Source organism: Brevundimonas nasdae, from assembly GCF_016654005.1.
GTDB lineage: Bacteria > Pseudomonadota > Alphaproteobacteria > Caulobacterales > Caulobacteraceae > Brevundimonas > Brevundimonas nasdae.
Map to the genome: position 1 here is coordinate 57,025 of NZ_JAEPWN010000012.1, position 45,265 is coordinate 102,289.

At 66.5% G+C, this 45,265-nt stretch carries 43 protein-coding genes (1 of these 43 cut by a window edge); 23 read left to right on the forward strand and 20 right to left on the reverse strand.

Translation table 11 applies throughout. The annotated features are described in order from the left end of the window. A protein-coding gene (secA, locus tag JKF87_RS15850; RefSeq protein WP_201100866.1) for a preprotein translocase subunit SecA crosses the window boundary here: on the reverse strand, nt 1-2,507 show its 5' portion. The gene continues 343 nt to the left of window position 1, outside the view; the window shows 2,507 of its 2,850 coding nt (coding positions 1-2,507); the start codon lies at nt 2,505-2,507; the stop codon falls past the left edge of the window. A 245-nt stretch (nt 2,508-2,752) separates the two neighbouring features. On the opposite strand from secA, the gene JKF87_RS15855 reads away from it, so the two are divergent. Genes JKF87_RS15855 through JKF87_RS15870 form a run of 4 tightly spaced genes read left to right on the forward strand, consistent with a single transcriptional unit; the run spans nt 2,753 to nt 5,725 of the window. Beyond that, a complete protein-coding gene (locus JKF87_RS15855; protein WP_236261443.1) occupies nt 2,753-3,706 on the forward strand; it encodes a peptidylprolyl isomerase in 954 nt (317 codons plus the stop codon). 1 nt (nt 3,707) lies between these two features. Next, nucleotides 3,708-5,105, forward strand: a complete 1,398-nt coding sequence (argJ, locus tag JKF87_RS15860; RefSeq protein WP_201100867.1) for a bifunctional glutamate N-acetyltransferase/amino-acid acetyltransferase ArgJ — start codon at nt 3,708-3,710, stop codon at nt 5,103-5,105. Continuing rightward, nucleotides 5,102-5,518, forward strand: coding sequence for a (deoxy)nucleoside triphosphate pyrophosphohydrolase (locus JKF87_RS15865; RefSeq protein ID WP_201100868.1), 417 nt, complete (start codon nt 5,102-5,104; stop codon nt 5,516-5,518). Before argJ ends, JKF87_RS15865 begins: the two co-directional genes overlap by 4 nt. 24 nt (nt 5,519-5,542) lie before the next feature. After that, complete coding sequence (locus JKF87_RS15870; RefSeq protein WP_201100869.1) at nt 5,543-5,725, forward strand: Flp family type IVb pilin; 183 nt, start codon at nt 5,543-5,545, stop codon at nt 5,723-5,725. Nucleotides 5,726-5,727: 2 nt separating this feature from the next. Here the strand turns inward: JKF87_RS15870 and JKF87_RS15875 are convergent, their stop codons facing one another. Beyond that, nucleotides 5,728-6,627: a class I SAM-dependent methyltransferase gene (locus tag JKF87_RS15875; protein WP_201100870.1), complete on the reverse strand. Its 900-nt coding sequence runs from the start codon at nt 6,625-6,627 to the stop codon at nt 5,728-5,730. Here JKF87_RS15875 and JKF87_RS15880 point away from each other — a divergent pair. The 7 genes from JKF87_RS15880 to JKF87_RS15910 all read left to right on the forward strand — a co-directional run bounded on the left by JKF87_RS15880 (nt 6,626) and on the right by JKF87_RS15910 (nt 10,863). After that, nucleotides 6,626-7,432 (forward strand): ComF family protein, encoded by an 807-nt coding sequence (locus JKF87_RS15880; RefSeq protein WP_201100871.1) that lies wholly within the window; start codon nt 6,626-6,628, stop codon nt 7,430-7,432. The genes JKF87_RS15875 and JKF87_RS15880 overlap by 2 nt on opposite strands. 62 nt (nt 7,433-7,494) lie before the next feature. Continuing rightward, a complete protein-coding gene (grxC, locus tag JKF87_RS15885; RefSeq protein WP_201100872.1) occupies nt 7,495-7,752 on the forward strand; it encodes a glutaredoxin 3 in 258 nt (85 codons plus the stop codon). Nucleotides 7,753-7,754: 2 nt separating this feature from the next. Continuing rightward, the gene (locus tag JKF87_RS15890; protein ID WP_201100873.1) at nt 7,755-8,609 is read left to right on the forward strand and encodes a carbon-nitrogen hydrolase family protein; all 855 of its coding nucleotides are present in this window, start codon (nt 7,755-7,757) and stop codon (nt 8,607-8,609) included. Further along, the gene (locus tag JKF87_RS15895; RefSeq protein ID WP_201100874.1) at nt 8,606-9,040 is read left to right on the forward strand and encodes a DUF1178 family protein; all 435 of its coding nucleotides are present in this window, start codon (nt 8,606-8,608) and stop codon (nt 9,038-9,040) included. Before JKF87_RS15890 ends, JKF87_RS15895 begins: the two co-directional genes overlap by 4 nt. Nucleotides 9,041-9,042: 2 nt before the next feature. Then, entirely contained in the window at nt 9,043-9,879 is an 837-nt protein-coding gene (locus tag JKF87_RS15900; protein WP_201100875.1) for an AraC family transcriptional regulator, read from the forward strand. A gap of 31 nt (nt 9,880-9,910) precedes the next feature. Next, nucleotides 9,911-10,375, forward strand: a complete 465-nt coding sequence (locus JKF87_RS15905; RefSeq protein WP_201100876.1) for a DUF6265 family protein — start codon at nt 9,911-9,913, stop codon at nt 10,373-10,375. Further along, entirely contained in the window at nt 10,330-10,863 is a 534-nt protein-coding gene (locus JKF87_RS15910) for a GNAT family N-acetyltransferase (RefSeq protein ID WP_307418223.1), read from the forward strand. Before JKF87_RS15905 ends, JKF87_RS15910 begins: the two co-directional genes overlap by 46 nt. Here the strand turns inward: JKF87_RS15910 and JKF87_RS15915 are convergent. Both JKF87_RS15915 and ubiG read right to left on the reverse strand, forming a co-directional pair. After that, a complete protein-coding gene (locus JKF87_RS15915) occupies nt 10,847-11,386 on the reverse strand; it encodes an AAA family ATPase (RefSeq protein ID WP_201100877.1) in 540 nt (179 codons plus the stop codon). The genes JKF87_RS15910 and JKF87_RS15915 overlap by 17 nt on opposite strands. Beyond that, nucleotides 11,383-12,201 (reverse strand): bifunctional 2-polyprenyl-6-hydroxyphenol methylase/3-demethylubiquinol 3-O-methyltransferase UbiG, encoded by an 819-nt coding sequence (gene ubiG, locus JKF87_RS15920; protein ID WP_201100878.1) that lies wholly within the window; start codon nt 12,199-12,201, stop codon nt 11,383-11,385. The genes JKF87_RS15915 and ubiG overlap by 4 nt, the downstream gene beginning before the upstream one ends. A 131-nt stretch (nt 12,202-12,332) precedes the next feature. Here ubiG and JKF87_RS15925 point away from each other — a divergent pair, with 131 nt between their 5' ends. The 6 genes from JKF87_RS15925 to JKF87_RS15950 all read left to right on the forward strand — a co-directional run bounded on the left by JKF87_RS15925 (nt 12,333) and on the right by JKF87_RS15950 (nt 19,724). Beyond that, nucleotides 12,333-13,577 (forward strand): aspartate kinase, encoded by a 1,245-nt coding sequence (locus JKF87_RS15925; RefSeq protein WP_201100879.1) that lies wholly within the window; start codon nt 12,333-12,335, stop codon nt 13,575-13,577. 258 nt (nt 13,578-13,835) lie between these two features. Further along, nucleotides 13,836-16,094: a phosphoenolpyruvate--protein phosphotransferase gene (gene ptsP / locus JKF87_RS15930; RefSeq protein WP_370874354.1), complete on the forward strand. Its 2,259-nt coding sequence runs from the start codon at nt 13,836-13,838 to the stop codon at nt 16,092-16,094. Nucleotides 16,095-16,273: 179 nt separating this feature from the next. Beyond that, nucleotides 16,274-17,338 (forward strand): helix-turn-helix domain-containing protein, encoded by a 1,065-nt coding sequence (locus JKF87_RS15935; RefSeq protein WP_201100881.1) that lies wholly within the window; start codon nt 16,274-16,276, stop codon nt 17,336-17,338. A 58-nt stretch (nt 17,339-17,396) separates the two neighbouring features. Further along, a complete protein-coding gene (gene ispG, locus JKF87_RS15940) occupies nt 17,397-18,554 on the forward strand; it encodes a flavodoxin-dependent (E)-4-hydroxy-3-methylbut-2-enyl-diphosphate synthase (RefSeq protein WP_201100908.1) in 1,158 nt (385 codons plus the stop codon). Between the two features lie 202 nt (nt 18,555-18,756). Beyond that, nucleotides 18,757-19,194: a PEGA domain-containing protein gene (locus tag JKF87_RS15945; protein WP_236261448.1), complete on the forward strand. Its 438-nt coding sequence runs from the start codon at nt 18,757-18,759 to the stop codon at nt 19,192-19,194. Nucleotides 19,195-19,322: 128 nt separating this feature from the next. Beyond that, complete coding sequence (locus JKF87_RS15950; protein WP_201100883.1) at nt 19,323-19,724, forward strand: hypothetical protein; 402 nt, start codon at nt 19,323-19,325, stop codon at nt 19,722-19,724. A 62-nt stretch (nt 19,725-19,786) separates the two neighbouring features. On the opposite strand, the gene JKF87_RS15955 is transcribed toward JKF87_RS15950, so the two are convergent. Both JKF87_RS15955 and JKF87_RS15960 read right to left on the reverse strand, forming a co-directional pair. Then, nucleotides 19,787-20,203, reverse strand: coding sequence for an RrF2 family transcriptional regulator (locus tag JKF87_RS15955; protein WP_201100884.1), 417 nt, complete (start codon nt 20,201-20,203; stop codon nt 19,787-19,789). A gap of 46 nt (nt 20,204-20,249) precedes the next feature. After that, nucleotides 20,250-20,891 carry a response regulator gene (locus JKF87_RS15960; protein WP_201100885.1) on the reverse strand — a complete coding sequence of 214 codons (642 nt, stop codon included), beginning with the start codon at nt 20,889-20,891 and terminating at the stop codon, nt 20,250-20,252. 185 nt (nt 20,892-21,076) lie between these two features. Between JKF87_RS15960 and prfA the strand changes: the two genes are divergently transcribed. Next, entirely contained in the window at nt 21,077-22,144 is a 1,068-nt protein-coding gene (gene prfA / locus JKF87_RS15965) for a peptide chain release factor 1 (protein WP_201100886.1), read from the forward strand. Here the strand turns inward: prfA and JKF87_RS15970 are convergent, their stop codons facing one another. Next, entirely contained in the window at nt 22,145-22,540 is a 396-nt protein-coding gene (locus tag JKF87_RS15970; protein WP_201100887.1) for a hypothetical protein, read from the reverse strand. Nucleotides 22,541-22,778: 238 nt separating this feature from the next. Here JKF87_RS15970 and JKF87_RS15975 point away from each other — a divergent pair, with 238 nt between their 5' ends. After that, a complete protein-coding gene (locus tag JKF87_RS15975) occupies nt 22,779-23,201 on the forward strand; it encodes a hypothetical protein (RefSeq protein ID WP_201100888.1) in 423 nt (140 codons plus the stop codon). Between the two features lie 55 nt (nt 23,202-23,256). On the opposite strand, the gene odhB is transcribed toward JKF87_RS15975, so the two are convergent. From odhB to JKF87_RS16010, 7 genes are all read right to left on the reverse strand, one after another. After that, entirely contained in the window at nt 23,257-24,792 is a 1,536-nt protein-coding gene (gene odhB / locus JKF87_RS15980) for a 2-oxoglutarate dehydrogenase complex dihydrolipoyllysine-residue succinyltransferase (RefSeq protein ID WP_201100889.1), read from the reverse strand. 43 nt (nt 24,793-24,835) lie between these two features. Next, entirely contained in the window at nt 24,836-27,847 is a 3,012-nt protein-coding gene (locus tag JKF87_RS15985) for a 2-oxoglutarate dehydrogenase E1 component (protein WP_201100890.1), read from the reverse strand. A 252-nt stretch (nt 27,848-28,099) separates the two neighbouring features. Further along, nucleotides 28,100-29,002, reverse strand: a complete 903-nt coding sequence (gene sucD, locus JKF87_RS15990) for a succinate--CoA ligase subunit alpha (protein ID WP_201100891.1) — start codon at nt 29,000-29,002, stop codon at nt 28,100-28,102. A gap of 12 nt (nt 29,003-29,014) precedes the next feature. Beyond that, nucleotides 29,015-29,893 carry a glycosyltransferase family 2 protein gene (locus JKF87_RS15995; RefSeq protein WP_201100892.1) on the reverse strand — a complete coding sequence of 293 codons (879 nt, stop codon included), beginning with the start codon at nt 29,891-29,893 and terminating at the stop codon, nt 29,015-29,017. Nucleotides 29,894-29,940: 47 nt separating this feature from the next. Continuing rightward, nucleotides 29,941-31,131: an ADP-forming succinate--CoA ligase subunit beta gene (sucC, locus tag JKF87_RS16000; RefSeq protein ID WP_201100893.1), complete on the reverse strand. Its 1,191-nt coding sequence runs from the start codon at nt 31,129-31,131 to the stop codon at nt 29,941-29,943. A gap of 161 nt (nt 31,132-31,292) precedes the next feature. Beyond that, nucleotides 31,293-32,810, reverse strand: coding sequence for a spinster family MFS transporter (locus tag JKF87_RS16005; protein ID WP_201100894.1), 1,518 nt, complete (start codon nt 32,808-32,810; stop codon nt 31,293-31,295). Nucleotides 32,811-32,937: 127 nt separating this feature from the next. Continuing rightward, nucleotides 32,938-35,193: a TonB-dependent receptor gene (locus tag JKF87_RS16010; protein WP_201100895.1), complete on the reverse strand. Its 2,256-nt coding sequence runs from the start codon at nt 35,191-35,193 to the stop codon at nt 32,938-32,940. 173 nt (nt 35,194-35,366) lie between these two features. Between JKF87_RS16010 and JKF87_RS16015 the strand changes: the two genes are divergently transcribed. Beyond that, nucleotides 35,367-36,119 (forward strand): TetR/AcrR family transcriptional regulator, encoded by a 753-nt coding sequence (locus JKF87_RS16015; protein ID WP_201100896.1) that lies wholly within the window; start codon nt 35,367-35,369, stop codon nt 36,117-36,119. 9 nt (nt 36,120-36,128) lie between these two features. Here JKF87_RS16015 and JKF87_RS16020 read toward each other — a convergent pair whose 3' ends face one another. Next, the gene (locus tag JKF87_RS16020) at nt 36,129-36,644 is read right to left on the reverse strand and encodes a DUF2306 domain-containing protein (RefSeq protein WP_201100897.1); all 516 of its coding nucleotides are present in this window, start codon (nt 36,642-36,644) and stop codon (nt 36,129-36,131) included. 130 nt (nt 36,645-36,774) lie between these two features. Here JKF87_RS16020 and JKF87_RS16025 point away from each other — a divergent pair, with 130 nt between their 5' ends. After that, nucleotides 36,775-37,536, forward strand: a complete 762-nt coding sequence (locus JKF87_RS16025; RefSeq protein ID WP_201100898.1) for a LytTR family DNA-binding domain-containing protein — start codon at nt 36,775-36,777, stop codon at nt 37,534-37,536. Between the two features lie 7 nt (nt 37,537-37,543). Here JKF87_RS16025 and JKF87_RS16030 read toward each other — a convergent pair whose 3' ends face one another. Then, nucleotides 37,544-38,026 carry a COG3650 family protein gene (locus JKF87_RS16030; RefSeq protein WP_201100899.1) on the reverse strand — a complete coding sequence of 161 codons (483 nt, stop codon included), beginning with the start codon at nt 38,024-38,026 and terminating at the stop codon, nt 37,544-37,546. Nucleotides 38,027-38,106: 80 nt separating this feature from the next. Here JKF87_RS16030 and JKF87_RS16035 point away from each other — a divergent pair, with 80 nt between their 5' ends. Beyond that, complete coding sequence (locus JKF87_RS16035) at nt 38,107-39,249, forward strand: DNA cytosine methyltransferase (protein WP_201100900.1); 1,143 nt, start codon at nt 38,107-38,109, stop codon at nt 39,247-39,249. 6 nt (nt 39,250-39,255) lie between these two features. Here JKF87_RS16035 and JKF87_RS16040 read toward each other — a convergent pair whose 3' ends face one another. The 4 genes from JKF87_RS16040 to JKF87_RS16055 all read right to left on the reverse strand — a co-directional run bounded on the left by JKF87_RS16040 (nt 39,256) and on the right by JKF87_RS16055 (nt 43,403). Then, nucleotides 39,256-39,522 carry a hypothetical protein gene (locus JKF87_RS16040; protein ID WP_201100901.1) on the reverse strand — a complete coding sequence of 89 codons (267 nt, stop codon included), beginning with the start codon at nt 39,520-39,522 and terminating at the stop codon, nt 39,256-39,258. 24 nt (nt 39,523-39,546) lie between these two features. After that, on the reverse strand, nt 39,547-39,906 hold the full coding sequence (locus JKF87_RS16045; RefSeq protein ID WP_201100902.1) for a DUF1318 domain-containing protein: 360 nt from the start codon (nt 39,904-39,906) through the stop codon (nt 39,547-39,549). Nucleotides 39,907-39,938: 32 nt separating this feature from the next. Further along, a complete protein-coding gene (locus JKF87_RS16050) occupies nt 39,939-40,127 on the reverse strand; it encodes a YnbE family lipoprotein (protein WP_201100903.1) in 189 nt (62 codons plus the stop codon). 81 nt (nt 40,128-40,208) lie between these two features. Further along, a complete protein-coding gene (locus tag JKF87_RS16055) occupies nt 40,209-43,403 on the reverse strand; it encodes an intermembrane phospholipid transport protein YdbH family protein (protein ID WP_236261444.1) in 3,195 nt (1,064 codons plus the stop codon). Between the two features lie 387 nt (nt 43,404-43,790). On the opposite strand from JKF87_RS16055, the gene JKF87_RS16060 reads away from it, so the two are divergent. Continuing rightward, nucleotides 43,791-45,146 carry a M23 family metallopeptidase gene (locus JKF87_RS16060; RefSeq protein ID WP_201100904.1) on the forward strand — a complete coding sequence of 452 codons (1,356 nt, stop codon included), beginning with the start codon at nt 43,791-43,793 and terminating at the stop codon, nt 45,144-45,146. Nucleotides 45,147-45,265: the final 119 nt, after the last annotated feature.

Genomic DNA, 45,265 nt, shown 5'->3' on the forward strand with positions numbered 1-45,265 from the left:
CGCTGGCCATAGCCGCGCAGACCGATGACGCCGCGCAGATGGTCCAGATGGACCAGGTGCTCGCGCCACTGCATGTCGATCATCTGCAGCATGAACTGCTTTTCCAGACCGCGCGTCTGGTCGGCGCCGATCTGTTCCAGACGTTCGGCGGCGCGGGCGTCGGCGGCGGCCAGAAGACGCTCCTCGATCTCTTCGTTGGACACGCCTTCCTCGGCGGCCCAGTCATGCAGCGGCAGTTCCAGACCCAGGGTCGAGCGGACGCGTTCGTCCAGGCCGTCGATGTCCCACTGCTCGGCGTAGGCCTTGGGCGGCATGTAACGCTCGACCAGGTCGGAGACCACGTCGCGGCGGAAATCGCCGACCAGTTCCGACAGGTCCTCGGAATCCATGAACTCCTGGCGCTGCTCGAACACGGCCTTGCGCTGGTCGTTCACGACGTCGTCGTATTTCAGCAGGTTCTTGCGGATGTCGTAGTTGCGGGTCTCGACGCGCTTCTGGGCGGTTTCGATGGCGCGGTTCAGCCAGGGGTGGGTGATGGCCTCGCCCGGCGCCACGCCGAAGGTCTTCATGATCGAGTCCAGACGATCACCGGCGAAGATGCGCAGCAGGTCGTCCTCGCAGGACAGATAGAATTTCGAGGTGCCGGGGTCGCCCTGACGGCCGGTGCGGCCGCGCAGCTGGTTGTCGATGCGGCGGCTTTCGTGGCGCTCGGTGCCCAGGACGAACAGGCCGCCCGCCGCCATCGCCTGTTCCTTCAGGACCGCGATCTCGGCCTTGAACTCGGCCTCCTTGGCGACTTCCATCTCGTGAGTGACTTCGACCGCCAGATTGCGTTGCTCCAGCAGCCACTTCTGCATCTTCATCTCGAGGTTGCCCCCGAGCTGGATGTCGGTGCCGCGGCCCGCCATGTTGGTGGCGATGGTCACCGAGCCGGGCAGGCCCGCGTCAGCGACGATATAGGCTTCCTGTTCGTGCTGGCGCGCGTTCAGGACGCTGTGCGGGATGCCCCGCAGCTTGGTCTCGTAGGTGATGTCATAGGCGGCGTCGCCGATCTTCTCGGCTTCCTTGGCCTTGCCCGCATATTCCTTCTTCAGGGTGCGCGAGACCTCGACCTTGTGCTCGTAGCGGTTCAGCAGGTCCGACAGCTGCTCCGAACGCTCGATCGACACGGTGCCGACCAGGATGGGCTGGCCCGCCAGGTGGCATTCGGCGATCTGTTTGGCGATCGCCTGGTTCTTCTCGTCGTGGGTGCGATAGACTTCGTCGTCGTAGTCCTTGCGCTGGATCGGCCGGTTGGTCGGCACCTCCAGCACGTCCATCTTGTAGATGTCGCCGAATTCCTGGGCCTCGGTCGCCGCCGTGCCGGTCATGCCCGACAGTTTGTCGTACAGGCGGAAGTAGTTCTGGATCGTCACCGAGGCCAGGGTCTGGTTCTCGGGCTGGATCTTGACGTCCTCCTTGGCCTCGATGGCCTGGTGCAGACCTTCGGACAGGCGGCGGCCCGTCATCATGCGGCCCGTGAACTCGTCGATCAGGACGATCTCGCCGTCCTTGATGATGTAGTCCTTGTCGCGCTGGTACAGGGTGTTGGCGCGCAGGGCCTGGTTGGAGTGGTGGACCAGGCTGATGTTGGCGGCGTCGTACAGGCCGGTGGTGTCGGCGGCGAAATGCCCGCCGCGCTCCAGCGCCTCTTCGATCCGCTCGGAGCCCAGTTCGGTCAGCAGAACCTGTTTCTGCTTCTCGTCCAGTTCGAAGGTGTCCTTGTCCTTGATCAGCTCCTTGATCAGGCCGTCGAGGATTTTATAGAGGTCCGAACGGTCTTCGGTCGGGCCCGAGATGATCAGGGGCGTGCGCGCCTCGTCGATCAGGATCGAGTCGACTTCATCGACGATGGCGAAGTTGTGCGGGCGCTGCACCATCTCGCGGCGGTCATAGACCAGGTTGTCGCGCAGATAGTCGAAACCGAATTCGTTGTTGGTGCCGTAGGTGACGTCGGCGTTGTAGGCCTGCTGGCGCTGGCCCTGGCTCAGGCCGTTGACGATCACGCCGACCTCCAGACCCAGGAAACGATAGACCTTGCCCATCGTCTCGGCGTCGCGGCGGGCCAGATAGTCGTTCACGGTGATAACGTGCACGCCCTTGCCCGGCAGGGCGTTCAGATAGACGGGGGCCACGGCGACCAGGGTCTTGCCCTCGCCGGTGCGCATTTCAGCAATGCCGCCTTCGTTCAGGATCATGCCGCCGGCCAGCTGCACGTCATACTGACGCTGGCCCAGCACCCGCTTGGAGGCTTCGCGCACGACGGCGAAGGCTTCGGGCAGGATCTTGTCCAGGGTTTCGCCATTGGCCAGACGGTCGCGGAAGGCGTCCGTCATCATGCGCAGTTCGTCGTCGGACAGGGCCGCGAACTTCGGCTCCAACGCATTGATGCGCTGGGCGTGGTCCTGGAAGGCCTTGACCTTGCGGTCGTTGGAAGAGCCGAAAAGTTTCTTGGCGAAGCCGAGCATGTTGGATCCGGTAAGCGGTCGAGCGTCTGCGAGCTGGGCGGCTCTGAAATCCCGTTAGGGGCGGCGATAGGGGCGCTTCAAGAGAGGCCCGAACCGATGGCGGCCCCGGAGCGCCGCAAGCTGGCGCGCGCGAAGGGCCGCGCAGACGATCAAAACCCCTCGACTTGGGCGCAGCCGGGACTTAAGCACCGCCCTAACCCCTGTCAACGCGAGGGGCTTTCGGCCGCCTTCGACGGAGCGCCCCATTGACCCCATTCCGGCGGCCCTTCAGCACCCTGACCGTGGCGCTTGTGGCGGCGACACTGGCGGTTTCAGCCTGCAATCGCACGGGTGGCGCGGATCGCGCGCCTGAACCGGGCGACCGGGCGGTGGCCAAGGTCCAGTCGGAAACCATCTGGGCCTCGGACGTGAAACGCGAGGCGGTGGCGCAGGGCCTGATCGGCGAAGGCGAGCCGCTGGACGTGACATCGGACCTGTTCCGGCGCGTTCTGGACGAGGTCATCGACCAGAAACTGCTGGCCAAGGAGGCCGAACGCCGCCGTCTGGACGATTCGCCGCTGGCCCAGCGCCGCCTGGAGGCGACCCGCGAACGCATCCTGGGCGACATGCTGGTCGAAAGCGTGGTCAACGGCGCCATTTCCGACCAGGCGGTGCAGAACCTCTATAATGAGCAGCTTCGGCTGGCGAAGACCTCGGAAGAGATCCGCGTCCGCCTGATCCTGTCCCGCACAAAGACCGAGGCCGACGCCGTAATCGGGATTCTGGGTCAGGGCGCCAGTTTCGAGGCCGTGGCGATGGAGCGTTCGGTGGACGAGGCGACGCGCTTTTCCGGCGGCGATCTGGGCTATTCGACGCTGGACGTCATGCCGCAGGCCTACGCCAGCGCCCTTCGCGACAAACCGGCCGGCTCCACAGTCGGCCCGTTCCAGACCGAAGGCGGCTGGGCCGTGCTGCGGGTCGAGGACCGCCGCAAGGAGAACCCGCCCACGCTGGAGCAGGCGCGTCCGCAAATTGTCCGCTATCTGACCTATGAGGGGGTGCGACAGTTGCTGGAGCAGCTTCGCAACAAGGCCAAGGTGAATGTCCTGCTGCCCGGTGACGGCGCGCGCCAGGGTCAGGAACCCGCCTCCGCCCAGGGAGCCAGCCAGGCGCCCGACCAGACCTCCAACCCGACCAACACCCCCGCACCGGCCGCCTGACATGACCAAGCCCCCCTCCAAGACCGGCCACAAGATCGAACAGGCCCTGGAACAAGCGCTGGAGAAGGCGCTGGATCCGTTCGCCACGGCGCTGAAACGCGCGACGCGCCCCGGATCGGACGCGCCCGCCGCGGCGCCCGCTCCCGCCGCCGGAAAGCCCGGTCTGGCGATTTCGCCCCTGGCCGTGCCCTTCCCCGCCATTCCGCCCATCGGCGGGGTCGAGATCGCCACCGCCCGCGCGGGCTTCTACAAACATGAGCGCGACGATCTGGTGGTGTTCCGCTTTGCGCGCGGCACCAGCTGCGCCGGGGTCTTCACCCGCCACAAGATCGGCTCGGCGCCGGTCGACTGGTGCAAGAAACAGCTGGGATCGGCCGAAGGCGGCAAGGATGTGCGCGCCCTGGTGGTCAACGCCGGCTGCGCCAACGCCTTCACCGGCAAGGCCGGGGCCGATGCGGCGCGCCGCACCGCCTCGGAGGTCGCCAAACGCTTCGGCTGCCGCCAGCGCGACGTCATGCTGGCCTCGACCGGAGTGATCGGCGTGGTGCTGGACGAAAAGAAGATCATCGCCAAACTGCCCGAGGTCGAACAGGGGCTGGATTCCGACGCCTGGGCCAAGGCCGGTCGCGGCATCATGACCACCGACACCTTCCCCAAGGGCTCCTACGCCGAGGCCGAGATCGAGGGCTACAAAGTCCGCATCGCCGGGATCGCCAAGGGGTCGGGCATGATCGCGCCGGACATGGCGACCATGCTGGCCTTCATCGTCACCGACGCCGACATCCATCCCAATGTGCTGCAGGCGCTGCTGGGCCTGCACGTCCGCACCACCTTCAACTCGGTGACCGTGGACGGCGACACCTCGACCAATGACACGGCCCTGCTGTTCGCCACCGGGACATCGGGCGCGCCGCGCATCGGGCGCGTGGGCGACCGCCGCCTGAAGAGCTTCTCGGCGGCGTTGGACAAGGTGATGCTGGATCTGGCGCACCAACTGGTGCGCGACGGCGAGGGTGCGACCAAGTTCGTCAAGGTGACGGTGGACGGCGCCGCCTCCCCCGCCTCGGCCCGCAAACTGGCCAAGTCGATCGCCGACAGTCCCCTGGTCAAGACCGCCATCGCCGGGCAAGACGCCAACTGGGGCCGGGTCGTCATGGCGGTCGGCAAGACCGAGGAGCCGGTCGACCGCGACCATCTGGCCATCTGGTTCGGCCCGCACGAGGCCGCCATCGACGGCGCCCCGTCCCCGACCTATGACGAGGCCAAGATGACCGCCTATATGAAGAATCCCGAGATCGACATCACCGTCGATGTGGGTTCAGGCCGGGCGTCGGCGACGGTTTGGACCTGCGACCTGACCAAGGGCTATATCGAGATCAACGGCGACTACCGCTCATGACCGACGCCGCCGTCCTGCCTACCGTTCTGGTTGTCGCCGTCGCCCTGGTCGATGTCGATGGCCGGGTGCTGATCGCCAAACGGCCCGAGGGCAAGAAGCTGGCCGGTCTGTGGGAGTTTCCGGGCGGCAAGGTCGAGCCCGGCGAACGCCCCGAGGCCGCCCTGATCAGGGAACTGCACGAGGAGTTGGGCATCGACGTCAACGAGGCCTGTCTGGCCCCGTTCGTTTTCGCCAGCCACGCTTACGATTCATTTCACCTATTGATGCCACTGTACCTGTGTCGGCGCTGGAACGGCGTGGTCACGGCCCGTGAACACGACGCTCTGGCCTGGGTGAAACCGAACAGGCTTTCGGACTATCCCATGCCCCCGGCGGACGAACCTCTGGTCGCCTGGTTGCGCGACCTGCTCTGAAACCGCCGACCAGGGAGGCCGGCCATGAGACGTTTCATCGCCCGCTTCCACCGCGACGACAGCGGCGCAACCGCCATTGAATACGGCCTGATCTGCGCCCTGATCTTCCTGGTCATCATCGGTTCGGTGGTCGCCTTCGGCAATGCCGCCACGACCGTGTTCAACACCGCCATCACCGCCATCACCGAGGCCATCAGCAAGGGCTGATCTCAGGGTTCGAGGCCGTTGTGCTCGCGAACGCCCAGGGCGTCGGCCAGACGGGTCTTGGCTGATCCCCGCTCCAGCGGTTTCTGCTGGCTTTCATGCGGTTTCCACCCCGCCAGATGCACGATCTCGAAGGTCGCCGGAATGCGCCCGTCCGCGTCGGCGTAGCGCTCCGCATAGAGGGCGGCGGCCTTGGCGACGACGCTGCGGGTCAGAGGCCGGATCGGGCCGTGCAGCACATTCGTCTCGCCCATCGCACGCAGATCGCGGATCAGGGCGAACAGGTCGGGATAACGGACGGTGAACCGATCCACATCCGACACCGGCAGGGCGAAACCGATCCGCTGCAGCAGGGCCGCGCCGTCATAGCCGTCTGCGAAGGGCGAAACCCGCGCCTGGGCGCCCCCGCGCTCGGACAGTTCGGCCTCGGTCAGGACGCCGCGCAACTCCTTCAGGGTGCCCGCCCCGAACAGGGTGCCGATGAACAGGCCGTCCGGCTTCAGCGCCCGTTTGATCTGGGCCAGGGCGCCGGGCAGGTCGTTGGCCCAGTGCAAGCTGAGCAGGGACACGATCAGATCGGCGGATTCATCGCCCAGCGGCAGGGCGTCTGCGCCCGGGGCCGCGCGTTGGGCCTGCGTCGTCGGCGTCAGGATCGGACCGACGCGGGGCGCGGCGTCGCTGATCGACACCGCCTCGGCGAAGGGGCCGGAATGGGCGGACAGATCGACGGCGACAGGAAAGTCGCGCAGGATGGCGGCCAGGCTTTCGGCCGCATTGTCAGCGGCGCGGGCGTGAAGGAAGTCTGCGCTGCGGAACCGGGGGGTTGCGCGCGACAGGCGGGCTTGTCGACGACGCACGTCGAAGATCTGCGGCGGGCCGGAAGAGGAAGGCGTGGGGGAAGTCATGGACGCACAGGATGGGGTCTGGCGCGCGGCCTGGGAAGGGGCCAGGTCCCAGTTGCTGCGCTTTGGCCGCACCACCGGGCGCGGTCTGGCCGACCTGATCCTGCCGCCGATGGCCCACGACAGCCGCGAAGCCACGGCGGCGGCGGGCCTGACGCCCGACGCCTGGAGCCGGATCGTCTTTCTGGAGGCCCCGGTCTGCGACGGCTGCGGGGCGGCGTTCGAGTTCGACGGCGGCGACTTCGCCGAGGACCGCTGCGCCGCCTGCGTCACCCTGCCCTACGCCTTCGACCGGGCGCGGGCGGCTTGCGTCTATGACGACGCCTCTCGCGGGCTGATCCTGCGATACAAGCACGGCGACCAGCAGCAGTTCGCCCCCCTGTTCGCGCGCTGGATCGGCCGCGCCGCCGCCGAACTGACGGCAGACGCCGACGCCGTAATTCCCGTCCCCCTGCACCCGATGCGGCTGCTGTCGCGCCGGTTCAATCAGGCCGCCGAGATCGCCCGGCCTTTGGCGCGGACCTGCAGGCTGGACTATCTGCCCGACAGTCTGATCCGCACCAGCCACACCCAGACCCAGGGCGGAAAGAGCCGCCGGGGCCGTCGCCTGAACGTCAAGAAGGCCTTCGCGGTCACCGAGGCGGGGCGGCGTCGGATCAAGGGGCGGCGCATCCTTCTGATCGACGATGTGCTGACCACAGGCGCGACCGCAGAGGCCTGCGCCCGCGCCCTGCTCGACGCCGACGCGCGGGCCGTTGATCTGGCCGTCATCGCAAGGGTGCGAAACGCCCGCGATCTGACTATGTAGGTGTTCAACACCCGTCGGCGGACCCGCCCGTCGGCGACGACCTGTAATCCTGGAGTGCTGCATTGGCCGACGTCGTCATCTACACCAAGCCCGGCTGCCCCTACTGCTTCAGCGCCATGTCGCTGCTGAAGAAGAAGGGCGTCGATTACACCGAGATCGTGGCGTCCAACGACCCCGCGAAAAAGGCCGAGATGGTCGAACGCGCGGGCGGGGCCATGACCTTCCCGCAGATCTTCATCAACGACCAGCACGTCGGCGGTTCCGACGACATCCATGCGCTGGACCGCGACGGCAGGCTCGACCCGCTGCTGGCCGCCTGACCATGGGCAACGGGCTCGACATCGCCCTGATCCAGACCCGCACGCCGGCGACGGCGGCGGGAGGGCTGGCGCATGTCGAGCCCCTGATCCGTGAGGCGGCGGCGGGCGGGGCGAAGTTCATCCTGACGCCGGAAGGGACCAATGTCCTGGAGCAGCGCCGCGACCTGCGGGCCAGCGTGCTGAGCGAAGAGGACGCCGATGTCGCCGTGCTGGGCCTGCGTCGCCTGGCGGCGGAGCTGGGCGTCTGGCTGCTGATCGGGTCGGCCATCGTCCGCTCCGGGCGAACCGGGCAGGACGGGGCCGGCGACGACCGGGCGGCCAACCGGTCGCTGCTGGTCGATCCGACGGGGGCGATCACGGCGCGGTATGACAAACTGCACGTCTTTGACGTCGATCTGCCCAATGGCGAGACCTATCGCGAAAGCGCCACGGTGCGTCCCGGCGACGGGGCGGTCGTGGCGGACACGCCGTGGGGTCGTCTGGGCCTGACCATCTGCTACGACATCCGTTTTCCCCACCTGCATCGCCAGCTGGCCAAGGCCGGGGCGTCGATGATCGCCGTGCCCGCCGCCTTCACCGTACCGACCGGCGAGGCCCACTGGGAGACTTTGCTGCGCGCCCGCGCCATCGAGACGGGCGCCTTCGTCCTGGCCCCGGCCCAGGGTGGGCTGCACGAGGACGGTCGACGGACCTGGGGCCGCTCCACCATCGTCGGTCCCTGGGGCGAAATCATCGCCAAGGCCGATCATGACGAGCCTTGCATCGTGACGGCGAAGCTGAACATGGAGGCGGTGGGCAAAGCGCGTTCAGCCGTGCCCGCCCTGACCCACGACCGCGATTTCCTGCCCGTTTCATGATCCGATACGCCCTGAAATGCGACCAGACTCACGGCTTCGAAGCCTGGTTCGGTTCGTCTTCCGACTATGACGATCAGGCCGCCCGCGGATTGGTGGAGTGTCCGTTCTGCGGCTCTCGCGCGGTTGAGAAGGCCGTCATGGCCCCGTCTATCAGCGGCACGAAGAAGTCCGGCCCTGCGCCCGATGTGGCGTCCAAGGTGCAGTCGATGATGATGGAGGCCGCCCGCGAGGTGCGCGCCCATGTCGAGGCCAACTTCGACTATGTCGGCGACAGCTTCGCCCGCGAGGCCCGCGACATCCACGAAGGCAAGTCCGAGAAGCGCGAAATCTATGGCGAGGCCACGCCCGCCGAGGTCAAGAAGCTGAAGGAGGACGGGGTGCCCGTCTCGGCCCTGCCTGACGCCCCGCCGGACCCGTCCAAGGTCAACTGATCATGACCTCGGGGGAGGCGGCGAGATCAGAAGATCGCTATCAGGAGTTCGCGCCGCCCGCGGCCCTGCGTCCCTTCGTCCGTGTGATCTGGACCTATGCCGCGCCAAATCCCTCGCCGACCATCCAGCGGATCGCACCGGATGGCTGTCCCGAGCTGATCTTCGATCTGGGCGCGCCCTATGCCGAACAGGATGCGGACGGGACGTTTCGGCTGCAGCCGTCCGCCCTGTTCGCCGGTCAGATGACCCGGCCCCTGGTCATGCACCCGACAGGCCCGACCGAACTGGCCGCCATCCGCTTCGAGCCGGACGGGGCGCGAGGATTTCTGGGTTGCCCGCTGAGCGATGCGACCGACCGGCGTCTGGACATGGTCGAGCGGCTGGCCGGATTCGCCCCGCCGCCGGGCGATCCCGCCGGTCAGGCCGCCGCCTTTGTTTCATGGCTGGAGGATCAGAGACGCGGGGCGGACTGGACCATCAACCCGCTGGTCCGCGCCGAAGTGCAGGCCGCGGCCGCCGAACAACCCGCCCCCGTTCGCGCGCCCAGCGAACAGCGCGCCCTGCAACGCCGGTTCACCGACAGGGTCGGCGTATCGCCGCGCCTGCTGCGTTCAATCTTTCGGTTCCGCCGCATTTTCGACCACGCGGCCCACCCGGCCGAGGCGCTGAACTGGCTGGAGGCGGGGCTGGAGGCCGGATATTTCGACCAGCCGCAGATGGCGCGAGATTTCCGCCGCTTTCTGGGCTGCACCGCCACCGACTGGGCGCGCGAGCAGCACGAGCTGGCCCGCGTCATCGCGTCGCAAACCTACAAGCCGCAGCACGGCACCTCGTTGTAGGACCGGAGCCGGAACGAGGGGAGACACGACCATGCTGACGGTCCTGATGATGAGCGCCGCCCTGCAGGCCGAGACGCGGCCCGACCTGGGCTGGATGTCCGGCTACTGGCTGGCCTGCGATCCCGGCCGCGAGGTGTCCGAGGTCTGGACCGATCCGCGTCTGTCGCTGATGACCGGCATGACCGTGACGGTGCGGGACGGCCGCGTCGGTTATGAACAGTCGCGCATCGCCCCTGTCGGGCCAGCGCCGGACGCGCCCTTCGCCTATTTCGCCCAGCCGGACGGCCAGCCCGTGACCGTCTTCCCCGTCGTCGCCTCAAGCGACCGCCGCGTCGTTTTCGAGCAGGCGGCGGACGACGACTTTCCCAAGCGGATCGTCTATGAACGCGACGGTGATGTGCTGTCCGCCCGGATCGAGGGCGAGATCGGCGGCGAGACGAGGACTGTAAGGTGGCGATTCAACAAGGCGGAGCTGAACAGCCGCTGTCCGGCCTGAACTGGCGCCCCATGCGGCCCGACGACATCGAGGCCGTGGTCAATGTGGCCCGCGTGTCTTTTCCCGATCATTTCGAGGACCAGGCCTGTTTCGAAAACCGGCTGGCCCTTTATCCGCGCGGCTGTTTCGTTCTGGCCGACGACGGTCCGGCCAAAGGCTATCTGATCGCCTATCCGTGGCGCGACGCCTCGGCCCCGCCGCTGAACACGGTGATCGAGGGCCTGCCCGCCGAGCCGACCCTGATCTATCTGCACGATCTGGCGCTTCACCCCGAGGCGCGCGGCGGCGGGGTCACCGGGGCCATCGTCGAACGCCTGGCCGAACAGGCGACAGAGGACGGCTGGCCCGCCATCGCCCTGGTCGCCGTCAACGACGCCGCCCGTTTCTGGAGCCGTCATGGCTTCGAACTGGTCGAGGCCGAAGGCATGGCCGAGAAACTGGCCAGCTACGGCGACGACGCCCGCTATATGGTCAGACCTCTGGCCTGACCTGCTCCAGGATGAAGGCGACCCGGGCCTCGACCGAGGCCTGGGGCAACTCGATCAACTCATAGCCAAAACGGGGATAGACTGCGCGCATGACGTCATGGGTGCGGCGCGCCTCATCCAGATCCTGACGACGTTCCGCGTCTTGGCCGAATATCTCGGGCCAGACCGGCGCGATGAAGACACGTCGCGCATACCTGAACTCCCGCGCCGCTGTCAGCAGATGATGCGGCGGCGGCAAACCGCACAATTCCAGATAGCCCACCACATCAGGCAGGCCCCGGTCATGGAACACGACCTCAGGCGAGGAAGCTGACGCCCCGTGCGCCTCAAGATCGTGGTCCAGCATCAGTTCCGCAAACAGGGTCCGGTCGCGCCAGGGCAGCGCCTGCCCGTCGATGACCGTCTGGCGGCGAATGACGGCCCGCCCGGCTTCCGACTGGACATGATGTCCCGCAGCAGCAAGCGCCTCGATCAAGGTGGTCTTGCCCGACCCCGGCCCGCCGGTGACGACAACGCCGGTCATGATCCGGGCGTGACCACCATCATATAGTTGATGCCCGCGTCGTCGGTCTGGCTCCAGCGGTCGTTCAGCGGGTCGTAGTTGAGGCCGTACGGGCCTTCGACCGTTACAGGCTCCTGCGACAGCATCTGGCGGATTTCGTCGGGCTTGAGGAACTGACGCCAGTCGTGGGTTCCGGCAGGCACCCAGCGCAGGATGTATTCGGCGGCGATCTTGCCCAGAGCCAGCGACTTCAGGGTGCGGTTCAGGGTGGCCACCATCATGACGCCGTCCGGCTTCACCAGCCGCGAACAGGCGCGAACGAAGGCCTCTGGGTCGGCGACGTGTTCGATCACCTCCATCGTCAGCACCACGTCGAAGGGACCGACGCCCTCGCCCTCGATCTGTTCGACGGTGGCGGCGCGATAGGCGATGTCCAGACCCACCATGTCGGCGTGGGCGCGGGCGGTGCCGATATTCTCGGACGAGGCGTCCACCGCCATGACGGTGAAGCCCATGCGCCGCATCGGCTCGGCGATCAGGCCGCCGCCGCAGCCGACGTCGAGCAAGGTCAGCCCCTCGAAGGGGCTGCGCGCCTTCGGATCGCGGCCCAGACGCGCGCAAAGCTGCTCGCGGATCAGTTTCAGACGCGCCGGATTGAACCGGTGCAGCGGGGCGAAGGGGCCATGCGCGTCCCACCATTCGGCCGCCTGGGCCGAGAACCGAGCGACGTCGGCAGGGTCAATCGATGCGCCAAACGCGCCCTCAGGCGAATTTTGCGAAAAACCATGCCCTTCACGGGGTAGGCGAGACGGGGCGGCGCCGTTAGAAGCGGTCATGACGCGAGGGATGGACCTTCGCGGCTTCTCACGCAAGCAGGGGGCGGATCGCCACGATGACGCGGCCTAATTCTTCACGACCAGAGACAACGCAGCCTGTCGCAGCGGGCGGCGAGACCAAACGGTTGGTGATGAAATTCGGCGGCACCTCGATGGGCGACCTGGAGCGCATCCGTCGCGCCGCCCGGATCATCGCTGCCGAAGCCGCTTCGGGCAAGAAGGTCGCCGTGGTCGTCTCGGCCATGGCGGGCAAGACCAATGAACTGGTCGCCTGGACCGACGGCGCAGGCCCTGCCGCCGCCGGCCTGCCGCTGAGCGACGACGAATATGACGTGGTGGTCGCCTCGGGCGAACAGGTCACGTCCGGCCTGCTGGCCATCACCCTGCGCAACATGGGTCTGAACGCGCGCTCGTGGATGGGCTGGCAGGTGCCGATCATCACCGACGACGCCCACGCCCGCGCCCGCATCATCGACATTCCCGGTGAGAAGCTGGCTGCCGCCGTCGATTCCGGCGAGATCGCCATCGTCCCCGGTTTCCAGGGCGTCACGACCGACGGCAAGATCACCACCCTGGGCCGGGGCGGCTCCGACACCTCGGCCGTCGCCGTCGCCGCCGCCATCGGCGCGCCCTGCGACATCTACACCGACGTGGACGGCGTCTATACGACCGACCCGCGCATCGAAAGCCGCGCGCGGCGCCTGAACAAGGTCTCCTACGAGGAGATGCTGGAGATGGCGTCCCTGGGCGCCAAGGTGCTGCAGACCCGCTCGGTCGAACTGGCCATGGCCAAGCAGGTGCCGGTGCGCGTGCTGTCCAGCTTTATTGAACCCGACGCTAATGGCGTCATGCCCGACAAGGGCGGAACCCTGATCTGCGACGAGGAGGAGATCTTGGAGAAACGCATCGTGTCCGGTGTGACCATGAGCCGTGACGAAGCCCGCATCACCCTGCTGGGTCTGGCCGACCGTGTGGACGCGCCCGCCGACGTCTTCACCCGTCTGGCCGAGGCCAACGTCAATGTCGACATGATCGTCCAGAGCCAGGCCCGCACTGCGGGCACGGTCAACCTGACCTTCACGACCGGCCGCCGCGACGCCGTGCGCGCCGCCGAACTGATGACCGCCGCCAAGGAGCAGCTCAGCTTCGAGGAAATCCGCGTCGATGAAGACGTGGCCAAGGTGTCCGTCGTCGGCGTCGGCATGCGCAGCCACGCAGGCGTCGCCCAGCTGATGTTCCAGGCGCTGGCCGACAAGGGCGTGAAATTCCAAGCGATTTCGACCTCAGAAATCAAAATCAGCGTTTTGATCGACGCCGCCTATGCCGAATTGGCCGTGCGCGCCCTACATTCGGCCTACGGTCTGGACGCGGTCTAGAGCATGATCGTTTTTGACGGCGCCGCTTCGCGGTTCCGACAGAAGCGTGAATCATGCTCTCGCATAAATCTGGAGCCTGATTCACCGCATCGACGGAATCGCGCAGCGATTCCATCTCTGCGGATCAGGCTCTAGGTTCGGGCGGACGCTGCGGCGTCTTGATGGGAGGCGCGCCGCAACTTCGGCGCGCTATGATATGACGGACAGCGGGCGCCTCGGCGCCGAAGCGCGGGAGCCACCATGCCGGTAGGCGGCGTAATGACCAGGGGACCTCGCATCCTCCTGCGCCAGATCCGTGAGGCTCTGGGCGGGGCCGGTGCGGGCGCCACGCCGGCTCAGGATCGCCTGAACATGGTGGTGCAGATCATCGCCCGCTCGATGGTCGCCGAAGTCTGTTCGATCTACTTGCGCCGCGCCTCTGGCGAGCTTGAGCTGTTCGCCACCGAGGGTCTGAACCCGGAAGCCGTCCACAATACCCGGCTGCGGCCCGGCGAGGGTCTGGTGGGTGAAGTGGCCCGCATGGCCCAGCCGATCAGCCTGTCGGACGCGCCTGCCCACCCCAGCTTCTCCTACCGTCCGGAAACCGGCGAAGACCCGTATCACGCCTTCCTCGGCGCGCCCCTGCTGCGCGGCGGGCGGGCCATCGGGGTTCTGGTCGTCCAGAACCGCACCGAGCGTCGCTATGACGAGGAAGAGGTCGAGGACATCCAGACCATCGCCATGGTCCTGTCCGAGACGGTGGCGTCCGGCGAACTGCTGGATCAAGACGAACTGCGCGACGTCGAACTGGCGCCCCACCGGCCCGAACGGCTGAAGGGTCAGAAGTTCGCGGACGGTCTGGCCTTTGGTCAGGTGGTGCTGCACGAGGCCCCCCTGGCGCCCGAGCAACTGCTCAGCGACGACCCGGCCCTGGAGGAGGCGCGGCTGAAGCTGGCGCTGGCCTCGTTGAAGACCGGGCTGGACGCCATGCTGGACAAGGGCCAGGGCCTGGCCGGTCCCTCGTTCGAGGTGCTGGAAACCTATCGAATGTTCGCCGACGACCGGGGCTGGAACCGGTCACTGGAAGAGGCGGTGCGCAATGGCCTGACGGCGGAAGCCTCGGTGGACCGTGTCAGGAACGAACACCGCGCCCGCTTCGCCCAGGCGCGCGACCCCTATATCCGCGAGCGGCTGCACGATTTCGAAGACCTGGCCAATCGCCTGCTGCGCGTGCTGGCGGGTGACAAGCCGGGCGAGCGCGAACTGCCCGACGACGCCATTCTGGTGGCCCGGAACCTGGGCCCCGCCGACCTGCTGGAATATCCGCGCGACAAGCTGAAGGGCCTGTTGCTGGAGGAAGGCTCGGCCGCCAGCCACGCCGCCATCGTGGCCCGTGCGCTGCAGATCCCTTGCGTCGGGCGCCTGCAGGGACTGCGCGACCGCCTGTCGGAAGGCGACATGGTCATCGCCGACGGCGAGACGGGCGAGGCCTATCTGCGCCCCCGCCCCGACATGCTGGAGGCTGTGCAGTCGCGCATGGCCGTGCGCGAGCAGCGTCAGGCCGAGTTCGCCCAGTTGCGCGATGTTCCGGCGGTGACGCTGGACGGCCAGCGCATCACGGTCCTGACCAACGCCGGTCTGGCCGTCGATCTGGAGAACATGGTCGAGACGGGCGCCGAGGGCATCGGCCTGTTCCGCACCGAGTTCCAGTTCATGGTGTCCGACGAACTGCCGCGACTGGACGCCCAGACGGCGCTTTACAAGCTGGTGCTGGACGCGGCGGGCGACAAGCCGGTGACGTTCCGCACCCTGGACATCGGCGGCGACAAGGTGCTGCCCTATCTGGAATCGGAGCGGGAGGAGAACCCGGCCCTGGGTCGGCGCGCCATCCGTCTGGGTCTGGACCGGCCTTCGCTGTTGCGGATGCAGTTGCGCGCCCTGCTGACGGCGGGCGCGGGGCGAGAACTGCGCGTCATGTTCCCGATGATCGCCACGGTGGACGAGTTCCGGGCCGCGCGCGAACTGGTCGACATCGAGTGCGAATGGGCCAAGCGCCGGGGTCGCCCCTTGCCGGCCCTGCTGCGCGTCGGGGCCATGATCGAATGCCCGTCGCTGCTGTGGCACTTGGACGCCCTCTTGCCTCTGACCGACTTCGTGTCGATCGGCACCAACGACCTGTTCCAGTATATGTACGCCGCCGACCGCACCAATCCGCTGGTGTCGGACCGCTATGACCCGCTGTCGCCGCCTGCGCTGCGGGCGCTGCAGACCATCCAGAAGGCCTGCGCCGACACCGGCACGCCGGTTTCGATCTGCGGCGAACTGGCGGGGCGGCCCTTGGAGGCCTTCGCCTTGATCACCCTGGGCTTCACGCGCCTGTCGGCCCCGGCGGGCGGCGTGGGTCCGGTCAAGCGCATGATCCTGTCGGCGGACCTGAAGGCGGCGAAGCGGGGGATGGCCAATCTGCTGAACCTGTCGACCGGCTCGGTGCGCAACGAACTTCAGTCCCTGGCCCGCAAGCTGAACATCGCGGTCTGACACGCGTTTGACGGGAACCGCGTTGCTGGCGAGACCGGATTAGTTTATCCACGAAAGGGCAATTCAGGCGCAGCCGCCAGAGGCGCGGCCCGTTTTCATGACATCTTATCCGGTGGGACCTTTTGAGTACGGCGCGAGAAACCGTTCCGAATACGGGGCCGATTTTGGAGGCGGACGTCATGGCGCGGGATAAGGGGCCCGCCGTCGACGCGCCCGACCACGCCGCACATCATCCTGACCACTCCATCGACGAGGCGGCGAACCTGGGTCTGGCCCTGCGCCACGCCCGCGCCCAGTCCGGCAAGACGCTGGCGATCCTGGCCGCCGAGACCAAGGTCAATGCGCGTTTTCTGACGGCGTTGGAGCAGAACGACTGGTCCTCCCTGCCCTCGCGCGTTTTCGCGGTCGGCTATGTGCGCGCCTACGCCGGGGCGCTGGGCCTGGACGAACAACTGGCCGTCGAACGGTTCAAACGCGAAAGCCCCGACACCTCCGTGCCGCTGAAGGCGCCGGTGGGCATCGCCTTCGAGGACGTCAAACGCAATACGCCGCGCATCATGGCCGGCGTCATCATCGCCGCCGTGGCCATCGTCGGCTGGAACGTGTTCCAGCGCATCAGCCGGGTTCAGGCGCCGCATCCGTCAGACATCGCCACCCTGCCCAACACCTGGGCCCAGGGCGCAGCCTCCGCCCACGAGATGGACCTGGGCGCCCCGCGCGCGGCGCCCCAGGATCAGACCACGCCCGCTCCCTACATCACGCGCGGGCTGGAGGCGGAGCTGACCGGCGTTGATCCGAACGATCCCGCATCAGGCGACGCCGCCCCTGCGCCAGCGGCGACGGTGCAGAAGGCCTTCAACCCGCGCGGCGCCGTCTATGGCGCCCCGGCCAACGCCTCTCAGGTCGTGATCCAGGCCAAGAAGCCCGGCGCCTTCGTCGTGCGGATGGGCAGCGACCGCGTGCTGTTCGCGCGGCAAATGGCGGCGGGCGAAGCCTGGCGGGCGCCGCTGGGCGTGTCGGCGACCATCGACGTGTCGGACCCGACGGCCTTCGACGTCTATCTGAATGGCGAGCTGGGCGGGGCCCTGCCTGCGCTGCAGACGTCCCTGGCGCAACTGAACGCGCGCGCCGGTCAAGCCAACCGCGAAGCCTCTGCGCCCGCGCCCCAGCCACGCCCCCAGGCCGCCGCGCCGCGCCCTGTCACCGTGACCTCCGGCCCCCGCCCCTACACCCCGCAGCCCTAATCAACGAAGTGATGCGAGGGCCGTGGTCCCGCCGTCATCAACGGCCTATATGAGGGCCATCATGAGCGACCACACGCACGTCCGACCCTGGCGCCACATCGAGCGCCGCAAGAGCCGCCAGATTCGCGTCGGCTCCGTCCTGGTGGGCGGCGACGCCCCGATCAGCGTCCAGTCGATGACCAATACGCCGACGGCCGACGCGGCGGCGACCATCGACCAGATCCGTCAACTGGAAGAGGCGGGCGCCGACATCGTGCGCGTGTCGTGCCCCGATGTGGAATCGACCGAGGCGTTCAAGATCATCGCGCGCGAGGCCAAGGTGCCCTTGGTCGCCGACATCCATTTCCACTACAAACGCGGCATCGAGGCGGCCCAGGCGGGCGCGGCCTGCCTGCGGATCAACCCCGGCAACATCGGCAGCCCCGACCGCGTGCGCGAAGTCATCCAGGCCGCCAAGGATCACGGCTGCTCCATGCGGATCGGCGTCAACGCCGGATCGCTGGAGAAGGAGCTTCTGGAGAAGTACGGCGAGCCCTGCCCCGACGCCATGGTCGAGAGCGCGCTGAACCACGCCCGCATCCTGCAGGACCACGATTTCCACGAGTTCAAGATTTCGGTGAAGGCGTCTGACCCCTTCCTGACCGTCGCCGCCTATCAGCAGCTGGCCGACGCCATAGACTGCCCCCTGCACCTGGGCGTGACCGAGGCCGGGCCGCTGCGCACCGGCACGATCAAGTCGGCCATCGGCATGGGCTCCATGCTGTGGGCGGGCATCGGCGACACCATCCGCGTGTCCCTGGCCGCCGATCCGGTCGAAGAGATCAAGGTCGGGTTCGACATTCTGAAGTCGCTGGGTCTGCGTCACCGCGGCGTGAACATCATCGCCTGCCCGTCCTGCGCGCGTCAGGGCTTCAACGTCATCGAGACGGTCGCCCTGCTGGAAGAGAAACTGGCCCATATCTCCACGCCCATGAGCCTGTCGGTGATCGGCTGCGTTGTGAACGGCCCGGGCGAGGCCCTCTATACCGACATCGGCTTCACCGGCGGCGGCAAGGGCGCGGGCATGGTCTACCTGAACGGCAAGATCGCCCACAAACAGGCCAACGACGGCATGATCGACCACATCGTCGAACTGGTCGAAGAAAAGGCTGCAGAGCTGAACGCGGCCCGAGCTGCGCTGGAAGCCGCACCACCGGCGCTGGAGCCAGCAGAATAGCGGCTTAAAGCGCTCACCCAGCCGTCGTTCACCCTTCGATGATGCGCGGCGTCCATGCTGCGCGAAATAGCGTCGGTTCGCGATTGACGCAGGTTGCAGCGAATGCAACTGGAACGATTAGAGCCGTCAACTCGACGTGCTCCTATCGACTGAGGGGTCAATGATTTCCACCATCAACGTGCGCTTTGGCGCGCGTGCGCTCATGCTTGCAGGCTTGGCGCTGTCTCTGCCTGCCTGCGCCACGATCACGCGTGGCACAACACAGCAATTCACTGTCGAAAGCACGCCGCCAGGCGCACGGGTGAGCACCTCCAACGGCTTCGAATGCGTCAGCACGCCCTGCACCTTCCGCATGCCACGCAAGGACCCGTTCCGCGTCACAGTGGCCCTGGACGGTTATGTCACCCAGACCGTCGAGGTCACCAGCAGCGTTTCAGGCGCGGGTGGAACCGCGATGGCGGGCAACATACTGGTCGGCGGCCTGATCGGCGGCGCCGTGGACGCCACGTCCGGCGCCATGAATGATCTTAAGCCCAATCCGCTGCTCGTAACGCTGCAAACCCCGAGCCAGCAGGCCGCAAACCAGAACGCCGCGCCTGTCGTCGCAGAGCCCGCCGCCAATCCGGGAGCCAAGCCATGATGATCCGATCTGTGACAACCGCCGTCGCAATTGCAGGGCTCATGGGCCTGGCGGCATGCGCGACCCCTTCCAACCCGGCCTTGATGACTGTACCCGCCACGCCTGGTTTGACGGCCTCATCTGGAGATGTGGGCTACAGGTCCATAACCACGGTCAATGTTTCAGGCGGCAAGGAAACAAATCCGCTCTGGACGGCCCAGGTTTCGAACGCCGCCTTCAAGATAGCCCTGGAAGCCTCGCTTGCCGCCGCCGGATATATGGGAACCGAAGGCCGTCCGCTGACTGTGACCGCCTCATTGATCGAGTTGAAACAGCCTTTCGCGGGTCTGGATCTGTCGGTGACCAGTCAGGTTCGCTACAGCGTCGAAGGCGGCGGCCGCACCCTGTTTGACGAGACAGTAGGGGCGACAGGCACGGCTTCAATGGGCGATGCGCTTATCGCCACCGAACGCCTGAAGATCGCCAACGAGAAATCGATCCAGGAAAACATCAAAGAGTTCCTGCGCCGCTTCCGCGAACGCGCGCGGTGATCTGAAGAGGGACGGCGGGATGGCGAAAGCCGTTTCGCCGTTTCGCCGTTCCGCCGTTCCGTTCAGGCGCTCGCCACGGCCTGAGCCAGGGTTCGCCCCTCGAATACAGACGCCAGGGCGTCGCGGCCGTCGCTCAGCACAGGGCGCAGGGGGCAGGTCTCGACATCGGGACAGGTCTCGCACGGCCCATAGGCGGTGCGCGAGGCGCAGGGCGCCAGGGCCAGCGGCCCCTCCAATGCACGGATCACATCGGCGAAACTGATCGCCTCCGCAGGACGGGCCAGGGCGTAGCCGCCGGTCCGCCCCCGTTTGGACGCCAGCAGGTGCTGGCGGCGCAAATCCAGAAGTATGGCCTCAAGAAACTTGCGCGGCGCCGCTGAGGCCTCTGCGATGTCGGCGATGGTCGCAGGCCCGCCGCCGGGCAGGCCCGCCAGATGGATCATCGCACGCAGCGCATAGCGGGAGCGGTTCGACAGCATAGGCTGTGATCGCCCGCCCGCCGCTGCAACGCAAGTCAGGCGTGCGTCAGGCGTCCAGACGTTCGCCCAACCGCGCCACGACCTCAAGGATCTGAGGCCCGGTATAGGGTTTCAGCACCAGGGCCTCGGCCAGATCGGCGTGCTGGGCAGCTGCGGTCACGTCGCCGGAGATGAAGACGACCCGCACCTTCCAACGGTCGGTCAATGACCGCGCCAGTTCAATCCCCGTGCGGTCGTCCGACAGGTTGATGTCCAACAGGGCGGCGTCGATGTGGTGCAGGGCCGCCGCCGCCTCGGCGGCTGCAGCGCTGTGGAAGGGGCCGACAACGCTGTGGCCCGCCTCAGTCAGCAGTTCGGTCAGGGCGGCGGCTGAATCGGCGTCGTCTTCGACAACCAGCAGGGTCAGGGGCGCGGTCGATGCAGTCAATGGCGTATCCTCGTTGGGGAGTGGGGCTTGGCGGGTGACGACGGCGCGCAGATCCCGCCAGACCTCGGCGGGCGAACGATCCGTATCCAGATCATAGATGGCGGCCATGGCCTTCAGTTCGCGCTCATCCTCGGGCGACAATGCGCCGTCATTCTCGTTCAGGCGGCTGTCGTACTGGCGGCACAGGCGTTCCACGCTGGCGGCGGCGTCATCAGTCGGAATGGCGGTTCCGGGCGTCGATTGGGGCGGGCGATCGAACATTTCCGTCCTCCTCATTTGAAGCTTGGGCATTTGTTAACGGCTGGAACCTGATCTGTAACCGCGTCTGACGCCATCGTTATCGGGGATCACAAACCCGGCGCCGCCCCTTGCGCCGCGGTTGCAATCGACAAAACGGGGCCTGACGCGGTAAGGACGCCCTCCCTCTCCCTCAGGATTTCCCCGCCTTGCGTCTGCCCCAGGCCCGTCTCGATCAGGTTCTCGACCGCTTCCATGAAGTCGAGGCGCGCATGGGCGCGGCGACCGACGGGGCCGAGATCGTGCGTCTGTCGAAAGAACACGCCGAACTGAAACCCGTCGCCGATGCGGTTCAGGGCCTGGCCCGCGCCCGCGCCGAGATGACCGATCTGGAAGCCATGACGGCCGATCCGGAAATGGCGGCGATGGCCCAGGACGAACTGCAGGTCCTGAACGACAGTCTGCCCGCGCTGGAGCGCGAGGTGGCCCTGTTGCTGGCGCCGCGCGACGCCGACGAAAACGCCTCCGCCGTGCTGGAAGTGCGCGCCGGCACCGGCGGTGATGAGGCGGCCCTGTTCGCGGGCGACCTGTTCCGCATGTATTCGCGTTACGCCTCCACGCGCGGCTGGCGGGTCGAACTGGATTCCGCGACCGAGGGCGACGCGGGCGGCTATAAGGAAATCATCGCCACCGTCACCGGCGAAGGCGTGTTCGGGCGGCTGAAGTTCGAGAGCGGCGTCCACCGCGTGCAACGCGTGCCGACGACCGAGGCGGGCGGGCGCATCCACACCTCGGCCGCCACCGTCGCCGTCTTGCCTGAAGTCGAGGATGTCGAGATCGAGATCCTGGACAAGGATATCCGCATCGACACCTTCCGCGCCTCCGGCTCGGGCGGCCAGCACGTCAACAAGACGGACTCGGCGGTGCGCATCACCCACCTGCCCACCGGGATCGTGGCCACCAGCTCGGAAAAATCCCAGCACGTGAACCGCGAAAAGGCCATGAAGAACCTGCGCGTGCGCCTGTACGACATGCAGCGCCAGGCCAAGGACCTGGCCCGCGCGGATTCGCGCAAGTCGCAGGTGGGATCGGGCGACCGGTCGGAACGCATCCGCACCTACAACTTCCCTCAAGGGCGGGTGACCGATCACCGGATCGGCCTGACCCTGCACAGCCTGCCGCAGATTCTGGAAGGCGACCTCAATCCGATGCTGGACGCCCTGATCGCCGAAGATCAGGCCGCGCGCCTGGCCGACCTGGAAGCCGAGTTCGGCTGATCAGCGCAGCAGGCCCAGCAGGGGCAGGCACAACACCAGGGCGGTGACGGCGGTGAAGCCGGCGAAGGCGTGGACGCTTTGGCGGCGGCAGCGCACCACGAAGGCGCTGCGGCTCCATGCGCCGCGGCTGGCCCACAGCAGATAGATCGCCTGGATCACCCAGCCCGCCACAAAAGCCGCCACGGCCCAGGTGCTGAGCAAGGCCAGCGCCAGACCCGACACCAGCACCATCGCCCCGCCCAGTGCGGTGGTCAGTTCTTCGACATGGTCGGCAAGGCGGATTCGCACGACCCGCGACAGCTCCCATTGCAGGCGCCAGTTCAGCCAGGACTGGCTCAACAGCAGCAGCCCCCCGACCACATAGAACACCCCGATTGCGCGCGCCGCCCATTCCATGGCGGGAATATGGCCATCGTTTGCGCGCGCTGTAATCCGCCAAAATCCGAAAGACGAACGATCCGCGACGAATCGAAACCTTAAAGACACAACCGACGATATATGAGCTTACGCATATCAGCGTAACTAATCGATGTTCACGGTTGCAGACTTCACAAGGCGCCCGTCTGTTTTGTGGTGCGCGCCTGGGGCTGGCGGCATACTGTCCTGCGCAAACCCCACGTCACATGAGCACCCCATGGCCCTGGCCGAGATCGTCCGCTTTCAGGATGTCTATGAAGCCGATCTGGCGGCGGCCTTTCTGGCCGACCGCGGCATAGACGTGGATGTGACCGAACGCTTTCAGACCACGGTCGATCCCCTGATGCAGCGGGCGCTGGGCCTGCGCCTGATGGCGCCGTCGGATCAGGTGGAGGCGGCGCGCGATCTCTTGGCCCGAGCGGCGCGGGGTGAATTCGCCGATGACCAGAATGACGACGACCTGCCTGCCGCCGACCCGACCACCCGCACCGTCGGACGGGGACTGGCCCTGATCCTGGCGGCCACGGGCGCCTTCTGGGGCAACAGCCTGCCGCGACGCCTTCGACCGGTTCACTGGATCGGTGTTGTGCTGATCCTGGCCATCGGTGGCATATCGATCATCGCCGCCCTGGCCGCATGAGCACAGAGGGCCGCAATGAGAAAAGGCGGCGAGAGCCTCGCCGCCTTTTCAGGTCTTACAGGTCCAGCAGCGCGCGCTGCGGATCTTCCAGCAGTTCCTTGACGCGGACCAGGAAGGTCACGGCTTCCTTGCCGTCGACGATGCGGTGATCGTAGCTGAGGGCCAGGTACATCATCGGGCGGATCTTGACCTCGCCGTTGATGGCCATCGGACGCTGCACGATGTTGTGCATGCCCAGGATGCCCGACTGCGGCGCATTCAGGATCGGCGTCGACATCAGCGACCCATAGGTGCCGCCGTTGGTGATGGTGAAGGTGCCGCCCTGCATCTGATCCATGGTCAGGGCGCCGTCACGGGCGGCCTTGCCTAGGGCGCCGATGCCCTTTTCGATGCCCGCGAGCGACAGGGTGTCGGCGTCACGCAGGACCGGAACCACCAGGCCCTTGTCGGTGCCGACGGCGACGCCGATGTCATAGTGGTTCTTGTAGATGATGTCGGTGCCGTCGATCTCGGCGTTGACGGCAGGGATTTCGTGCAGGGCCGCGACGACCGCCTTGGTGAAGAAGGACATGAAGCCCAGCTTCACGCCGTGGCGCTTCTCGAAGACATCCTTGTACTGGGCGCGCAGGGCCATGACGTTGGTCATGTCCACCTCGTTGAAGGTGGTCAGCTGGGCGGCCGTGTTCTGAGATTCCTTCAGGCGGCGGGCGATGGTCTGACGCAGGCGCGTCATCTTCACCCGCTCTTCGCGCGGCTGGTCGGCGCGCGGCGCGGCAGGGGCGGCAGCGGCGCCAGGAGCCGGAGCCGCCTGGCCGATGGCGGCGATGGCGTCGGCCTTGGTGATGTTGCCCTTCGGCCCCGTTGCGGCGATCGCCTTGGGGTCCAGGTTGTTCTCGCCGACCACGCGCTGAACGGCGGGCGACAGGGTTTCGTTCTTGGCGCCCGAGACCTGGCCAGAGACTTGGGCCGAGCCGGTGTTGGCCGACGCAGCCGCCGGAGCAGCGGCAGCAGGAGCCGAGCCCGCACCCGATGCAGCGCCCGAAGCGGCAACCGAGCCGATCTTCTGGCCAGGCGTGACCGTCGCGCCTTCGTCAGCGTCGATGGTCAGAACGCCGTCAGCCGGGGCCGAAACCTCGACCGCGACCTTGTCGGTTTCGATCTCGACCAGAAGTTCGTCCTTCTTGACCGCATCGCCGGACTTCTTGACCCACTTGCCGATCGAGCCTTCAGCGACGCTTTCGCCCATGGTCGGGACGTTGATGTCGATGGCGGCGGCAGCGGCAGGCGCGGCGGCAGCCGGGGCCGCCTTGGCGTCCGCCTTGGGCGCCGCAGCCGTCTTGGCCGGAGCCGCCGAAGCGCCCTCCGAGATCACGCCCAGAACCGTGTTGGGAACGACGGTGTCGCCCTCTGCGGCCTTGATGTCGCTCAGGGTGCCGTCAGCGGGCGCCACCACTTCCAGCGAGACCTTGTCGGTCTCAAGCTCGACCAGAACCTCGTCCTTCTTGACCGCATCACCGACCTTCTTGGTCCATTTCGCGATGGTGGCTTCGGAGACGGATTCACCGAGTGCGGGGGTCAGGATGTCGGCCATGTCAGGTCCAGCTTGTCTTTAGATCGGTCTTTTACAGGGTGTATCAGGCGAAGGCTTCGTTGGTGAAGGTCTCGAGTTCCTTCAGGTGTCGGCTCATCAGGCCGGCCGCCGTGGAGGCGGAGCCGGGCCGTCCGACGTAGCGGGCGCGTTTGGAGGCGACGTCCAGCTTGTCCAGGGTCAGCTCCAGCCATGGATCGACGAAGGTCCAGCCGCCCATGTTCTTGGGCTCTTCCTGGCACCACACGACCTCAGCGTTGGGGAAGCGCGCCAGTTCCTTGCGCAGCGACTGGATCGGCCACGGATAGAACTGCTCCAGACGCAGGATGTAGACGTCGTCTACGGCCTGACCGTCCTTGGCCTTCTTCTCGCGCGCGTCCAGTAGGTCGTAATAGACCTTGCCCGAGCACAGGATGACGCGGCGGATGTCCTTGTCCGCCTTGATCTTGATGCCGGCGACGTCGGGACGCAGTTCGGCGTCATCGCGCAGCAGGCGGTGGAAGGACGAACCCTCGGCCAGATCCTTGAGGCTGGAGACCGCCTTCTTGTGACGCAGCAGCGACTTCGGCGTCATCAGGATCAAGGGCTTGCGGAACGACCGGTGCATCTGGCGACGCAGGATGTGGAAGTAGTTGGCCGGGGTCGTGCAGTTGGCAACCTGCATATTGTCTTCGGCGCACTGCTGCAGGAAGCGCTCCAGACGGGCCGAGGAGTGCTCCGGTCCCTGGCCTTCATAGCCGTGCGGCAGCAGCATGGTCAGGCCGCTCATACGCAGCCATTTGCGTTCGCCCGAACTGATGAACTGGTCGATCACCACCTGGGCGCCGTTCACGAAGTCGCCGAACTGGGCTTCCCACATGACCAGGGTGTTGGGGTCAGCCAGCGAATAGCCGTACTCGAAGCCAAGCACCGCTTCTTCCGACAGAGCCGAGTCGATCACTTCGAAGTTCGCCTGGCCTTCGCGCAGGTTGTTCAGCGGCATGTACCGCTCTTCGGTCGTCTGATCGATGATGCCCGAGTGACGCTGCGAGAAGGTGCCGCGCACGGAATCCTGACCCGACAGACGGACCGGGAAGCCTTCATCGACCAGCGAGGCGAAGGCCAGGCTTTCGGCCGTGGCCCAGTCCAGGCCCTCACCCGAGGTGATGGCTTCACGGCGGCCGTCGATGACGCGCTTCAGCGTCTTGTGCATGTCGACGCTGTTGGGGATCGTGGTCAGGCGATGCCCCAGATCCTGCAGCTTGGCCAGGGGAACGGCGGTCTCGCCGCGCGCTTCATCCTTGGGCGCCTGCAGGCCCTTCCACTGGCCGTCCAGCCAGTCAGCCTTGTCGGCGGACCAGGTCTTGCCGGCCTCGAACTGCTCGTCGAGGAAGGCTTCGAAGCGGGCGACCTCGGCGTCCACATCGGCCTGGGTCACCACGCCCTGTTCGACCAGACGCTGCGAATACAGCTCCCGCGTCGAAGGCTGGGCGCGGATCTTCGAATACATCAGCGGCTGGGTGAAGGTGGGATCGTCGCCTTCGTTGTGGCCGAAGCGGCGGTAGCAGAACATGTCCACCACCACGTCCTTGTGGAACTTCTGGCGGTATTCGGTGGCGACCTTCGAGGCGAAGACGACGGCTTCGGGGTCGTCGCCGTTGACGTGGAAGATCGGCGCCTGGACCATCAGGGCCACATCGGACGGGTACGGCGACGAGCGCGAGTTCCGCGGGCTGGTCGTGAAGCCGATCTGGTTGTTGATGACGAAATGCAGGGTGCCGCCGGTGCGGTAGCCCTTCAGGCCCATCAGGGCGAAACATTCGGCCACGACGCCCTGGCCGGCAAACGCGGCGTCGCCGTGGATCAGCAGCGGCACGACCTTGGAGCGGTCCAGCGCCCACTGGCCTTCCGGCACGCCTTCGTTGGCTTCGCGGATGTCGAACGCCTGTTTGGCACGCGCCTTGCCCAGGACGACCGGGTTGACGATTTCAAGGTGCGACGGATTGGCGGTCAGCGACAGGTGGACGTGGTTGCCGTCGAACTCGCGGTTCGACGAGGCGCCCATGTGGTATTTCACGTCGCCCGAGCCTTCGATGTCGCTCGGCACGGCCGAACCACCCTGGAACTCGTGGAAGATGACCTTGTACGGCTTGCCCATCACGGCGGCGAGCACGTTCAGGCGGCCGCGGTGGGCCATGCCGAGAACGACTTCATCGACGCCCAGATTGCCGCCGCGCTTGATGACCTGCTCCAGCGCCGGGACCATGGCCTCGCCGCCGTCCAGACCGAAACGCTTGGTGCCGGGGAAACGCTTGTGCAGGAAGCGTTCGAAGCCTTCGGCCTCGATCAGCTTGTTCAGGATGGCCAGCTTGCCTTCCTTGGTGAAGGCGTTCTGCTCGAACTTGTCCGGGCCTTCGAAACGCTGCTGAAGCCAGGCCTTCTCCTCCGGCTCGGCGATATGCATGTACTGGATGCCGATCGTGCCGCAGTAGGTGCGCTTGAGGATCTCCAGCACCTGACGGATCGAGCCGGTCTGCAGGCCCAGAACGCCGTCCAGGAAGATCGGGCGATCCAGATCGGCGCCGTTGAAACCGTAGAATTCAGGCGTCAGTTCGGGGTTCTCGACCGGCTGCTCGATGCCGAGCGGGTCGAGCTGCGCCTGCAGGTGGCCGCGCACGCGATAGGCGCGGATCAGCATCAGGGCGCGGATGGAATCGTGGGCGGCGGCGCGGATGACGTCAGCCGAAACCTCGACCGGCGCAGCCTTGGCGGCGGCGGGCGCGGCTGCGCCCGGCTTCTTGGGATCGGGCTTGGGTGCGGGCCAGCGGCCGTCGAAGACGCCGGTTTCTTCGGTCGGTTCAGTGGCGACGCCGCGTCCCCAGCTGCCTGCGTCGGCCGAGGCCTTCACGCTGGCGGCGTTGTCACGGAGCTGGTCGAAGAAGGTCTTCCATTCGCCCGAGACGGAGGCCGGATCATTGGCCCACTTCTCGTGGAGTTCCTCAATATAGGCGGCATTGGCCCCGTAGAGGAAAGAGGTCTCGGCAAAGACCTGATTCAGCCGACCTGCATCGTCCGCCATAGTTCTCGTCTAATCCCTGGACCCGACCGGACACATCTCCGTGAGGGGCGCGCCATTCATATAGGCCCGCTTTCCTAATGGGTCATGGCCGAAAGGGGGCAATTCGGTGAGAATTTGGTCGCAGGGGTTAAAAAAACGCCCCCGACCAAAGTCGGGGGCGCCAATCTGAGCCGACATCCGCACATTTGATGCGCAGATCGGAATGTTACAGCCTTCTCCCCTCGCTCGGAAAAGGAGAAAGCTGAACCTAATTCAGCCCTTGAGGACTTCGACCAGGGTCTTGCCCAGACGTGCGGGCGAAGGCGAGACCTTGATGCCGGCCGATTCCATGGCGGCGATCTTGGACTCTGCATCACCCTTGCCGCCCGAAACCACGGCGCCGGCGTGGCCCATGGTGCGGCCCTTGGGTGCGGTGCGTCCGGCGATGAAGCCGGCCATCGGCTTCTTGCGGCCCTTCTTGGCTTCGTCGATCAGGAACTGGGCGGCGTCTTCTTCCGCGCCGCCGCCGATTTCACCGATCATGATGATCGAGGTGGTTTCCGGGTCGGCCAGGAACATCTCCAGCACGTCGATGAACTCGGTGCCCTTGACCGGGTCGCCGCCGATGCCGACAGCCGTGGTCTGGCCCAGGCCTTCGTTGGTGGTCTGGAACACGGCTTCATAGGTCAGGGTGCCGGAGCGCGACACGATGCCGACGTTGCCCTTCTTGAAGATGGAGCCCGGCATGATGCCGATCTTGCACTCGTCCGGCGTCAGGATGCCCGGGCAGTTCGGGCCCAGGAGGCGCGACTTGGAGCCTTCCAGGCGGCGCTTGACGTTGACCATGTCCAGCACCGGGATGCCTTCGGTGATGCAGGTGATGAAGGGGACTTCCGCATCGATGGCTTCGATGATCGCGGCGGCCGCGCCAGCAGGCGGGACGTAGATCACGGTGGCGTCGGCGCCCGTGGCGTCCTTGGCTTCGGCGACCGAGGCGTAAATCGGCAGGGTTTCGCCGTGCGAGCCGGTCCAGTTGGTGCCGCCCTTGGTGGGGTGAACGCCCGCAACCATCTGGGTGCCGTGGTAGGCCAGCGCCTGTTCGGTGTGGAAGCCGCCGGTCTTGCCGGTCAGGCCCTGGACGATGATTTTGGTGTCTTTATTGACTAGGATGGACATGTAAGGCTCTCTCTAGACAGTCAAATCGTTGGTTTTGTTTGGAATAATCAGGTTGAGGCTGCGAAGTACGAAGGTCTGGAATCCGCCGACGACATAGATCCGCCGGAACAGCTCAACCTCGGCGCCCAGGCGTCGCGCCCGGCTGTAGATCGTTGATTGCAGGCTTCGCTTGCGGCCCATCTCCATCGTGTCCTGCACCGCCAGCCGCCGGTCCCATTTGGCGCGCCACTGATCCAGGCTGATGGCGTCATAGTGGGCGAGAAGCAGGCTTCTGGTCTGCACGGCCTGAAACGGAACGCCGCCCCGCTTGGATTCGTGGATGTCGACCTCGACCCCCTCCAGCCCCGTCCTGACCGCGTGCTTGCCCATGTCGTGACCGAGCAGCCCCTTAGTGAAGAAGCCCCCGCACCCGGGATAGAAGAGATGCGGCAGGATCGAGCTGAACGGCTTTCCGTAGGATTTGCGGAAAAAAGCCGCACCATACTCCTGGGACAGGTCATGACGGGTGTCATAGACCGCCTCGACCGTGGAGAAGATCACGCTCTCGCGACCGGGTTCGATCGTGTCCAGCAGGTCCGGGAGCGAGCCCTCGCCCAGAATGAACTCGTCGACATCGACCACCAGAAGCCAGTCGGCGTCCGCGGTGCGGTAGGCCAGGTCATAGACCGCGCGCTGACGGTTCTCGACGCTGTCGGGACGAACGCCCAGATCGCGCCAGAAACCGTCGTCGCAGGCGATCACCTCAGCCCCTTCGAAGTCCCCCGCCAAGGCCGTCTCGCCGTCGAAGAAGACGCGGATGCGATCCGCGCCTCTGCGCCGGTAATGGGCGATGAAGGTGGCGATGTGCCGCTCCGGCGCCAACGCCAGAGCGACCACTTCGAACTTGGCCAAGGCCTGTCTCCGACCGGACCCGTTTCAGGGACGGTGAGCGAACGAACTCAGCCGATGGCCGCGACGATCTTCTGGGCGGCGTCGTCCAGATCGTCGGCGGCGGTGATGGCCAGTCCGCTTTCGTTCAGGATCTTCTTGCCCAGTTCGACATTGGTGCCTTCCAGACGCACGACCAGCGGCACCTTCAGGCCCACTTCCTGCACGGCGGCGACCACGCCTTCGGCGATGACGTCACACTTCATGATGCCGCCGAAGATGTTGACCAGGATGCCTTCGACCTTGGGGTCGGCGGTGATGATCTTGAAGGCGGCTGCGACCTTCTCCTTGCCGGCGCCGCCGCCGACGTCGCAGAAGTTGGCCGGCTCTTTGCCGTACAGCTTGATGATGTCCATCGTCGCCATGGCCAGGCCCGCGCCGTTGACCATGCAGCCGATGTTGCCGTCCAGGGCGACATAGGCCAGGTCCCACTTGGACGCTTCGATTTCCTTGGCGTCTTCCTCGGTCTCGTCGCGCAGTTCCTTGATGTCTTCGTGTCGGAACAGGGCGTTGCCGTCGAAGCTGACCTTGGCGTCCAGAACGCGCAGGCGGCCGTTCTCCATCACGATCAGCGGGTTGATCTCCAACATCGACATGTCCTTCTCGACGAAGGCCTTGTACAGGATGGGGAACAGCGACTTGCCGTCTTCGGCGGCCTCGCCCGTCAGGGCCAGGGCGTCGTTGATCGCGGCGACGTCGGCGTCGGTCACGCCGGCGGCCGGGTCGATGACGACCGACTTGATCTTCTCGGGCGTGTCGTGGGCGACGGCTTCGATGTCCATGCCGCCTTCGGTCGAGACGACGAAGGAGACGCGGCCGAACTCACGGTCGACCAGCAGCGAGCAATACAGTTCGCGGGCGATGTCGGCGCCGTCTTCGATGTAGAGGCGGTTGACCTGCTTGCCGGCGTCGCCCGTCTGGGCGGTGACCAGGGTGTTGCCCAGCATCTCTTGGGCGTTCTTGATCACGTCCTCGATCGAGAAGGCCAGGCGCACGCCGCCCTTGGCGTCAGCAGGCAGTTCCTTGAACTTGCCCTTGCCGCGGCCACCGGCGTGGATCTGCGACTTCACCACATAGAGGGGGCCAGGCAGTTGCTTGGCGGCGGCTTCCGCCTGATCCGCCGAAGTGATGGGCACGCCCTCGGCGACGGGTGCGCCGAAACCTTTGAGGACCTGCTTGGCCTGATATTCGTGAATGTTCATGAGGGACCGCCGCAACTGCTGCTGGGAAAGTTGCGGGGCTTATAGGCCCCGGCTGTTCGCAGGCGCAACAGCCGGGGCCCATGCTTTTGGTCTAGAGCCTGATTCACGCTTCTGTCGGAACCGCGCAGCGGGTCCGACGAAAACGATCATGCTCTGGCGCCTCAGTCGACCCAGTCGCGTTTGAGCGTGCGCGAGGCGCCGAACAGCAGCACGGCGGCCAGCACATAGAAGCCCATGCCGGTGTAGATCGCCCAGCGCAGGCTCTCGTCGCCAAAGCGCGGAGCCAGCAGATCGCTCATCCAGCCGAAGTAGAAGAAGCCGACCGCGATCCCCAGCAGGTTGTTGATCAGCAGGAACAGGGCCGAGGCGGTCGAGCGCATGGCCGATGGCACCAGATGTTGCACCGCCGCCGACACCGGACCCAGCCAGGCCAGGTTCAGACCCGTCGGCAGCAGGAAGATCAGGAAGGCCAGGATCAGCTGCTGCGAATGGCTTCCGCCGCCCGGCAGGACCAGGCCGATCAACCAGGGCGAGTTCATCGCCAGGATGAAGCACGGCGCCGAGATCAGGAAGGCGATGGCGGGAACCAGCGGATAGGCGCCCTTGCCGCGCCTGGACAGCTTGTCGGCGATGGCGCCGCCCATCCAGATGCCCAAGATGCCGCCGATCAGGGCGATGCCGGAATAATACCAGCTGGTCTGGGCCAGGGTCAGGTTGAAGCTGCGCATGAAGAACAGCGGCAGCCAGCCCGCCACGCCGTAGCCGCAGACCGATGAAGAGGCCGCGCCCAGGGCCAGCAGCCAGAAGCTGCGCTTGGGAATGACCACCGAGGCCGTCCGGCGCGCCACCATCAGTGAAATCCCGATGACCACCGCCAGCAGGCCGCCAAAGACGGACAGCAGCGGATTGCCCAGCTTCAGGCCCGCGAACTGGACAAGGGCCGCCAGGATCAGGGCGCTGGCGCCGATGCCCAGCATGATCTGGGCGGCGATCTTGCCCGCCTTGTCCGAACCGGCGGGCGCCGCGGCCAGGGCTTCGACCTGGGCCTGGGTCTTGACCGCATCGGTTCCGCCCCGCTTGGGATCACGCACTGTCAGACGCAGCAGAGGCGCCACCAGAAGCCCCAGCAGACCGACGACGATGAAGGCCGTGCGCCAGCCATAGGTCGCCGCCAGAAGCCCCCCGACAAGCGTGCCCGCCGCCATGCCCAGCGGAATGCCGAAGGCGAAGACGGCCAGGGCCCGCGCGCGCTGATGCGGCGGGAAATAGTCCGAGATCAGCGAATAGGCCGGCGCCACGCCGCCCGCTTCGCCCACGCCCACGCCCATCCGGCACAGGAACAGTTGTGTGAACGACCCGGCCATGCCGCACAGGGCGGTGAAGCCCGACCAGACGGCCAGCGCTCCGGTCATAATCCAGACGCGGCTGTAACGGTCCGCCAGCCAGGCCAGGGGAATGGCCAGGGTCGAATAGACCGAGGCGAAGGCGATGCCGCCCAACAGACCGAACTGGCTGTCCGTCAGACCGAACTCGGCCTTCAGCGGCGCGGCCAGAATGCCGATGATCTGCCGATCCAGGAAGTTCAGCATGTAGATCAGCACCAGCACCGCCAGCACATAGAAGCGATAGGCGGGCCGATGCCCTGGCTCCGCCTCCGCAGTTTGGGCCTCAGTGGTCATCGAAACTCCCCGGTACATTTTTATTGTCAACGATAGGCCTAGCCGTAAGCCCGTGGCTTGAAAAGCAAATGGGACGGCGACCTCTCGATCGCCGTCCCACGAATGCCGTATTCAGGCGCGCGCCAAATCAGTAACGCGCGGTGAACTTGACCATCCAGGTCCGCGGCGCGCCGTAATAGGCGGTGCGGATGTTGCCGATGGACGAGAATTCCTGAGCATCGGTCTTGTAAACCTCGTCAGACAGGTTCTGACCATAGAGACCGACCGAGTAACGGTTCGACGGGTCGTTCCACACCACGCGGGCGTCATACAGCCAGTATTCTTCCTGATACATGCCCGGCAGCTCGGTCGCACTGTTGACCAGGGTGTTGTCCACCGCCAGCGCCATGCGGGAGCGATACTTGGCCGCAGCGCCGAACGTCAGGTTGGAGCCGCCCGCCAAAGCATATTCGTACTGGCCGCCGAACCGCATCGTCCAACGCGGCGAGAAGGCCGGGTCCTGGAAGGCGCGGCTGCCGCCGAAGCTGGTGAAGCGGGCGTCGTTGAACTCCTTGTAGTCGGCGTCGAGGAAGCCGATCTGGGTGTCCAGCGTCAGGCCGCGAACCGGCACGGCGACGCCTTCGATCTCGAAGCCGAGGATGTCCAGCGAACCGGCGTTGATGACCGACAGAACCGGGGCGGGCAGGCCGGTGATCGGATCGGTGTCGAGGCCCGAAACGCGCGCCTGGAAGTCCTTGTACTTGGTCAGGAAGGCCGCCAGGTTCAGGCGCAGGCGATTATCCAGATAGGTCGTCTTGGCGCCGACCTCGAAGGTGTCGGCGGTCTCCGGATCATATTTGGTCGCTTCGGTCGGCGAGTTGGCGCGGCCATTGAAGCCGCCCGACTTGAAGCCCTGAGAATAGCGCGCATAGACCATGGCGTCGGCGCTCAGCTGATAATCCGCCGACAGCATGATCGAGGTGTCATCCCATTTGCCGACCGGCGGGGCGAACACATAGGTCGAGTTGAAGGCAGGCAGCTTGTTGTAGAAGGCCGAGGTCGTGCGCCAGTAGTCCTTCTCTTCCTCCGAATAGCGGACGCCGGCCGACAGACGCAGGGCGTCGGTCACGGCGTAGCTGACGTTGCCGTACACCGCCTTGGACGTGGTCGTCAGGGTGTCGTCGATGGTGCGCAGGAAGCCAGAGTTCAGGAAGGCCGACCCCAGCAGGGCGTCGTTGTAGCTTTCCTGATGCGAGGTCACGTCCTCCTTCAGCCAGTACAGGCCGCCGACAGCGGTCAGGCGCTCGCCGCCATAGGTCAACTGCAATTCCTGGCTGGTCTGGTTCTGATCCACAGCCACCAAGGCGTCGGCGACCTGAAGCTCCGTCGCGTCAAAATCGAGATAGTCGTGGGTTTTCAGCTGGCGATAAGAGGTGATCGACTTCAACGACAGACGCTCGGTCAGATCCCAACCAATACGCAGCGCCGTGCCCCAGGTTTCGAGACGCGTCTCGTTGGGCAGGCCGGGCGTGGCGCGGGTCTTGAAGTCATATTTCGGGGCGACCGCAGGCAAGGCCTTGATCACATTACCCGAGAAGTCGATCAGGGTGTTCTGGGCTTGACCGACGGTCATGCCCGCATCGTCCTTGGCGTAGTCGGCGTTCAGGTCGATGCGCAGGTTCGAGGCCGGGTCCCAGGCCAGGCTGGCGCGAACGGCGGTCGAGTTCTTGTCATTGTATTCGGCGCCCGTGGCCGGGTCGGTGACATAGCCGCCGCGCTCGGAGTGCAGGGCCGACAGACCCAGCGCCAGAGTGTCGGTGATCGGACCCGAGACCGAGCCCTGAACGTCGATCATGTCATAGTCGCCGTAAGCGGCCGAGGCGCGGGCGCGGAAGTCCTGGCCCGGACGACGCGACACCAGTTTCAGCGCGCCGCCGATGGTGTTCTTGCCATACAGGGTGCCTTGCGGGCCGCGCAGGACCTCGACACGCTCCAGATCCAGCAGGTCGAACTGGGTGCCGCGGATGCGGCTGTAATAGACGTCATCGACGTAGACGCCGACGGCAGGGTCGAAGGTCTGCAGCGCGTCCGGCTGGCCCACGCCGCGGATATAGATGTTGGTGGCGTTGGACGAGCCGCGCCCCTGAACCAGGTTCAGGTTCGGCACTGCACCTTGCAGATCGGTGACCTGCTGGGCGCCCGTGCGCGCCAGGGTCTCGCCCGAGAAGGCGGTCAGGGCCAGAGGCGTGCGCTGGGCCGATTCCGACGTGCGGCGAGCAGTGACGACGATGTCCTCAACGGCGGTGGCTTCGGCTTGCGGGGCAGCCGTCTGCGCCCAGGCGCCCGACGACATGGCGGCAAAGGCCGTTCCCGCCAGAAGGGCGGCTTTCACACAATGCTTCATGATGACTCTCTTTGGTTTCCGACCCAATGACGCTTTTATTCAGCGTTCAATGATTTCGCAGATTGGTGGCGCGGTTTCCTCTGGCTGTCAAACCTTCGCTGTTCCGCAGGGTCAAGCTGAGGGAAAAGAGTGGCGCCGTTGCACCAGGGGCTGTGGCCGCATAGCGTGGACATATGAGCAAGACTGACATTGCGATTCCGTCGCGCGCTGTCGCCGCCGCGCGCCGCAAGCCGCCCGGCGCGCCCGCAGCCCGGCGCGGCCGCCCGCCCAAGTCCCAGGCCAATCCGGCGGGCGAGACGCGCGACCTGATCCTGGACGCCGCCGAGGACCTGTTCTCGAAGCACGGCTTCTATGGCGTCACAATCCGCGAGGTGGCGCGTGAGGCGGGCGTGGATACGGCCCTGGTCCACTATTATTTCGGGGCCAAGCGCGAACTGTTCGACGCGGTCTTCCTGCGCCGTGCCGAGGTCTGGAACGACGACCGTGTCGCCGCCATCAACCGCTACGCCGAGACGGCGGGCGCGGCCATGACGCTGGAGGGTCTGCTGGAGGCCTTCCTGCGCCCGCCGTTCGAATGGTCGCTGAAGGGCGGTCCGGGCTGGAAACACTATGCCGCCCTGGTGGCCCAGACCAACGCCAACCCGGCCTTCGGCGGCGAGACGATGGCGCGCTATTTCGACCCGGCCATCCACAGGCTGATCGAACTGATCGCCCTCACCCTGCCCGAGGCCAGCGAGGTCGATCTGTACTGGGCCTATCACAACCTGTCGGGCGCCCTGACCCTGACGCTGGGCGAGACGGGGCGTCTGGACCGCTTGTCGGGGGGCAAGGCCCGGTCCGGCGACCTGGAGACGGCGGGCGACTATATGGTTCGCTTCGCCGCCGCCGGGTTCCGCGCCGTGGTCGGGATGTCGCCCCGGCCCTGACCTGGGCCCTCAGCCAAAGAAGATCGCCCACATCAGACGCCCCGGCAGGAAGGTTAGCGCCCCCGCCACGATCAGGCCGCCGACGAACATGCCGGTCATGGCGCGACGATGCGCCTGCACCTTGCCGCGACGAACGGCGTAGATGGCCATCGGCAGGCTGATGACGGTCCAGCCGCTGAGCAGATGGATCAGCGAAAACCCACCCGGATTGATGCTGTGGATGAACAGGGAGCTGACGGCGGTGGTCGCCATGGCCGCGACCCAGCCCCAGCCCAGAATGCGGTGACGCTGCGTTCCCTTCACCCCGATCAGCAGCACGGTTCCAATAACCAGGGCCGTCAGGGCCGCCGCGATGTGAAGCTGGATCACCGGCGACACCTCAAGCAGCAGGCGCCAGTCGGGCGTGTGAAGTCGAAAGCCCATCCGCGCCAGACGCCCTTCGTCGGCCAGCAGATAGCCGACCAGCGCAAGCGTCAGGATGGAAAGGGCGATGGCGGGGCCTAGGAAGCGGCGGACTGTGGGCATGAGGGATCTCCGTTTCCCCCTCCCTGCCTCGACGACCGACGTCTTTCAGCCGCCTCTTCGCCAATGACCGCGCGCCATTCGCCAATGACCGCGCTTCCGCCAGAACGGAAATCATGATCTCAAGGCCGCCATGACCGTCGCCCTCCCCGAGCGCCATCCCATCCTTCTGCGCGGCGTGGTCGTGGCCCTGATCGCGGCCTTCCTGATGACGGCGACGGGCGCGTTCCAGACCGGCGAGGCGCCGTTCCTGAAACGGCTGATCTATTGGGCGGCGGCCATGATCACCGGCGGCCTTTGGGGCCATGTCTGCAGCATCGTCGTCGGACGTTTCGTCGACGCTGACGAACGCCCCTGGCTGGCCGTGGCCAGTTTGAGCATCATCATCACCGGGCCGCTCAGCGTGCTGATCTGGGCGGCGACCGGCCCCTTTTTCGGCCATGCTCCCTATCCGCTGACCGCCCTGCCCTATCTGCTGGGTCCGGTCGCGGTGATCACCGTCGTGGTCACCGCCGTGAACGTGTTCCTGGGCCGCGCCCAGCCGCCCCAGACCCATGCCGCACCGCCGGACGCGCCGCAGCCGCCGCGCTTTCTCGACCGCCTGCCGCTGAAGCTGAGGGGCGCGAAGATCCATGCCGTTCAAGCCGAGGACCACTATCTGCGCATCCACACCGACCGGGGTTCGGACCTGATCCTGATGCGGCTGTCAGACGCCGTCGAAGAGCTGGAGGGGCTGGAGGGCGCCCAGACGCACCGCAGCTGGTGGGTGGCCCGGGACGCTGTACGCGGGGTCGAGCGCGGGGACGGCCGCGCGACCCTGACGCTGGTCGGCGGACTGTCCGCGCCGGTCAGCCGCCGCTATGCACGCGCCCTGCGTGAAGCCAGCTGGTGGTGAACCCGGCTCAGCGCGCCGGACGGTCCACCACCGGACCGCTTTCGCCCGCGCCCATGATGGCCGAGGTCGAGGCCGCGCAGCCGGTCAGGGTGTCGTTGCCGATCTCCACCCGCGCGGTCAGCGGATAGACCCGGTCGCTCATGCCGTCCGAACATTCGGTGGCGATCAGGGTGACGTTCAGGGCTTCCTTGATGTCGGTCGAGGTGGCGAAGGTGGCCACCGTGCCCTGCACCGTCACGCCCCGGTTCGGCGCGCGGCGGGTGGGCTGATCCACGCGGGTGTAGGTCAGGCCGTCGCGCGTGATGTCCACGCTCCAGAAGGGTTCAGTGCCGACGGCGCGAACCGGTTTGGCCAGATCCACCCCGCCCAGCACCGCCTGCGTCTCGGGCACGGGCGCCGACTGCGGCTTGTTCTGCTCACGCTCGTAACAGGCGCCCAGCGACAGGCTGACAGCGGCCAGAGCGGACAGGGCGATAAGATTGCGACGCATGACAGACTTCCTCACTCCCGGCGCAAGTGAGGATGAAGGCGGCCTCGGTCAAGGCCGGGGCCTGCGGTATGGTGTCCGTCATGTCGATTCGCCCGTCCGCCTATGAGTTTTTCGCCGGGGGCGGCCTGGCGGGCATGGGGCTGGGCCAGGGCCAGAGCTGGGGCCGCGGCCTGGCGGGCATCGACACCGTCTTCGCCAATGACATGGATGGGATGAAGGCCGCCGCCTTCCGCGCCAATCACGCCGACACGCCCTTTCACCACGGCGACGTCTGGGCGTTGAATGTCGCCGACCTGCCGGGTCGGCCCGACCTGTGCTGGGCCTCGTCTCCCTGTCAGGACGTCAGTCTGGCGGGCGCGCGCGGCGGGCTGGAGGCCGGACGCTCGGGCGCCTTCTGGGGTTTCTGGCGGCTGATGCAGGGGTTGCAGGCCGAGAACCGGGGGCCCAGCGTCATCGTGCTGGAGAATGTCATCGGGCTTCTGACCTCGGGCCAGGGTCGCGACTTCGCCGCCGTCTGCACGGCCATGGCTGAGGCGGGCTATCGGGTCGGAGCGCTGGAGATGGACGCGGCCCTGTGGCTGCCGCAGTCCAGGCCGCGCCTGTTCGTGGTCGCCATCAAGGGCGAAGCGCCCGTCACGTCCACCCCCGCCGCGCCCTTCCATTCGCCGCGCCTGATCGCGGCCTATGAGCGCCTGCCGCAGGCTGTGCATGAAGTCTGGGCGTGGTGGTCCCTGCCCCTGCCACCGCGCCGCAATCTGGATCTCGACGCCCTGCTGGAGGCGGACGCTGATGTGAGCTGGCTGGAGAATGCAGACAGTGTTCTGGCCCTGGCCTCGCCGCTACACCGGGCGCGCCTGGATGCCGCCCTCGCCTCGGGCCAACGCAGGGTCGGGGCAGCCTATCGCCGGGTTCGCACGGAAAAGGGCGAGAAGGTCCAGCGGCTGGAGATCCGCTTCGACGGTCTGGCAGGCTGTCTGCGCACCCCTGCGGGCGGGTCATCGCGGCAGTATGTGGTGGTCTGCGACCAAGGGCAGGTGCGCCTGCGTCGCCTGACGGGGCGCGAGGCGGCGCGTCTGATGGGGGTGCCGGACGACTATCAGCTGCCGAAAAGCCAGAGCGCGGCGTTGAAGCTGATGGGGGATGCGGTGGCGGTTCCGGTCGTGCGCGCCCTGACCGAGGGGCTGTTGGCGCCTGCGCTGAACAACCGACGCGCGGCGGCCTGACAGAGTTCAGTTCTTGCCCTTACGACCGGGATCAAACCGGTTATCGACCTGATCGTCCCAGCCCTCGCGGTCCGATTTGAACGCCAGCCCCATCAAGAGCCAGCTCAGGGCCACGGTTCCGGCGATGCCCAGCGTCAGGGCGATCCAGCCGTGCAGGGACATGGTCCCGCCGCCGATGGCGGTCCAGGCCAGGCCGACGCCCCAAGTCATGGCCGCCGCAATCACGGCGGCGATCACGACAGACGCAAGAAGGCGGACGACCCGACGGTTCATCAGATCATCCGCCTCAGGCTTGTCTTAACGCTGGACCCACTGGCCCTGGGCGTTGCGGTACCACTGGCCCGACGAGATGCGGGGCAGAAGCTGGCTTTCGAACATGCGGGCGCCCGCCACGTCGGCGCTGGTGCCGGCGTCGGCGGCGCTGCGGGCGTAGGCGGCGCGACGACCGGCGTTGGTGGCGTCCACGGCGGAGCGCAGATCGGCGTCCGACGACGGCACGCGGAAGCCGACGAAGCCGTCAGCCTGTTCGCCGACGGTGCCGGCGGCCTTGGCCTGGTCGATCAGCGCCTTTTGAGCGCCGGTCTGAGCGACGGCGGCGCCAGCAACACCAAGCGCAGCCACAGCCGCGCCGATGACGAAGAATTTGCGGAAGGTCATGTCAGCCTGTCCTTTCTAGAAAAGCGCGACGGTCAGAAGAGGTTCGGGTTCGACTGCAGCAGCTGCTGCAGTTCCTGATCCAGTCGGACGCGCACATCAGCATCCAATTTGGCGTAAATCTGGATCGGCGCAACCTCCAGACGGATGGTCGGCGCGCAGGCCGAGACGGCGACGACGACCGCCCCCAGTCCGAGGCCCGCCAGTTGGCGCTTGTTGATCATGGCTTAGGCTCCGGTTCGGCCAAGGTTGATGCGTCTAATAACATGTCGCGGCGTGAACGCACGCTGAATGGGGGTTTGATATTATTGAGGTTCATCCTGCTGTCCGTTGCGGGCGCGATTGACCCGCAGCAGATCGGAAATCAGCTGATTGGCGTTCAGGGTGGTGTCCAGCGTCAGGTCGATCTTGGTGCCCGACGGCAGCGGCAGGGTGCGATTGAGGAATTTGCGGCTGATCAGCTCCGAAATGGTCAGACGCAGTTCCTGGCGCTTGGGCGGATTATGGTCGCCGCGGATATGGAACAGGACCGCGACACGCCCGCCGTCCATGCTGTTCACATCGGCGGTCAGCAGATCAAACGACAGGTTCTCCATCGCCTGATAGGCCAGATCCTCGACCATGTTGGGGGGCACGTCTTCGCCTGCCCCGCCTGCGCTGACGTCGGTCAGGACCTCGCGCTTGATCGACAGCTTGCCGGGTTGGACGGCGCCCAGCGACCCGGCGACGATCTTCAACCCGTTCTTGGGATCATAGGTGAAGGGCAAGCGCCCCGACACCACCGCATCCAGCAGCACCTTGTCGTCAAACCCGGTGTCGGCGACCACGTCGCCCAACTGGACCCGGTCCAGCACGATCACCCCGTTGAAGCCCTTTTCGATGTCCAGCGGAATGACGAACGGCTCCAGCGCGATCGTGCCGCCCGCGGCGTTCACCTGACCGCCCGCGACATTCAGACCATTGGCGTCAAGGTCGAACTTCAGGTTCAGCGCCGTGACATCGGTGCCGATCTCCATCGCCTCAATGGTCAGCTCCTGGTCGGGGGCGGTGATCAAAGGCGTCAGGCTGGTCAGGACGATGTCGCCCTTCAGCCCCTTCACCGCACCGGCAGGGCTGGTGAAGTCCAGGCCGGGCACGGTCAGGCGCCCGCTGGAGGTGGGCTCGCCCCCCTTTGTCCAGTCGAAACGTCCCGCGAAGCCGATCGCGCCGACGACCGGCGACTGGATGAATTCTTCGACCAGCGGCGACAGCATGTCCGGCTGCAGACCATGTTCGGCGAAAACGATGTCGGGAGCCGAAATCTGAATGCCCCCCGCCCCGGTGCGGCCGTCGTGCGCCAGGGTCAGACGGCCCAGCCGCGCAGAAGCCGCCTGGCCCGCGCCCTTCAGGTCAAAGCCGCCCGACCAGCGCTCATTGGCCAGTTGAACCTCGCCCGAGGCGGCCAGAGGCGTGAATCGCTGCGGGTCCGTTGTGTCAGACACCCGCCCCTCGGCGACCTTGGCGGTCAGGCCGACGCCCGATGACGCTCCGTCCACGGCCAGCGTCCCGCCGACGCCCGAGAAGCGCATGGCCAGGAACGGCGCCTGAGCCTCAAAATCCTGCACGCCCGCCGCCACATGCCAGACCCCGTCCTTGGAGGTCAGCAGCGGCTCTGCGCCCGGGCACAGCTTGCCCGCGATGTCACGGACGTCATTCTCCTCCATCGCCAGACGTTCGACCGTCAGGGCCACGCAGTCGTCGGCGACATAGGTCAGCCGCCCGTTCGTCATGGCCAGCACGCCCTTGGTCTGGGCGTCGATGCCGCGCGCCAGATCAAAGTCCAGTTTGGCGCGGCCATCCAGATGCGCCTCGAACCCGGCGTCGGTCAGACGCCATTCTGGAACAGCGATGGCCAGCTCAGGCAAGCCTTCGGCGCGCGTCGCATTGACCTGCAAGGCGCCGCCGCCTGCACGGCCCGGCTCGGCCTGATAGACCGCCTGTCCGGCCTGGGCGATGGTCAACACCCCGCCGTTGCGCGGGCTCAGGGTCGCGGGTCGAGCCAGAACCACATCCGTGCCGCCTGTCCCGGTGGAGAAACGCAGCGCCGGCGCATTGAAGGCGAAACTGCCCAGGGCGCGCTTCATCGCCTTCAGTTCGGCGACCTCGTCCGTCGCCTCAGGCCCGAACAGCGGCCAGGCACCGTCGTCGGACGCCACCGATCCTTCCGCCGAAATCCGCGTCGCGCCGTCATAGACGACATCCAGGTTCAGGGTGCTGCGCGCCCGCTTCAGCGACAGATCGCCAAAGCCGACGGCCCCCGCCGTTGTCCCCACCGCCCCCGTCAGTTCAAAGGTGGCGTTGCGCCCGCCCATGGTCAGACCGGAAGAGCGGATCGCCAGGGCCTGCGCCTTGGCTTCGCCCGCTCGACCCGAGGCCGCGTTCAGGGTCAGGGGGGTCGTCAGGCTCCAGCGGAAATCCTTGCCTTGCGACAGGGCCAGCCGTCCGCCGTCAGCGACGGCGTCCGCGCCCACGACCTGCAGGTCCGGACCATCGATACGTGCCGACTTCAGGCTCAGCGCCGTTGCGCCCTCGGCGCGGAAGGTTTCGATCCAGCCGGACACCGCGCCGTCAAACCGCGCGGTCAGGGCGGCGTCGCGCGCGCTTGTATCTGTATTTCCAAGCACGGCGCCGGTCAGGACGGCGTCGATCACTGCGCGCCCGTCGCCGCGCCGCGTCTTCATGTCGGGATAGGGCAGATCGCCGTTCAACAGCAGATGCGCGGTCTCCCCATTCAGCGCCTGGGTCTTGAAGCCTGCCGCGCCGGCGTCAATCAGCAGCTTGACCCGGTCGCCCGTCGTGGTCAGGTCGACGTCCGCCTTCAGGTCGCGCGCTGCGACCTCACCGCTCTTCAGCGTCTGGGCCGTGGCCTGACCTTTCAGCCGCATCAGCTTGCCGTCATCGACGCGGGCGTCGATCAGAGCCTGCACGGGGCCGTATTCGGTATCCAGACGCCCGCGACCGCCTTCCACGATCACCAGCGGCCCGCGCGAATCCGGTCGGGGCGGCCCGCCGGTGAACTCCTCGATCAGCGAATCCAGCGATCCCAGCGACAGTTTTCCACCCTTCCAACTGGCCCGCATGACCGGCCGCACCAGACGGATGCGGCTGGGCGTGACGCCAAGCCCGGTCTTGGACCAGGGCATGCCGATGGCGTAATCGACCTCGACCCGTTCGACGAGCACGTCCGGGTCGCGCGGATCGCCGATGCGGATGCGCCCAACGAAACCGTCCAGCTCCAACCGCTGCACATCGACATCGGCCTGGATGCCGCGCCGGTCCAGCCAGCCGACCAGAACTTCACGCGCCGCCGCGCGCCGGTTCAGATAGAGGGCGCTGGCCAGGACAATGGCGACGACAAGAACACCAAGCAGAACAAGCCACAGGCGACGCACGCGACGCTGGGGCGCGCGCTTGCGCGGCTGCGGCGCGGGAATGGCGGTTTCTGATGAGTTATCGGTCAAGCGGACGTGTCGTCTTTTGGAACTGGTTTCGCACGATCTTCGCCACCCCAAGCGTCAGCACAAGCTTAATGCGCGCGGATCAACGCCCAATTCGACGAACCGTTGCAGTGACAGACGACAGGATGGCGGCGGATTTATGGGCCCAGAGCTACCGGCCCGCACGCGATGACGCGTTCATCACAGGGGACAAACAGGGTGTTTTCGTGCGAATTCGCACCAAACAGCCTAGCTTATTAACAGTTTGTAACCCTCTGTCTTCCCAAACTGACACAGGCTCGCTATACGGCTTCCCTTCGCCCTGGACGCTGTTCACGGGCGAGCCTGATTTGAGTATGCCTGCTTAAAGACCGCCTTGTCGCCGGATGGCGTCGCAAAACGACGGGAACGATGGCTCAGTTCGACCCACGCCGCCAGCCGATGCGCCTCGCACCGCATATGATGACGGCGGTCGCCGCACTGTCAGTCGCGCTTTTCGCCAGCAGAGCCTATCAACCCGCTCAGGCTGAAGAAGTTCCCACACTTTCCGCTTCGCAGATCGCCGCTCTGGAGGTTCAGGCCTTCGCCTCGGCCAACGCCCCCGCCGGCATGACCGCCCCCGAGGCTGTCCCCGTCCAGATTCGCCGCGGTGAAACCTTTGAACAGGCCGTGCGCCGCACCGGCGTCGCGCCGGAAGAAGCCAGCGCCGTCGCCGCCACCGTCGCCAACGCCTTCGACCTGAAAGACCTGCGCGCGGGCCTGCGTTTCGAAACCGCCATCGCCAAACCCCGCAACGGCATGGGCGACGCCCGGCTGATCGGCCTGACGATGCGCACCGGCCCGGCGACGCAGCTGACTGTATCGCGCAGCTTCGACGGCGCCCTGCGTCTGCGTTCGCTTGAGGAAAAGGTTTCGCGCGAGACCGTCGTGGTCAAGGGCGACGTGGAACGCTCCCTGTCGGCCAGCGCCCGCGAACTGGGCGCCACCGCCTCGATCGTCAGCGCCGCCAGCCGCCTGTTCGCCACCAAGTTCGACATGCAGCGCGACGTGCGCGCATCGGACGAGTTCACCATGGTGTTCGACCGCGACATCACCGAGGCGGGCCGCACGGTCAATGTCGGCGACCTGTTGTACGCCGAACTGCGTGGCGTGACCTTCTACCGCTTCAAGCCTGCGGGCGCGAAGGAAGCCCAGTTCTTCGACGCCAACGGCAAGAACCTGCGCTCCTCGATGATGCGCACGCCGTTGCAGAGCTTCCGCCGCGTGTCCTCGGGCTTTGGCGTACGGACGCACCCGATCTCCGGCTATCGCAAGATGCACCAGGGCACGGACTTCGCCGCTGCATCCGGCACGCCCGTCGTGGCCCCCGCCGACGGCGTGGTGGTCGAGGCGCGACGCTGGGGCGGCTATGGCAACTGGCTGCGCATCCGCCACAACAACGGGTTGGAAAGCGGCTATGGTCACCTTTCCCGCTACGCCACCGGCCTGCGCGCCGGTCAGCGCGTCAGCCAGGGCCAGGTCGTCGCCTATGTTGGTTCGACCGGCGCCTCCACCGGCCCGCACCTGCACTATGAACTGTGGCGCAACGGCCAGCGGATCAATCCCGCGGGCGTCCGCACCCAGGAAGGCACTGAACTGGCCGGGGCCGATCTGGCCGCCTTCCGCGCCGAAAAGTCCCGCATCGACCGCATCATCGCCGCCGGGGGCCACAAACGCCCCGTCGTGCAACAGGCGTCCGCAGAAGGCCTGCGCCCCGCACAGGGCTGACGCCGTTCGTCATCCGACCAGATACGGCGCCGCATAACCGCCTTCCGCGCAGGACAGGCCGTGCACCCGCACGTCCGCCTCGCCCAGCCCCACGCCCAGCAGATCCAGCAATGGGTTGA

What these genes read in the sequence shown, in the direction of transcription:
- argJ (WP_201100867.1), top strand. Translation starts at nt 3,708, where the DNA reads ATGACCAAGCCCCCCTCCAAGACCGGCCACAAGATCGAACAGGCCCTG.
- JKF87_RS15865 (WP_201100868.1), top strand. Translation starts at nt 5,102, where the DNA reads ATGACCGACGCCGCCGTCCTGCCTACCGTTCTGGTTGTCGCCGTCGCC.
- JKF87_RS15870 (WP_201100869.1), top strand. Translation starts at nt 5,543, where the DNA reads ATGAGACGTTTCATCGCCCGCTTCCACCGCGACGACAGCGGCGCAACC.
- JKF87_RS15880 (WP_201100871.1), top strand. Translation starts at nt 6,626, where the DNA reads ATGGACGCACAGGATGGGGTCTGGCGCGCGGCCTGGGAAGGGGCCAGG.
- JKF87_RS15875 (WP_201100870.1), bottom strand. Translation starts at nt 6,627, where the DNA reads ATGACTTCCCCCACGCCTTCCTCTTCCGGCCCGCCGCAGATCTTCGAC.
- JKF87_RS15890 (WP_201100873.1), top strand. Translation starts at nt 7,755, where the DNA reads ATGGGCAACGGGCTCGACATCGCCCTGATCCAGACCCGCACGCCGGCG.
- JKF87_RS15895 (WP_201100874.1), top strand. Translation starts at nt 8,606, where the DNA reads ATGATCCGATACGCCCTGAAATGCGACCAGACTCACGGCTTCGAAGCC.
- JKF87_RS15900 (WP_201100875.1), top strand. Translation starts at nt 9,043, where the DNA reads ATGACCTCGGGGGAGGCGGCGAGATCAGAAGATCGCTATCAGGAGTTC.
- JKF87_RS15905 (WP_201100876.1), top strand. Translation starts at nt 9,911, where the DNA reads ATGCTGACGGTCCTGATGATGAGCGCCGCCCTGCAGGCCGAGACGCGG.
- JKF87_RS15915 (WP_201100877.1), bottom strand. Translation starts at nt 11,386, where the DNA reads ATGACCGGCGTTGTCGTCACCGGCGGGCCGGGGTCGGGCAAGACCACC.
- ubiG (WP_201100878.1), bottom strand. Translation starts at nt 12,201, where the DNA reads ATGACCGCTTCTAACGGCGCCGCCCCGTCTCGCCTACCCCGTGAAGGG.
- JKF87_RS15925 (WP_201100879.1), top strand. Translation starts at nt 12,333, where the DNA reads ATGAAATTCGGCGGCACCTCGATGGGCGACCTGGAGCGCATCCGTCGC.
- ptsP (WP_370874354.1), top strand. Translation starts at nt 13,836, where the DNA reads ATGACCAGGGGACCTCGCATCCTCCTGCGCCAGATCCGTGAGGCTCTG.
- JKF87_RS15935 (WP_201100881.1), top strand. Translation starts at nt 16,274, where the DNA reads ATGGCGCGGGATAAGGGGCCCGCCGTCGACGCGCCCGACCACGCCGCA.
- JKF87_RS15945 (WP_236261448.1), top strand. Translation starts at nt 18,757, where the DNA reads ATGCTTGCAGGCTTGGCGCTGTCTCTGCCTGCCTGCGCCACGATCACG.
- JKF87_RS15955 (WP_201100884.1), bottom strand. Translation starts at nt 20,203, where the DNA reads ATGCTGTCGAACCGCTCCCGCTATGCGCTGCGTGCGATGATCCATCTG.
- JKF87_RS15960 (WP_201100885.1), bottom strand. Translation starts at nt 20,891, where the DNA reads ATGTTCGATCGCCCGCCCCAATCGACGCCCGGAACCGCCATTCCGACT.
- JKF87_RS15970 (WP_201100887.1), bottom strand. Translation starts at nt 22,540, where the DNA reads ATGGAATGGGCGGCGCGCGCAATCGGGGTGTTCTATGTGGTCGGGGGG.
- JKF87_RS15975 (WP_201100888.1), top strand. Translation starts at nt 22,779, where the DNA reads ATGGCCCTGGCCGAGATCGTCCGCTTTCAGGATGTCTATGAAGCCGAT.
- odhB (WP_201100889.1), bottom strand. Translation starts at nt 24,792, where the DNA reads ATGGCCGACATCCTGACCCCCGCACTCGGTGAATCCGTCTCCGAAGCC.
- JKF87_RS15985 (WP_201100890.1), bottom strand. Translation starts at nt 27,847, where the DNA reads ATGGCGGACGATGCAGGTCGGCTGAATCAGGTCTTTGCCGAGACCTCT.
- sucD (WP_201100891.1), bottom strand. Translation starts at nt 29,002, where the DNA reads ATGTCCATCCTAGTCAATAAAGACACCAAAATCATCGTCCAGGGCCTG.
- sucC (WP_201100893.1), bottom strand. Translation starts at nt 31,131, where the DNA reads ATGAACATTCACGAATATCAGGCCAAGCAGGTCCTCAAAGGTTTCGGC.
- JKF87_RS16005 (WP_201100894.1), bottom strand. Translation starts at nt 32,810, where the DNA reads ATGACCACTGAGGCCCAAACTGCGGAGGCGGAGCCAGGGCATCGGCCC.
- JKF87_RS16010 (WP_201100895.1), bottom strand. Translation starts at nt 35,193, where the DNA reads ATGAAGCATTGTGTGAAAGCCGCCCTTCTGGCGGGAACGGCCTTTGCC.
- JKF87_RS16015 (WP_201100896.1), top strand. Translation starts at nt 35,367, where the DNA reads ATGAGCAAGACTGACATTGCGATTCCGTCGCGCGCTGTCGCCGCCGCG.
- JKF87_RS16020 (WP_201100897.1), bottom strand. Translation starts at nt 36,644, where the DNA reads ATGCCCACAGTCCGCCGCTTCCTAGGCCCCGCCATCGCCCTTTCCATC.
- JKF87_RS16025 (WP_201100898.1), top strand. Translation starts at nt 36,775, where the DNA reads ATGACCGTCGCCCTCCCCGAGCGCCATCCCATCCTTCTGCGCGGCGTG.
- JKF87_RS16030 (WP_201100899.1), bottom strand. Translation starts at nt 38,026, where the DNA reads ATGCGTCGCAATCTTATCGCCCTGTCCGCTCTGGCCGCTGTCAGCCTG.
- JKF87_RS16035 (WP_201100900.1), top strand. Translation starts at nt 38,107, where the DNA reads ATGTCGATTCGCCCGTCCGCCTATGAGTTTTTCGCCGGGGGCGGCCTG.
- JKF87_RS16040 (WP_201100901.1), bottom strand. Translation starts at nt 39,522, where the DNA reads ATGAACCGTCGGGTCGTCCGCCTTCTTGCGTCTGTCGTGATCGCCGCC.
- JKF87_RS16045 (WP_201100902.1), bottom strand. Translation starts at nt 39,906, where the DNA reads ATGACCTTCCGCAAATTCTTCGTCATCGGCGCGGCTGTGGCTGCGCTT.
- JKF87_RS16050 (WP_201100903.1), bottom strand. Translation starts at nt 40,127, where the DNA reads ATGATCAACAAGCGCCAACTGGCGGGCCTCGGACTGGGGGCGGTCGTC.
- JKF87_RS16060 (WP_201100904.1), top strand. Translation starts at nt 43,791, where the DNA reads ATGGCTCAGTTCGACCCACGCCGCCAGCCGATGCGCCTCGCACCGCAT.